This is a genomic window from Neobacillus sp. NRS-1170, assembly GCF_050468025.1.
Genome location: NZ_JBITPF010000011.1, coordinates 173015 through 222696, shown reverse-complemented (window position 1 = coordinate 222696; position 49682 = coordinate 173015). Strand labels below are relative to the sequence as shown.

The following is a 49682-nucleotide window of genomic DNA, read 5'->3' as shown; positions in this document are numbered from 1 at the left end:
TTTCATGCGCCTACTCTATTCTGTTTACCTGCTAGAAATGAGTGATTGTTTACGAATGAACTGGTGCAATAATTGATTAAATTTTTGGGTCTCTTCAAATTTTGCCCCGTGCCCCGATTTAGTAAAAATGCAAAGTTCTGCATTTGGAATCTTTTTGTACATCTGAATCTGAATCCATACAGGCAGCAATGTATCATATTGACCGCCAATAACGAGAGTAGGGATCTTTATGTCTGGTAATAATGAGCAATTATCGACTTCAAGTATAGCATCAATCGTTTTATTGACTCCTTCCTTGTTAGGTTTGTGACCTTTTTGAAAAGCGCTAAAATTCTCAATACTCCACGAATAAAAACATTTTTTTGCCGCATTCAAATTTTTCTGGTCATTTGAAAGAAAGAAAGATCCCAAGTTACGCACCTCTTTTACTATTTTTCCTAAGTGTTTAGGTGCATAAAAAAATGTACAGGCCAAAATTAATGATTTGCACTTCTCAGGGGCTTGACGGTAAATTTCTTGAGCAACAGCACCACCCATAGAATAACCACAAATGTGTGCGCTTTCAATCCCGAGATCATTAAGTAATTCAATAACGTCGCCAGCGAAATTTTCCATTGTTATTCCATCCAGAGTAGGATTGGTTCCATGCCCTCTCAAATCGGGAATAATTAAATCATACTGAGAAGCCAATTCAAATTGTTTGAACCAGCCCTCTTTCCACTCAGTAAATCCGTGAATAAGAACTAATGGCTCCCCACTTCCCATTCGAAGATACGGCATTGAAAGTTTACTAATCATTTTTTCTCCCATTCTGAATACCTCCTATTATAGATAGATTATCAATGAAAATTTGAACCCAACTTATCTATGGTGGCCTTGTGTGAAGAAATAATAATAGTTATTAATGCAATAAGTATGCCAATGTAAAAAAATGGGCTCATTCTAAGGCTGTGCCTAAATATTCCAGGTCGATGCATTCATATTGCATTTATTTGTGTTAGGAAAAAGTGTCTCAAAAAAACTACACTGTGTCTGTTGCGACACAAATTAAACATATGCTAAGTGAAAATTAACTGATTCATAGCGATATTTTATCTTGGCATAATACTTGCATTATTAGTAATCGAAAGGAGTTAACTCAAAAACACCCAAAACGTTTACCGCATAAAAGTTAAAAGGAAATATATGAACCTTGTGAATTACTTCAAGCAACTTGAAGAAAAGCTGAATGGAAAAATAAAATGTTTATTCAATCGCCATAAAAATTTTATATATGTAAAAAAGATGATTTGGCTCGATCTGAAAAGGGTCCGAATTCAAAGAATTATTGCGAAAAATTGGTTGAATTCCAAAGGTTATGTGACTAAAGAAGAGATTTCTAATATAGCTAAGAAGTATATTTCCATTGAAGAAAAAGTAGATGATTTAGATGACTTAGTTTTTTCCATGACAAAAAACTGGAACTCAAACAAGCAATCACTAACATCTATGCATGAAATACTTAACAAGCTTAAAAGTTTAATGGAGGAAGAATATAGAGAATAAAAAATTTAAATCCAATAAAAGAAGAATTATCAATTCATAAAAACATCCAGGAGGACTAACAATGCCAAAGCACAGTTCATTTGATCCATATGAAATGTTCACTAAATTAACTACAGAATCGGAAAAACAAGTAAATGAACTATTTCGATTCTTGACAAATAATAATGAATTTGTACGAACCGCTAGTGCTTTTTCAGATTCGAGCACTTTGTTTCAGGAGGGGTTTAAAAAATATCAACAAATGATGGAAACAAAATTAAATATACCCTCCAAAATGGATTTGGAAAATATAATCAAATTATCAATTCAAACGGAAGAAAAAGTTGATTCGTTAGAGGAAGAAATTTGGAAATTACAAAGTTTAGTCACCTCATCTAATAAGGAAATCAAAGAAGTGGTTGGTGTATCCCGTGATATTATAAACCTGACAAAAAAGCTAAAAACGGATGTATCTCAAGCAAAAGAGGTTCAAGCTGAAATAAAAGAAATGCATTCTGAACTTGAAGAAATAAAGAAAGGATTAGCTGACTTCAAGTTATTAAAAGAAGAAGTTTCAATGCTTGTAGAGGCAAAGAAGAAAAATACAAATAAGAAAAAAACTAAGGTTTAATTAAGAAATTGTTTTTGTAAAGGTGGTGATGTGGAGATCTGCTTTGATATTAGTAGTCAAAATCAATAAATCTATTACAAAATTTGGAGGAATTTATCATGTTAACCAATCAAATCGAAAAAAATTTATTAAGTGTAGAACAATTATGGAACCAAACATTACAAAAAGTTGAAGCTTGGGAAGAACAAGAAACAATGAAGGAGGAACGCTTTCTTCAATCTGCTATGCAATTTGCAGATAAACTGCAAGAAAATAATAGCAATATTAAGGAACTTACCAATCAATTTTCTAAAAAACTACGCGGATGGGAGAAGACTTCAAAAGAAGAATTAGAAAGATTTACTACACCATTATTATCAGTATTCCCTACTAATTCCTTTGAAGAAATGAACAATAAGCTCGATCAACTATGGAGTAACACCACAGAAACATCAGCAATACCTTACGAAAAGCTTATAAATGGTGAAATCGGGGAAAATTTTGTTGCCTCCTTGGAAAAATATATTGAGTTTAGACGAAATAATAGAAATATGTTTATGAAAACGATCAAAGAAACAGCAGCAATGTTCCAAACGAATCAACTAGCTTTTCTTAAAGCGGTGACTAGTCAAGTTGAAAATGTATTCTTTCCCTTTAATAAATTTATCGAAAGAACTATGGGGATTTCCAACTCTCAATTCTAATTAGCAGGTAACTAGATCAGTAACATAAATTTAACTCATACAAATTTGTATCTAAATTTAGTACATAGTAGATAATGAAAGTGTATTAAATTAGACAGCCTTAGCCCTAAGTTTATTAGGACTAAGTTCTGTCTTAAAAAGTTTGAATATTATGAATCTTATTTATTTTTACTAGGGTTTACTCGATCATGTAAGGACCACAGAAGGTGAAAGTTAAAAGGGCGGTGACAAATTTATGCAAATCATTGTAAGTGGTTTAATATTTGGCTGTATATACGCATTAGCGGCTTTAGGTCTTGTTTTAATTTATAAAACAACGGAGGTCGTCAACTTTGCACATGGTGAAATTGCAATGGTTACAACCTTTGTAAGCTATGTTTTTTTAACAAGGTATGGGTTGCCTTACACACTATCTCTTGTTTTATCGCTTCTATTTGCCACACTATTTGGGATGCTGGTCTATCTGCTATTTATGAAACGGATTCATTCAGCACCGCATATAAATCAAGTTGTTCTCACATTAGGGTTATTTATGGTTTTTAATGGTTTTGCCGGAATTACCTGGGGGTATGAAACCGTTAGCTATCCGGAAGCAATAAGCGGTAGTCCGTTTCAGTTCGGAAGTATTTTTATTTCTGGTAACGAATTCTTCATGGTTGGATTAACAATTGTTCTAATGCTATTGTTTTTCACTTTATTCCGTTTCACAAAAATTGGTTTAGCTATGCGGTCTGCCGCGCAGGATAAAATGGCTTCAGAGCTAATGGGTGTTAAGGTTTCAGGCGTTTTTATGACAGCATGGGCAATTGGTTCTGCACTTGGGGGAATTTCCGGTATTATGACTGCACCGATTACATTTTTGAGTCCAAACATGATGGGGGAAGTATTAATTTTTGCTTTTGCAGGGGCAGTGCTTGGGGGATTTAATAGTTTACCAGGTACCGTTGTCGGTGGATTAATGATTGGAGTTTTCCAGAATCTCATTAGTTTCTATCTTTCACCAGACTTGAAAATTGTGTTTGTATTTTTGTTAATCGTACTTGTTTTATATGTTAGACCACAAGGTATATTCGGTGGGGCTAAAATGGTCAAAAAGGTGTGATAAACATGTTGTTATCAAAAAAGAAACCATGGATATTCTTACTCGTTCTTGCATTGCTTGTTTTCCCAATTATCGGTGAGCAATCCGTATATCTCGTTTCCATATTCGTCATGATTTGCGTCTATGCAATAACTGCCATGTCTTTAGACTTATTAATCGGATTTGGAGGGCAGATCTCCATCGGACACGCTGGGTTTTTATCAGTGGGTAGTTACACTGCTGCCATTCTAGCATCAAAATTGGTTCTTCCATTTTTTTTGGTTCTTCCAATAACTGGTGTAATAACCGGATTGATTGGTTTATTAATTGGTCTTCCTTCCGTTCGGCTTAGCGGCCATTTTCTTGCTGTTGTCTCATTAGGTTTTGGACTAGCCATTCCTCAAATTGCATTGAATTGGTCTTCACTTACTGGGGGTTATTCAGGGCTTTCGGTTTTAAGGCCTGAATGGTTATCCGCAGATATTCAATTTATTTATGTGATTATTATTATCACCATGTTAATCACCTGGCTTCTTCACAATATTTTGAAAAGCAGATTGGGCAGAGCATTTGTTGCCATCCGTGAAAGTGAAACCGCTGCACAAGCCACGGGAATTAACCTTTCGTTTTACAAAACCTTGATGTTTGTCATAAGTGCATTTTTTACAGGTATTGCTGGCGGACTTTATGGATATTGGCTTGGATTTGTCAGCCCGAACGATTTTACCATAGTCACTTCATTTTTATTGCTGGGGATGATCGTAGTTGGAGGACTTGCCTCTATACCTGGTGCCATCATTGGTGCAATTGTATTCACGGTTCTGCCTGAGTTAACGAAATCATTTATTGGATTAACCAATATCATTATTGGAATTGCCATTGTTCTAGTTATCCTATTCCGCCCGCACGGGTTAATGTCCTTACAGGAATTATTGAAATTAAAAAAGACGAGGGAAAAGATAATCATTGAAAAGGAAGTTACTTATTCTGACTAAGAACGAGGAGGACCTGCAAGAGATGCTAAGCTTTAAAAATGTAACTGTGAATTTCGCAGGGGTCAAGGCTGTCAAAGAACTATCTTTTGATGTTCCTGAAGGCAGTATATATTCCATCATTGGTCCAAATGGTGCAGGAAAAACGACAGTATTTAACTGTATAAGCCGATTTTATTCACCATCATCTGGGACAATTGAATTTAAGGGAAAAAATATTTTAAAGCTGAAACCCCATCAAGTCATTCAACATGGAATTACAAGAAGCTTTCAAAATGTTGAGTTGTTTGCAAAAATGACCGTTCTTGATAATTTATTGACTGGCTTACATCCAATTTTAAAGAAGAATTTATTTTCCATTGCCTTTAATTTAGCTTCAGTGAAAAGAACGGAAAAAGAAGCGATTAAAAAAGCCTATGAAGTAATGGAATTGCTTTCGATCACTGATTTAGCACATGAAAAAGTGATGAATCTCTCTTTTGGGAATCAAAAGATGGTGGATATCGGCAGAGCGATTATCTCGTCACCGAATCTCGTTTTATTAGATGAACCTGTGGCGGGAATGAACCCGGTTGAAACCAAAAAAATCAGTGATTTAATTATCAGATTAAAGGAAGAAATGAACTATACAATTTTGTTGATTGAACATGATATGTCAATGGTTATGGAAATTTCGGATTATGTTACGGTCATGAGCTTTGGTCAAAAAATAGCGGAAGGGCTGCCCAAAGACATCCAGAAAAATCCTATTGTGATTGAGTCATACCTGGGGGAGGTGGAGGGAAGTGCTTACGTTATCTAATGTGCACGTTTATTATGGACATGTTCATGCATTAAAAGGAGTATCCATAACGGTTGAGGATGGGAAGATTGTTTCATTACTTGGTTCAAATGGTGCCGGCAAATCGACTACATTAAAGTTTATTTCTAGACTAATTCAACCGAAAAATGGCGGATATGAAGTGGATGGAAAATCAATGCTGAAAGCGAGCCCTCACAAAGTAGTAAAGAGCGGAATCATCCACTGCCCAGAAAACAGGAGACTATTTCCACTATTTACAGTTGAGGAAAATTTAAGGATGGGAGCCTTTAGCCGAAGGGACAAAAACATAAAAGAAGATCTAGAAAGAGTATTTTCATATTTTCCTAGAATAAAGGAGAGAATAAAACAAAAAGCAGGAACCCTTAGCGGGGGAGAGCAGCAAATGCTGGCGATTGGAAGATCCCTAATGGCCAAACCAAAGGTACTTTTATTAGACGAACCTTCTCTCGGAATTGCACCTATCCTTGTGAAAGAAATATTCGCAATAATCAAAAAAATAAATCAAGATGGAACTTCGATTTTATTAGTTGAACAAAATGCGAATATGGCACTGTCTGTTTCTGATTATGCCTATGTTTTAGAAAACGGGAACATCGCGTTGGAAGGGAGCTCACAGGTTTTAAGAAATAATGACGAGGTTCGCCGTTTATACCTTGGGGGCTAAGAAAAATTAACATAAAAATCAATTTAGAAAATAAGGGGGAAATGAAATGGAGTTCAAAAAAGGTTATGTATTGCTTGTCTCTGTAATTATGGCTGTGCTTTTATTAGCCGCTTGCAGCAGCAAAACTACAAACACTAGCAGCAAATCAAAAGGGAATATCACAGAGAAGCTTGCTCAAGGAGTTACAAAAAATGAAATATTAGTAGGATTATCTGCCCCACAAACAGGTCCACTTGCTGTCTATGATACACGCCGTAAAGGAATGGATGCCTATTTTCAATACATTAATGAGAAGGGCGGAGTAAATGGTCGTAAAATAAAGCTGATTGCCTATGATGATCAGTACCAGCCTACGAAAGCCGTACAGAATGCTAAGAAACTAGTCGAAGTTGATAAGGTATTTGCTGTCTTAGGGAATGTTGGCTCTACGAATAATCTTGCAACTAAGAACTATTATGTAGCAAAGGGCATTCCAGTCGTCATGCCTGGTAGTTCATTAAAAGAATTTGTTGACCCGCCAATTAAAAATTGGATGGGAGGATCCTCGATGAATTATGAAGTCGAGGCACAAATAATGTTTGATTATGCGGTTAATGAATTAGGAGCGAAAAAAATTGCTATTGCCTATCAAAACGATGATTTCGGCAAAGCTCCTTATAATAAAGTTAAAGAGATTATTAAAAATTATCCCGGAGTTGAAATTGTAGCTGAAGTTTCTTTCCTTCCTGCTGATACAGATTTTACTTCCCAGGCACAAAAACTCCAGCAGGCAAAGCCGGATACGATTTTCAATTTCGGTGTTATTAGTCCGGCGGTGAACTTAAAAAAAGCAATGTATAAAATTGGCTTTGACAAGCCTAATTACATCGTTTCAACTGCAGGCGGTGCCGACACACGTGCTTTTCAATTAGCTGGAAGGGATGTCTGGGAACGAACCTACAGTGGGAACATTTTTGTAAGTTTAGATGACGTGAATAATGAAAAAGTAAAACTATTAAATGAAACCTTTAAGAAATATTATCCTGACGAACCCGTTACTAATATTGTCGCATCTGGCTGGGCATTGTCTGAAGTTTTTGTGGAGGCTTTAAGAAAAACAGAAGACAACTTAACATGGGATCACTTCCTAAAATCATTTTATACCTTTGATAATTGGGACGGATCCATGTATGCCGGAATTTCCTTTTCAGAGAAAAACCATTTCGGAGTTACCAGAATGTACATGATTCAAGCAAAGGCTGGAAAATTACAACAAATCTCTAATTATATCTCATATGAACCAGAAACCGGAAAGATTATCATTTCGAAATAGTGATTATAAGTACTCCACTAAGGTGTTTCGGCAGAATAAGTTGCTGATAAATGGAGTATTAGCCGTACGGAATTAGATGAATATTCTTTAGAAAGTCATAGAAGAGCTATCCATTCAAAAAAAGAAAGACGATTTGAGCGAGAAATACTTGTTTAGAAAAATTAGCTGGACTTATACCAGTTTTCCGGGCAAATAAAATAATCATTCAGTCCAATTGGAGCATTAACAAGAATTCAAGGTAAAAATAAACACCTCTATGTGATCGTATTTAGAAATACGAATACTCGGAGGTGTTTTCCCTTTTCCATAAATTGCATGGATTCACACCGAAATTTAACCGATAATTAATAATAGGTAACTAAGGGCCAATTTACATGATTTATTAGTAAAAGTTATAATGAAATGAAAATTATTATATTAAAATAAAATAAGCATAAAATGAGGTGAAACTATGTTTGTCGCAGACTTAAAAAAAAGGCTTGAAGGGAGTAATAGTTTAGAAGCTTCAATGGGATTTGACGTATTTCAATTAGATGATGGGGGGATCATTTTGGAACTGCCTGTAACTCCATCACATTTAAACTTAAATGGAACGTTACATGGAGGAGTTTACGCTTCACTTCTTGATTGTGTATTAGGTGTGAATATTCGTAACCTTGCAGGTGATCCTTTGGTAACAGTTAATTTAAATATAAGTTATTTCGCCGCGGCAGTCGAAGGAGAAATCATTGTTGCGACTGCAAAAATACTTCATCAAGGATATAAGATTGCTTCGGGCGAAGGGGAAATCAGGAATAGTGAAGGTAAACTATTAGCTAAAGGCATTGGAACATTTAAAATCTTAAGAAGCAAATAAAAAGGAGAGTGCTGTTGAAATATGAACACTTTCCTATTTAAAAACCAAAATATAAAAACATACAAAAGCAGCCATGAATGACAAAAATCTTGGCTGCTTGAAAATTTAATCAACAAAGGTTTCGTTTAATCATTCCCAATAATCTTGAACATATTTCAAAAAAGTGCGGGCAAGGGGCGAAAGCGGTTTTTCATTTGCATAAATGTAACTAATTGGTTTAACGAGAAGTTAATAATTTTTCATTGGAACAATAATGATATCACCGTTTTGTACATCGGCATCATTTTTAAATATTTCTTCAAATGCAAAAGAAATTCCTACTCCGTCTTTAATTGCTTTTCTAATGATTTCTATGTTGTTAGATCGGATAACTACTCGATTCTTAGAAAAATAAGTTCTCAGTAAGGCATTTGTAAATTCTCCCTTATATGTAACAAAACATTCGTTTTGTAAATCCACTGGGGTTACAAACTCATGGAAGGCAAATGGAGAACTTTTTCCAACACAGATGCAAGGACTTCCTAATGCCAATTTTTCATATGTTATGTCTATTTCATCCTTAAAGTCATTCTTAGCTCCGGAAATAAACCAATATCACATTTTCCATTTTTTACACCCTTCAATATCTGATTGGTTTCCATTTCTTGGATTCCGACGATTACCTCAGGAAAATCAATTTGAAGTTTTAATAAAGATCATGTCTCTAAATGTATAATATCCTTTTCTAAACTTAACTTGTATTTAACGATTCATAACTATCTTATATTTTACTCTATTGTTTAGAAAAGTTAAAATAAAGTGAATATTAGGAATGTTATTAAATAAACAAAAAAGGAGTAATAAATATGGCCAAAACATTAACTGGAAAAACAAATCTTTCTACAAAAAGGTATTTGAAAGAAGAACATCAAATATTCAGAAAAGCATTTGCTAAATTTTTAGAAAAAGAAGCAGCCCCTTTTGTAGAGAAATGGGAAGAAGACAGGTTAGTTCCTCTATCGTTTTGGAGAAAAATGGGGGAGCAAGGGTATTTATGCCCGTGGGTAGGTGAAGAGTATGGCGGTTTAAATGCTGATTTTGGTTATTCCGTCATAATCAATGAAGAGTTTACTAAATTAGGGTTAGGACCCGGCGCTGGTGCTATACTTCACAGTGACATTGTCATGCCGTACATTGATAGTTACGGAACGGAAGATCAGAAGAAACGTTGGTTACCTGGTGCTGTTTCAGGTGAAATTATTTCAGGAGTTGCCATGACAGAACCGGGTACAGGGTCTGATCTAGCTGCACTTAAGACGACGGCAGTAAGGAAAGGTGACCATTTTGTCATCAACGGTGAAAAAACGTTTATTTCAAATGGTATTTTAGGAAATCTGTTCGTGGTCGCATGTAAAACGGATCCGCATGCAGTTCCTGGACATAAGGGAATTAGTTTAATAGTCGTAGAGGAAGGCACACCAGGATTTAAAAAAGGAAAGCAATTAAAAAAGATGGGGATCCATTCACAGGATACAGCGGAACTCATTTTTGAAGATGCCATTGTACCTGTTGAGAATCTCCTTGGGGACGAGAATAAAGGGTTTTATTATTTAATGTCTAAGCTACAACAAGAACGATTAATTGTGTCGATTTCAGCTATTGTCAGTGCTGAAAGAATGCTAGAAATTACTTTAAACTATGTGAAGGGACGGCACGCTTTTGGAAAACCAATCAGTTCCTTCCAAAACACACAATTTAAACTTGCAGAGCTTGCAACGGAGATTCAAATTGGCCGTACGTTTTTAGATACTATTATTGAGAAACACATCGCTAAAGAGAATATTATTACAGAAATGTCCATGGCAAAATGGTGGTCGACAGCATTAACAAAGAAAACAGCATCTGAATGCATGCAGCTGCACGGTGGGTATGGATTTATGGAAGAATACGAGATTGCCAGGTGGTACCGTGATGTCGCAGTCCAATCAATCTTTGCAGGTACAAATGAGATCATGAAAGGAATTATCGCATCTAACCTAAGATTATAATAAATTTGCAATTAAAATCACAGTTTTCCACTTTGTAATATGTCAGATGCACCATATCAATGGGGTACTTCGAAAGAAATATATAACAAATTGTGAGAATGGAGTGAATTAAATGACATTGCTTAAAGGGTTGAAAATACTGGATTTTTCTACATTGCTTCCTGGTCCTTATGCAACGATGCTGCTAGCAGATCTTGGTGCTGAGGTTTTACGTGTGGAATCAGCTACAAGGCCTGATCTCTTGAGAGACGGGTATCCACGTGATGGTAAAGATTCAGTGCATCATGGTTATATCAATCGCTCAAAAAAGGCGATTACCCTAGATTTAAAAAATGCAGATTCTATTGATATCGTGAAAAAATTAGTTGCTGAATACGACATAGTATTAGAACAATTTCGTCCAGGTGTAATGGAACGCTTGGGATTAGGCTACGACGCCTTAAAAGAAGTAAACCCCAAATTAATCTACTGTTCGATCACAGGTTTTGGACAAACTGGGCCATACCGTCATCGCCCAGGACATGATAACAACTATTTGTCCATTTCTGGTGTAGCAGGTTATTCAGGTCGTCGTAAAGGGGGACCTGCGCCTGCGGGAATTCAAATCGCAGATGTAGCTGGCGGCTCCTTACATGCGGTTATTGGAATATTGTCTGCTGTCTTCTATAGAGAACGTACAGGTGAAGGACAGTGGATTGATATTAGTATGACCGATTGCAGTTTTGCCCTGAATGCTACTGTTGCGGCCAGTTATTTGATGGGAGGAATTAACCCTGAGCTTGAGGGGACGATGTTGAATGGCGGTACCTTTTATGATTATTATGAAACAAAAGATGGCAGGTATTTTTCTGTAGGAAGTCTTGAACCTAAATTCCGTAAGCTTCTATGCGAAGGTATTGAACGGCCAGACTTAATTGAACTTAGCTTTAGTGAGAAGATGGAGGATATTGTTGAATTCAAGAAGGAAGTTCAGCTTGCCTTTCTAAAGAGAGCGTTTACAGAGTGGCGAACTATTTTTGCAGAAATTGAGGCTTGCGTTGAACCAGTTCTTTCGTTTGCCGAGGCATGTGGACATCCTCAAATTGTCAATCGAGGAATGATAGTTGAAGTTCAAAGGCCAAAAGGGGGCTACCAAAAACAAGTCGCCTGCCCAATAAAGACAACTGTCTTTAAACCCGAATATAAACATACCGGAGTGGAACTGGGCGAGCATAACAAAGAAATAGTAAAACCTCTTGAACAACTTCATAAATAGAATCCTAGTCAAATAGGAAAAACTAAAGAACAAATAAGAGATTTTTGAATCTATTATTTCTACATGCTTTGGACTAAATGGAGGGTTTCACCAGATCTTCAAAGAGTAGAGGCAGTGGTGGACTAGGAATTGGCAACGATTGCTGATCCATTATTCGATTTAGGAACAACTCTAGGATATTGGAATCAGGATGATGACCCTGATTTAGTCAAGCAGGGGATACCAAGTATAACTGCCCATCCAGACTTTATCAGTCGAAGGGAGTTTGCTGAACGTTATGCTAAGAAAACAAAGCGTGATATCTCTTACCTTCACTTCTATTTGACCTTTTCATATTTCAGAATTGCAATCGTTATGCAGCAGATGCATTATCGATGGAAAATAGGGGCTACAAACGATGAAAGATTGGCCACGTTCAATCATTCGGTTAAAGTTTTCATGGAGTATGCATACGAACATTCGCAGAATAAAGGCGATTTTCACTTGTAAAAACTAGAAACCTTAGTTTTTTGAAGGAGGTGTTTTGATAGAAAAATAAATTTGAAGAGTTAGTTTAATGGGAATAAATGAATGAAACACTAAAATCTTATTATTTTAGGTAAAAATCTCACGTTTGTTCCAGGATTAATAGAAAGGTAGATGAAAAATGGAGATTGGAAATTTACATGAACGGTTACCAATTTATGCGAAAAACAAACCAAATGAGGTAGCTGTAATTTACGGAGAAACAAAAAGGACATATCAGGAACTGTTTGAAAGAGTAAATGCACTAGCCAATTCACTCATTGAAGCAGGCGTAAAAAAAGGAACTCACGTAGTATTGTACATGAAAAACCGAATTGAAATGGTGGAAGTTTTGTATGCGCTGTCAACAGCTGGTGCTGTTGCGGTACCCGTCAATTACATGATTGAAGGAAATGATTTACGCACATTAGTCAATAGTTCGGATGCAACTCATGCCATCGTAGAGGAGGAAAAGCTAGAAGCATTCGAAACGGTCTTAGACGTTCTTCATACAATTACTCCTAATTCTACAATCATCATAGGTGGGACACAATCATCTTCCATTTACCTTGATTATGAGAACCTCATTGCCAACGGATCAACGGAGCCGCCAAACATTGAAGTGACTGGGAAAGACGTTGCGGCAATGATCTATTCATCGGGAACTACTTCTTTACCAAAAGGGATTATATTTACACAGGAAACAATGATATACCGGGCATTAATTGGGGCAAATGAATGGAAAATAAATTACGGTGATACGGTGTTGATTTCTGTTCCAATGTATCATAGTGTTGGCCATTTATTTTCATTTTTTTTAGGTTTGTGTGAAACAAAACTTGTTATTACTAGAGATTTTGAACCGAAAAATACGTTATCGTTAATTCAAAATGAAAAGGTAACGTTTGCGTTTTTTGTACCCACACAATATGTGATGATGTTACAGGTTCCAGATTTCGAAGATTTTGATCTATCTTCATTAAGGATGTTACTTTCTGCTGCAGCACCACTTGCTGAGACTGTTAAAAAGCGAATTATCGAGAAGTTTCAGACAAATTTATCAGAATTTTTTGGATGTTCTGAAACTAGTGCTTTTACTATTCTTCGTCCGGAGAATGTCATTCGTAAAACAAGCAGTGTTGGACAACAGTGTGCCTTTTTTCAAGTTCGGCTTGTTGATGATGAAGGGATAGATGTAGGTGTTGGGGAAGAAGGCGAGTTTGTCGTTCGGGGATCTGGATTATTTAGTGAGTATTATAAGCTGCCGGAAGAAATGGAAAAATCATTTTTACCAGGCGGTTGGTTTAAGACTGGGGATATGGGCAAAGTAGATGATGAAGGATTCTACTACTTGCTCGACCGCAAAAAAGATATGATTATAAGCGGTGGTGTCAACATATATCCGAAGGATATTGAAGATGTTCTATTTACAAATCCTGATATTCTGGACGCTGCAGTCATAGGCATTGCTGATGAGAAGTGGGGGGAAGCAGTAAAAGCTGTTGTTGTATTAAAGTCTGAATCAGATATTGACGAAAAGCAATTGTTAGATTTTTGCAATTCAAAACTAGCAAAATATCAGAAAATTAAAGTGCTTGAAATGGCCCCTTCCCTTCCGAGAAACCCCTCTGGAAAAATACTAAAAAGAGAACTACGGTTAAGAAGTTAGTTCTAAAAAACAAACTATCTATGAAAACTCTCTTCCTAATAACACTATCTTTTTCAAGGAGTTGTTGTTGTTGGTGTTCCATTATCTAGATATGGGTAAAGGCGAACCATTGGTGTTGATTCATGGCTTTGGCTGTAAAAAAGAAAGCTGGAAAAATCAATATGGGCTTTCAGAATCATATCGGTTAATTATTCCTGACTTATTAGGGCATGGTGAATCAAATGACGTAGAAAATATATCGATACCGAATTTTGCTAAAAATATTATGCGCCTGCTAGATCAATTAGGAATAGAAGCAGCACACTTCTGTGGTATTTCTCTAGGTGGAATAATAGTACAGGAAATTTACAAATTATTTCCAAAGAGAGTAAAGTCCATGATTTTATCAAATACCACTTCATATCTACCGAAAACTGGGGCAAAGTGGATTCTTAAAAAGAAAATTGACCAATTTTTATCGACACCTAGAGAAAATATAGTCTCAGCGGCTGCTTCAAATTGTTTATATGATCAAAATCCAGAACTAATCCAAGAAGTAAAAGATGCTTTATTATTAAAGGATGAAACATATATTAAAACAGCAAAAGCAACAATAGGTGTAAATTATTTATTTATGTTACCTTTTATTAAAGTACCAACTCTTATTATTGGAGGATTTTACGACAAACTTTTACCGGTAATATTAGCTAGACAGACACACCTAATGACCTTAGGTAAAGCAAAATTAGTCATTTTGGATGAATGTGGCCATGCACCTGTCATAGAATGCAAAGAAAGATATAATGAATTATTACTTGAATTTCTAAATAAGCAGAGTCCAATCTATGAACAGGTAATCTAATGAATGAAGCAAACAATCCTTACTGATTATAGTAAGGATTGTTTGCTTCATTAGTAGTTTAGAAATATAGAAAGCTTTTAGCTGTTAGAAAGGTCCTCTTTCCATCTATTTCAGGTGCAACTCATGATCTGATGGGGTATCGGCCACATTTCGAAAATAAACACTAAACAAATTCCGAATTGTCGATAGGAGTCGATCATTGACAAAAATTTACCTATAGGTGTAAAATACATATATAGTCAAACGAAGGGTATAACCTGGTAATCGGAAAGGGATATTGCGGGAACTGGTCCTGCAAAACGACGCTATACATAGGCAGTCACTACATATTTAAAGGGTATGCAAATCAGTTAGAAAGTTATCAATCTATGTTAGACCAATTCTTTACTATGTATACCATTATGATTGAGCTCTATTTCCCTTCATTTCAAAAGAAGGATTCCATAGAGAAATGAAATGTAGATAATTAGGAGGAACGAAAATGACTAAAACCATGACAAAGAAAAAGGAACAAGTTCCAGAAGTAAAAACACAATTTAAAGCTGAAGTTCAAGAAGAAGTTGTTGAATCTAATCCATACGTAGAAACAAATACACAAATGAAAGCCGAAGCTCAAGAAGAAGTAGTTGTATCAAACCCAAATGTAGAAACAAAAAAACAAATGAAAGATGAAGCTCAAGAAGAAGTAGTTGTATCCAATCCATATGTAGAAACACTTTGGAAACAATACGAGCAAACGTTGGATCAAGCAAGAAAACTCCGCGAAAGCAGTGAAGAAGCTTATCTTAAGTCTGTAAAAGATGTGATTAAGTTTAATAAAGAATTTAGAAAATCAATCTCCGATTTATATACAGAATCAAGAAAGACAAGCAGGGAAATCGTCAAAGGTTTATCCAGTAATTTTGCAAAAATTGACGAATTGAAACAAATATCGGATCAGCAGATAATGCAAGTGGAAGAAATTTCTGAAGGATTAGAGAAATTGGCTATAACTCCAATTAAATTCACTGTTGATCTTATCGAACGGTTAGAAAAGAACGTCGAGGAAAGTAGTGAAACGTATGTTCGTTATTCGCGAGAACGCCGCAAAGTCTGGGGAAAAGTGACAAATGAATATTTGAAGATAGCAAAAAACAATCATAAAATGTTGGTAAATCGCCTTGAAGAAAGTGTGAAATTACTCGTTAGTACAAATAGAAAATAAAGTATTCTAATGATCCACTTTAATAAGAAACTAACATGAAGCGTTGTCTTACACCCCAAGATGAAAATATTTCATCAGGGGTTTTTCTTTTAGCAATATTAATTAGTGCTGGATAAGGTAAAGTTAAAGTGTTTTTGTAGTGGTTTAACCATAGAAACTGTTTGGAATTTGTCTTGTGTACACATGTTAACTTACTTTTTGGAGGATTTAGATGGGTTTATGTAATGATATTGTTTCAGTAATTCAAGTGAAGGTATTTGAGGAAACAGAAGAATTAAACTGCTGGTTAAAAGAAGCTAAAGATTTGCAGATTCTAGATATTAAATTTAGATCTATGGTTATTATTGATGAGATTGTTATAAGAGATCGTTTCGTAGTCATTTATAAATGATCATAAGCAAGCTAATGAAGCAAACAATATTCACTAATTAAAGTGAGGATTGTTTGCTTCATTAGTAGCTTAAAAATATAGAAAAAAAGTGAAGATGTTAAAATAAATAGACTCAATTTAGGTTTTAGCTTTTAGAAAGGTCTTCTTTCAATCTTGCGAGAAAAAGCTTTGACGATTCGGATATTAATTTATCCTTTGAACACACCCATCCTATATAAAAAAGGTCTCCAGCAAGAAACATCTATTTCAATACAAGTAAACTCCTCCTTTAATGTAGAAGAATTGTGGGTAAAGGATACATCCATCGCGAAAGTAGAGGCAAATTCTTCAGATACTAACTTTAGTATTGTACTCGAGTGGTCCGTATAAATCATTTCGTCAAATCATTTTCTAACACCCCTAATAGTCAAAAAATAGATGCATTATTAAATTTTATTTATTTTATTGTTTAGATGCAATTGACTAAATGCGACCTATATGTGTAAAATACATATATAGTAATTTTGTTGAGGTGTAGTCATGATGAATTCTAAAAATGAAAATAATGTTACTCCATCTAAGAACTTTATCCTTCCATTTATATTATTGCTTCTTAGTAGGATGTCACTTCATGGCTATGAACTAAATCAAAAGCTTCAAGCTTTCGGTTTTCATACGCTTGACCAAGGAAACTTGTATCGATTATTGAGACAACTAGAGAATGACAAACTAGTGAAATCTGAGTGGCAAACAAATGGAAGCGGTCCTGCCAAAAGATGTTATTCGATAACTGATGTTGGTAAAGCCTACCTAAAGGGTCATTCTAGACAACTCGAGCGATACCGATCCATGCTCGATCAATTTTTTAAAATGTATTCTAGTTTTCTTGAACTCTACATACCTCCTTTTCATAAGGAGGATAAAATAGAGAAATTTACAAAGTAAATGAGGAGGAACGAAAATGGTACAAAAGGTGATTCAACAAAAAGAAGAAGTCCTAAAAAAGGAAGTTAAAAATGTGGAGGTTCCAAAAGTAGAGGTTCCAAAAGTAGAGCAGCAAAAAGAAAGAAGCTATGTTACAGAGTCATTTATTGAAACATTTTGGAATCAGTTTGAAGGTGCAGTTTCTCGGACAAGAGAATATAGAGCACAACGCCAAGAACTTTACTTAAAAGCTATCAAGGAAACAACAAAGTTTAATGGTGTATACCGCAAAACCATGATGGGTCTCTTTGAGCAAGCGACAAAATTTAATAGCGATTTGCGTAAAGGGTTATCCCAAAAATCTATTATTAAAACAAATGAAACTACTCAAGAAGTGACTGAATCTTTAATAGGACAATTAAGTGAAGCAGCTAGTAAATTAGAGGAGCTTTATTTAACTCCAATTAACAAGGGCTTTGAGTTAATGGAAAGATCAGAGAGGCTTGTTGAACAAAATAGCGAGGCATTCATTGAATATACAAATGAAGCACTGAATGCTTGGGAAGCAGTCACAGACAACTTTTTAAAAATAGGAAGAAAAACTCATCAAAATATTGCCCATCGATTGGAAGATAGCGTGCGTGTACTTGTTGCTCCAAGTAAATAATGTACATATATAAAGGAAAACACATTCTTATTCGGATGAGACCTTTATTTGTTAATAAATTTCCTATATCGCACAAAAAAAGCAGATCACCTTCACGGCACGCTGCTTTTTTAATTTCTTGATTGCTGATGACATTTTACAACGGAGTATTCTCTCTTCATATTCTTACTTGAAAGAAGGTATTTGACGTAAAGTGGAGTGAGACAAGTATGCAAAACCTTAGCACCGAACAATTGCTAGAAGCATTTAATTCTGCTATTAAGTTAAATCTTTGCAAAGACTTTATTATACTCTTGGCTAATGAGTTAGATACACGATTTATTAATGAATCACCCAATAATGATTATAGAAAAATTTTAAATCAGTATAATCTATCAGATTAGAATTTGAATTTAGTACAATATTTTTTCTGGTAGATAAGTTTAATGTTTTTCAGTGTACTTGCACCGTAAGAAGTATCTATAGTCTTTCTGAAAATGTATTAATTCTTTATTCCGTGATCTTCCAAGAATAAGTTGGGTTTTACCGTATAAAATTAAAATTCAGCATTCTATTAAAAATGGAGGAATTTTTATGTATGAACAAGAAAAAACTATATTTATGAGTGAACAAGAAAAAACTCTACTATACAAAACTTCTATCATTTTAAGAAAAGATACAAGCATGTTGAGTTTAAACGATATTATAGAAGAACTTGTTCATGTTATAGAATCAAAACAAAAGATGACTGATTGCCAAATCAAGAATAGAAATTGATTAAAATGCCATACCTTTGCTAAACGGCAGCGAATTCGCTGCCGTTTTATCATTCAAATACCTTGCTATGAATGTTCTTGACTGGTAAGCGCTCGGAAAGCATAATAACTTCCTTTGGTACTTTTAATGCAAAACTGAGTTCAGCGGTAGCAGCTCAGATTCTGGCCAATATTCATAACAGAAAAGACGGGATAGCTGAAGAAAAATTAGGATAATAAAATAGAAGAAAAGAAGAATTTCTATAGAGATTATAAAAAGAATAAGCAGTGGAGTTCTGATATATTTATATTTTACGCAATAATATTATACTTCAATTTTATTAATTTTCATAAATAAAGTATACGAGGCTATTACCTGATTAAGGTGATAGCCTTTTTGTACCCTGATAGAATACCAGTTTAAATATCTTTTATTATTTTTCTTATATAATCTTTCTGTATTCCCACTATAACTTTTTGAAAATCGCTTTGCTGATGGCCAATGGTGATGCGTGAAGTTTTTCTGCTGCCTTTGTGGTAGACCGTTGTTTACAGATTTACGCTATGTATTGTATTTTCTCAAAATGCACCGAATTCCATTGAAATTTAACTTGTATTTAACGATAGTTAATTATCGTGTATTTTACACTAAAATTAATGGGAGTTAAAATAAAATTAATATTATTCTAGGAATTATAAATTTTATATAGATGCTGTGAGAGGAGTGATGTAGTGAAATTTCTGAATATTATAAATTAAATTTATTGTAAAAAAACATTTGGGTGAGGAGAAGAGAAGCATTATGAATAAAAAACAAACTAGTAAAATACTTGCAGGAGCCCTAACAGTTGGTATGCTATTTTCTCAAGGACAAGCATTTAATGTATTTGCTGAAAGTCCACTTGATGTCATTGGACAAGAAGTTCCGCAATATAATGCGAACACAAATATAAACACCGAAAACATTTTGAACAGCCTAACTCCAGAACAACGTGATGCTCTTAAGAATTCACAGTCCGGAGCAAGGGGCCTTCAATTATCGCAAGATGTAAATCTTGATAGCGAGGAAGTTGTGTCAGTAATCGTAGAGTTTAAGAATAAACCACAAAAAGTTGCTGTTCTTGAAGCGGCTGTAAAAGGGAAAGTTCTATCTGCTGATATGGCAAAGAGCAACGCAGATGCTGATCATGCAACCTTTAAGAAAGATTTAGATTCTAAAGCAAAAGGAACTTATAAAGTAAACCGTGAATACAAAAGCGCCTTCAATGGAGTAGCATTACAGGTTCCTGCGAACAATCTAAAAGAATTAGTGAAATCAACAGCAGTTAAAGCCATTTATAGCAATGAAACTGTAAAACTAGAAGAACCTGTTGAAGCTAACTTTGAATCAACCGGGCAAGGTATGGCAGCAGAACGTTCTTATCTAAATGTAGATAAACTTCACAAAGAAGGGTTCACTGGTAAGGGCGTAAAAGTAGCTGTACTTGATACAGGTATTGATTACAATCACCCAGATTTAAAAGATGTATTTAAAGGCGGGTATGATTTCATTGATAACGACAATGATCCAATGGAAACAACTTATGATGATTGGATTAAAGCCGGAAAACCTAATCCAGCAAACAATGGTTCAGACTATGTGACAGAGCACGGAACACACGTATCCGGTACGATTGCAGGTCAAGGAACAGCTAACAGCGAGACCGCTACTACTGGTGTCGCCCCAGATGTTGACTTATATGTATATCGTGTTCTTGGTCCACAAGGCGGGACAGCTGAAAGTGTTATCGGCGGAATCGACAAAGCTGTAGAACAAGGAATGGATGTTATCAATCTATCATTAGGCTCTGCGATTAACCATCCACTTTATGCTACAAGTATTGCAATCGATAATGCGGTATTAAGCGGAGTAACAGCAGTTATTGCTGCAGGTAACAACGGAGATAAAATGTATACTTTAGGTTCTCCAGGATCTTCAGCTTTAGCATTAACAGTTGGTGCGAGCGATGTTCCAACGGTAATTCCGACAATCAAAGGTCATAACGATAACTTAAATCTTGATATGAGGTTGCTAGGAAAAGGTTACAGCGATGAGCTTTCAACGCTAATCGGTAAAACGTTTACGATTGTAAATGTTCCGGGTGTTGGTCAAGCATCTGACTATAACAACCTTAACGTAACGGGCAAAGTAGTTCTTGTACAACGTGGAACAAATGGCATTAACGAGAAAATTTCTATAGCTAAGCAAAAAGGAGCTGCAGCAGCGATTGTTTATAACAACGTTGACGGACTTCTACCGTTCTTCTTTGGAGATGGAGTAGATTTTATTCCAGGATTCGGCATGACAATGGCTGATGGAGTTGCATTAAAACAACAAATCGCAAGTGGTAAAACAACATTTACATTCAGTGATTTAAGTCAAATTACAACACAAGGCGACGGGTTAGCAAACTTTAGTTCTCGCGGACCTTCTTATATCAATTATGATATTAAACCGGAAGTTGTAGCACCAGGAGTCGGTGTACTATCAACTGTTCCAGGATTCATTCATAGCAAAACGAATCCAGTGGATTACACTCATGCTTATGATCGTATGTCAGGAACATCAATGGCAACTCCATTCACAGCTGGCCTTGCCGCATTAGTATTACAAGCAAAACCAGATGTACAGCCTGAAGATGTAAAAACAATCTTAATGAATACAGCTGACCCGTTAAAAGGTGATTACAGCGTATTTGAACAAGGTGCAGGTCGTGTAAATCCTTATGAAGCTGTTCATTCTACAATGGAAATCAAAGTAAAAGATGAAACACAAACTGGCATTAATGGACAATTGGTAGATGTGAAAGAAACAACAGGCGCACTTAGCTTCGGTAAAGAGCTTTTCACTGGCTCGGATGTTAAAAATTCTCGCACTCTAAAGTTTGAGAACAACGGAACAAAAGCTAAAACATTCGATGTAAGTGTTTCTTTCCAAACTAATTTAAGAGGTTCTAAGGATGCAGAGAAAAACGGTGTAACGGTTACTACAGATAAAATCGTTAGAGTACCTGCAAATAGCAATATTTCAAGAAAAGTAGACCTTTCCATTCCAGCCTCAGCTGAAAAAGGTATCTACGAAGGTTATGTGGTTTATACAAACCAAGAGAATCCGTCTGAAACATATCGCCTTCCATTCGGAGCAAAATATGTAGAAGAAGGATTCGCAAACGTAAGACATTTCCAACGTTCACATACTAGTGATCGAAATAATATGCTGAATCCATTATTTTACCCAAACTTCTTCACATATTTCACACTAAAGTCTCACATTGACTGGATTGATATCATTCTAACAGACGCAAACGGTAAGGGCTTAGGATTAGCAACCGCATTTGATGGTTTTGGTCGTGAAGAAGGCAAAGAATACCTAATTAGCTCATTCGGCGGATACTACAAACCATTCATAAATGAAGAAGAAACACTAATCAACAATAACGCAGTCCTTGCACCAGAAGGTCATTACAAACTTAAATTAATTGCTTATGGCACTGATGGAGCAACGTATATCGATTCACAAGATATCTTCGTTGATAACACAATGCCTGATAAATTCGACCTTAAAGTAGAAGGCGAAAAAGAAGGCAACCCGTTCGTTGAATACAAAGACGGTCAACAAACACTTGGACTTACTGCTTCAATTCATGACAAAAACATCGACGCTATGAGAGCGGCTGGCATTGATGCGAAAGAAGCTAACCAAGGTTTAAACGTAATTAAGTACTCTGATAATAGTCCTTTGAATGCAATAAACGGACAACTTACTTTAGATGAAAATGGAAATGTTAATAATGCAGTTGCCATGAAACCAAGTTTACCAGTATCAAAGATTTGGTTTATCGGCGGTGATCAAGCAGGTAACTCTTACGGAAAGAAACAATATTTCTTCGTAAAAGACACAACACCATACGTTTTCGGTTCAGTGAATACAAAAACTCGATTAAATCAAGTTACCGCTCATATTGGTGATGAAATGACAGTTACTCTTAATGCAAACAACGTAGACAAGGTAAAACAAGCTGCATACAGCTTCGTGACAAGTTCAATTGATACAAAAATTGTAGACATTAAACTAAACCCAGCGGCACAAGCGTTAGGCGGGAAATTAACAACAACAACAACTCTACTCGGTACTACTAATGTTAAATCAGATGTAAATGTTACATTTGCTGATGGTGTATCAGGAGATGTACCAATGGTTGATGTGACAGTTAAAATTGCAGACATCAAAGATGTTTCAGATGCTGGATTTAGAACGATTACTTCAACATTTACAAACGTTAACAACGTTGTGACAAAGCCGTTCTCTTATATTACACCAATTGCGATTTTATCAAACTTCACTTCTGTGAAAGGGTATGTTCAAACACAAGGATTATTTAAAGAAGATGGTTCATGGGATTATTCTAAAGACTACACAAAAGTAGGAGCCAAAGTAACAATCCAAGACAACCAAGGAAACACATACCCAGCAATCATTGATAAACTAGGTCAAATTTACGCAACTGGATTACCTGTTACACATGAACAAATGACTGTTGTTCGAGATATTCCAGGTCATTTCACAATGTACGATAAGTTTAACGGTGAAAATAATCACGCTTACAGAACAATGGATGGTATTGATTATGGAATGCTTAAAACATTAGGAACTGAAACCTTTGCAATTGCAGCAGCTGGTGATGTAAACAAAGACAATGTAATCGATATTAATGATGCATTAGCTATCCAATCCGCTTGGGGCACAAACAACCGTAATGCAGACATTAACTTTGATGGAACTGTTAATGCGAAAGATTTCGTTTTTGTAGAAAAGAACTTTGGCATTCAAAACCCAACAGTTACAAACGCTCCAAAAGCAGTGAGCAAATACAAATCCAAATCAGTAGAAGACATCAAGGAAGAATTAAAGATTCAATAATTAGTTCAATAGGATCCTGAATAATTAAAATAACCTTTGCCCTAAATTCTAAAGGGCAAAGGTTATTTTATTTTTGCAGTATTATTATTCTATATAACTTTCCTGACTAGAATTTACAAAAGAGTCAAAGTAAACGACATCACATCAGCCCCAATAATCCTGAACAAATTTCAAAAATAATTTGGCAGGGGGGGTAAGGGGTTTGTCATTTGCATGAATGGAATAAATAGATTTAATTAGTAGATCACTATCTCTCAATGGAATAATAAGGATATCTCCGTTTAGAACATCTGCATCATTTTTAAATATTTCTTCAAAGGCAATCCCGATACCCATTCCTTCAATAATCGCTTTCCGGATAATTTCGACATTGTTGCTGCTAATAACTACTCGGTTCTTGGAAAAATAGGATTTCAGCAAGAACTTCATTAAATCGCCTTTGTAGGTGGCCAAACATTCATTTTTTAGATCGTCTGGAGTTACATATTCATGGAATGCAAATGGAGAGTTCTTTCCAACCAAAATGCATGGACTTCCTAAAGCCAATTCTTTATAAACTAAGTCTAGTTCTTCCTCTAATTCAATATTATTAGAGGCGATTATTCCGATATCACATTTTCCAGTTTTAACATCTTTAAATATTTTTCTTAAATCATCTTCCTGGATTTCCACTATAACCTCAGGAAAATCGATTTGAAGTTTCAATAAAGAGTTAAAGGCAGAATAAGTCAAACCTGGTAGACAAGAAATCTTTAGCTCGGTTTTAGCCAATGTTTCTTGTAACTTCGCTTCTTCTCTTAACTCATGAATTTTTGAGATGACTTCATATGCTTTTTTGATAACGGCTTTCCCTTGTTGTGTCGGAACCATACCAGTTTTTGAGCGTCTAAAAATCTGAATGCCGAGTTCTTTTTCTAAGTTCGAGATCGATTTGCTGATAGCAGGTGGTGAAACATGAAGTTTTTCAGCAGCCGTTGTAATAGACCCTTGTTTACCGATTTCTGCTATATATTGTAGTTGCTCAAAATGCATAGAATTCCCTCCAAGATTTAACTGTTAATTAACAATAGATAACTATCTTGTATTTTACACTATTATTGGCAAAAGTTAAAATAAAGTAAATATTATGAATTTTGTGTGATAAACAAAATTAGAAAGGAGCAAGTAAAATGAAAAACAGTGTAAAAGTTATTGGCGTCGATATGATAAAGTTTACAAAACCTGGAACACAGGAACCGTATGAAATAATGGCTTCTAAAGCAATCTTAGGTGCAATTAAAGATGCTGGGATTGATTACAAAGAAATTAAACAGGCATATGCTAGTTATGTTTATGGTGACAGTACTTCTGGACAAGCTGCTCTTTACAAGGTAGGAATGACAGGGATTCCAGTGATCAATGTAAACAATAACTGCTCCTCTGGTTCGACAGCATTATTTTTAGCTCGTCAAGCAGTACAATCTGGAGTAGTTGACTGTGCACTTGCTTTTGGTTTTGAAGAAATGAAGCCAGGTCCATTGTCAGATGTGTGGGGAGACAGAACTAGTCCTTTAAAGTCATTTACAGATCGCTTAGATACATTAGACCCTGATGCTCCTTCCAATATTGGTGCAGCAAGAATCTTTGGTGCAGCGGGCAGTGCGTATATCAGTAAATACGGAGCATATCCGGACATTTTTGCTAAAGTAGCAGTTAAAACACGCAGCCACGCTGTCAATAACCCATATGCCATTTTTAATAAACCACTAACCGTGGAAGAAGTTTTAAATTCTCCAGTCATCTATCCGCCATACATGACAAGATTAATGGCATGTCCTCCATCCTGCGGGGCAGCTGCTGCAATTGTATGTTGTGAAGAATTTGCAAGAAAACATGGACTTCAGGATGCAGTTGAGATTGTATCACAAGCAATGGCTACCGATACAGCTGAATCATATTTAGATGAGATTCATATCGTCGGAGCTGAAATGACTAGAAGAGCTTCAAAAGAAGTATATGAAAAAGCAGGCATCGGACCTGATGATGTAGATGTTATTGAATTACATGACTGTTTTACACCGAACGAGGTCATCACTTATGAAGGTTTGGGCTTATGTGGAGAAGGTGAAGCAGAAACCTTCATTAATAATGGCGACAATACCTATGGCGGCAAATTTGTCATTAACCCATCTGGGGGTCTAATGTCGAAAGGCCATCCTCTCGGTGCAACAGGTTTGGCGCAATGTACCGAATTGGTATGGCAATTACGAGGACAAGCTGGCAATCGCCAAGTCAAAAATGCGAGAGTTGCCCTGCAGCATAACCTAGGCCTTGGCGGTGCTGTAGTAGTTACGATGTATAAGGTAAGTTTTTAGTGGATTTGCAAACGAAATAAAAAAGGGGCAGAGATGATGGCAGCTAACTATATTCAAAATGAACATAAAATCTTTAGAGAATCTGTTCGAAAATTCTTAGAAAAAGAAGCTGTTCCTTATTATGACCAATGGGAACGTGAGGGTATTATTCCTCGTGAGTTTTGGAGGAAATTTGGAAATCAGGGGTTTTTATGCCCGAATGTGGATGAAAAGTATGGTGGTTTGAACGCGGACTTTGCGTATTCAGTCATTTTTAATGAAGAATTAGAACGTGTAGGTACAAGTTTAATAGGTTTAGGATTACACAATGATATCGTTGTACCATACATAATTGAATATGGGTCGGAGGAACAAAAGCAGCGTTGGCTTCCTGGTTGCGTGAGCGGTGAAAAGGTGACGGCCATTGCCATGACCGAACCTGGGGCTGGATCGGATCTCGCCAATATTAAAACCACGGCCAAAAGAGAAGGGGATTACTATATCCTAAATGGAGAAAAAACGTTTATCACGAATGGAATACATTCCGATATAGTCGTAGTGGCATGTAAAACTGATCCAAATGCCGTTCCTGCCTACAAAGGGATTAGCTTGATTGTGGTTGAACGAGGTACACCTGGCTTTTTTAGAGGAAAAAAATTGGATAAAGTTGGTTTGCACGGTCAAGATACTGCAGAATTGATTTTTCAAGATGCATGTGTTCCAGTAACCAATCTTCTGGGCGAAGAGGGTAAAGGCTTTTATTATATGATGAACAAACTCCAGCAGGAAAGGCTGATTATAGCGATTTCAGCTCAGGTTAGCGCTGAAGAAATGCTTAGAATGACAGTTGACTATGTGAAAAATCGAAAAGCCTTTGGCAAGTCCATTAGTCAATTCCAAAATACACAATTTAAGATTGCCGAGATGGCAACTGAGATTAAATTGGGTCGTAATTTCGTTGACGATCTTATTATCAAGCATATGAATGGAGAAGATGTCGTTACCCAAGTATCCATGGCGAAATGGTGGATTACCGATATGGCCAAACGTACAGCAGCAGAATGTATGCAGCTTCATGGTGGTTATGGTTTTATGGAAGAATATCCTATTGCCCGCAGGTACCGGGACATTCCTGTTGCAGCTATTTATGCTGGAACCAATCAAATCATGAAGAACATTATTGCAAAAGATCTTTTCAAAGATTAATGAGTGAAGGGCCACTAAATAAATCTAAATCTGTGAGGTGAAAACAGAAATCCTACTATCCCACTTCAATCGTTAAATTGAATTCAAGTTTGATGAAGGGGATTTCACCCCTTCATCTTATTACTTAGTTTTTTTATTCGTTTTCATCCATTTTTCAGTAGATGAGTCCCCTGTTGATGATTTTCACCTTAGCACGAGATGTTATATTGATTAGGGGGTAATCATTTTCCCAATTCATTTTATTCCATGTTTCTGGATGATGGGCGATCATCATCCTTCCGAGTCCCAATGCATCACAATTCGCTTCCTGTAAGGTTTGGATGACCGTGTCCATCTCCTTTTCAATTCTTCGAGAAATGATTCGGTTCAATTCATCCAAATCTTTTTGACTTCGCAGACTTTTTCCGTTATATTCGTTTATTTCGATGGTCAGGTTAAAACTCAATGTGACACGCGGCTTTCCGCCTTTTGTTGTGATCATGATGTCTCTTTTCGATTTTCTTGAAGTATAGGAGATGTAATTTTTGAGTTCTTTTTCTTTTCCGGAACGTACCATTAATCTTGTATTTCTGTGTTGTTTATTTTGCATCAACAATAAAAGTTCGGGGTATTCTTCTTTTAATGTTCTGCCGGTATAACGGTCGCCGTGAAACAGGGCAACCCCCGTAAAAACGATATCTTTATCCTTTAATTCAAGATACGGAAGAACGAAGTCCTTTCCTTCATCGCTGATTTTATTTTTGATGGTCTGCTGATTTTCGTGGGCGATGATGGAAATGGTTTCCGCGCTTTCGAGTAATTTGGTCAACGCCTCCCCGATTAATTTATTCTGATATTTATTTAGTTTAATGATTTCTCCCGCTTTTCCTTTTGTGACAACGACGCTTGCGGATAAGGTCAATTTCGGATCCCTTAGGTATGCATCCAAATGGGGTGTAATAGGGTCCCTCGCCAATTCTTCTCCTATTAGGATAACGCGTATTTTATTGGGAGAATAATTACCGACCGTTTTTTTATCGATTTTGATTCGGGTATCCCTTAGGGTATGACCTGAAGCGCTTACGATGCTGTTTACAGTTTCGTTTTCACCCCCTGAAATTTGTCTGGTACTCCTGAGCGCTACGGTCGTTAATATATTGTCTTTATTTATTTTATCGAAGGCTCCCGCTACGACCACCACATTTTTTCTCAAGGGATTTTGGTCCCAACATCCAGCTAACAATATTACAGATAAGCACAGCGGAATGGTTTTTTTATTCATGACTTTCCCTCTCGTTCAGTCTTTTCTTTTTGAATAGGAATGAATGCACCAATAAGTACAAAGGGATGACGATGGCAAATAATATGGCGGAAAAATTGAAAATCTTCGTTAACGGATCAATAATCCCTTTCGTTTGCGGGAGGAATCCTCCAAGTAAAAAAACGATGATGAACATGATTCGGTTGATGTTTTTTTTATTTTTCTTTTCTTTATTTTCCTTTTCTTCAAACAAATAACCCATGGCCGAATTGGCTAAATGTAAATAGATGATTGAAGAGGCGATCGACATGATGACCCAAACGGATAGGAAGATAAGGTCCAGCCTTTCGATGATCCCGTATAACGTCAAGGACTTCAGCAGAAACAAGGTGGGTTCTACGATCGTTTTGATTTCATTTCCACTAAAATAGACCGTGCATAAAATGGTGATGTATAAAAAGGTAAACGTCACAAATAAAGTGGAGAAAATCGCTGCCTTTATCTTTTTTTTGTTTACCCCTTTCACGAAGGGCCAGATGATCAAGAGGCTTTCAAAGCCAAAAAAAGACAAGATGGATCCATAGACCCCCTTCATGATATCTATGATCTTGATTTCTTGGATTGGCAGCAGGTAATTCCAATCCGCATGCTTAAACCCTCCTAAGGAAAAAAAGAAGAGAAGAAATGTAAACCAAAAGGCGAATTGGCATAAGCTTGCTACATTCCTCAGACTTTCCTTTCCGAAATATAAGCCAAACATCATTAAGATTAAAAACACAAGCCATTGAGGTGTCGATAATAAAATCCATCTGCGCATCGATGCCATGTATCCGAAACTGATAATGAAGGAAGCCAATATAAAATAGATGGCATAGGCAGCGGCACACAATTTCATGGCCCATTTCCCGAAAAGATAACGGCAAATGTCTAGGATATTCATGTTTTCGAACCGATTGAACAATAACGAATAAAGGAGTATGCATAAGATGCAAAAGCACCCAGTAAGGAGAATCGATATCCATCCATCCTGTTTGGCAAAACCATAAACCGCCGCTGGCAGACTGAGGATGCCGACACCTAGTTCTGCTTTAACAACGAAGAAAAAAAGCTGGAACGGTGTAATGGACGAATGTTCTTTACTCATCCTCTTTCCACTCTTTCTTCCCGCTTGACAGTTTTTGTCCGCTTGAATCTGTAGATGTTGGAAGCGTTTTCATCATCCAAATAGGCTTACGAATTAAGGTGTCCTTCCAATCGGAAAAACGTATCGGTGCTACCGGAGCAAAATAAGGAACACCGAACGACCTCAGTTTGATTAAATGCATAAGTACGAATGTCCAACTGAGGGTAATTCCCACAATTCCTAGAGTTGATGCTGCAATCATCATCGGAAATCCTAATATCCTCATGGAAAAACTCATTTCGTGAATGGGATTGACGAAGGATGAGATTGCCGTCAATGCGATGATGACGACCATGATGTTGGAAACGATATTAGCCTGTACAATGGCGGTTCCGATAACGAGTCCACCTACCACGCCAATGGTTTGTGAAATGGAGCTCGGAAGTCGAATTGCCGCTTCCCTCAAGAGTTCCAAAATGAGCTGCATGATGAAGGCTTCGACGATGGGTGGGAAGGGGACATAGTCAACGCTACCCTTCACCGCTGTCACCAAGTCAATCGGGATGATTTCATAATTAAACGACACGATGGCGATGTATAGAGCAGGCAGAGTGACACTCATGAAAAAACCGACAAGCCTGATGATGCGCAAAAAAGATGAGATAATCGTCCTTACATCGAAATCATCAGGTGACTGGTAATAAGAAAAAAAGGTGACAGGCATGATCAAGGTGGTTGCATCTCCTTCCACCATAACGGCGACCCTTCCTTCCATAAGATTGGCGGTAATTCGGTCGGGGCGTTCAGTCTTCAAGATTTGCGGGAAGATGGAAATGGAACTGTCCTCGATGAATTCTTCCAACTTTCCGGAGGTCAGTCCGTTTCCGATTTTAATAGACCTGATCCGTTTTTTTACGGTCCGGACAAGTTCCGCACTTGCTAAATTCTCCATATAAATGACCACAATATTCGTGCTAATGGTTTCACCAATCGGAAAAATTTCGGTCTTCAAGTCGGAAGAACGGATCCGTTTTCGGATGGTATTGATATTGGTTAAAATGCTTTCCACACATCCGTCATGGGATCCATAGACTATTTTTTCCGACATGGGCTCTGTCAAACTTCTGGTTTGAAAACTATCGGTCTCGACGATATAGGATTCCCGCATATTTTCGACGAACAGAACAGTGTTCCCATTGCTAAGCCCTTCCTCTACTTTTTTGAAGTCGTTTGTGAGTTCAATGTTGGAGATGGGAAGGTCTATTAACAGATCTCCTTCTTTTAACTCGCAAATCGGCTTGATGATTCGTTCATTGATAATCCCTTTGTCGGCGATGGTGTCGAGATAGACGATACATATTCGTCTATGATTAAAAATAAGGGTTCTTGTGCGTAAGTCGAATGTGTGAGAGAATCGTTCTTTTATCTTTTGTATATTTTGATCGACGGTTCTCTCAATGGTTCTTTCGATGTTTGTCTTTTCTGATTTTAGATTATTCGACATGACTACTCCCATAGAAAACATTTTAAGATTGATATTCTAATTATTTGTAAATGAATGGATACTATACTAGGTTTTATGAGTTCTTTTATCTTCGGATTTAAAATAAGTTATGGAGCATTTCATTACACTTGTTTTAAATTTATATTTTTTTCTTGTTTTCTTTTCACCATTATTAAATCCATTTTCATATATAGTTAACCGTTAGTTAATGAATATTGATTTTAGTGTAATTTACATTAATAGATTGAAAAGTTAAAATAATAAAAATAAACAAATTAATAATGGTTTTAGTACGAATATGTAGAGGTGCAACCTATGGTAAAAATGCTTGAAATAAGAGAATTGGTAAGATTGGTAGATCAATCGTCTCTCGAAACACTAGAAGTGAAAAATGGAGGTCTCAGAGTTTTTCTTAAAAAAGTGGACGATGTTCCCGTTTATCCCTTTAGCGATTCATCAACTCAATCTTTAAATTTAGTCGATAAGCAAACCAATGATCATTCTGATGTATGCGTAAGTGAACCAGATGATAACCCAAAGTCTCAAGTGCTCCACTCAATGAATGTTGGGACTTTTCAATCGATAGTTAAACCTGGGGACAAGGTTGAAATCGATTCCTTACTTGGTCATTGCTCGGTAAAAGGACTCCTTTTAAAGTTTGAAATTACTTCAGACTATTACGGTATTATATCTGAAGTGCTCGCCGAAGAGGGTCAGCTCATCGATTATGGACAACCCCTTTATAAAATAACTGTTGGAAAGGAACTTGGACATGTTTAAAAAGGTTCTTATTGCTAATCGAGGAGAAATAGCTGTCCGTGTGATTAGGGCGTGTAAGGAAATGGGAATATCAACTGTTGCCGTCTATTCTGAAGCCGATCGAGAAGCTCTTCATGTACAAATGGCGGATGAAGCCTATTGTATTGGACCTACGTCTTCTGCAGAGAGTTATTTGAATATGACTAATGTCATTAGCATTGCTTTACTAACAAATGCTGATGCCATCCACCCAGGTTATGGTTTTTTAGCGGAAAACGCAACTTTTGCTGAAATCTGCGCGGATTGTGACATTACCTTTATTGGGCCTGAGGCAGAAGCAATCAGAAAAATGGGTGATAAGGCGGTCGCTAGAGAGACCATGAAGAATGTAGAAGTGCCTACCGTTCCTGGAACAGATGGCTTAATTGAAAATCTTGAAGAAGCAGTTGCCATCGCTAAGGAAATTGGCTTTCCCGTTATCGTGAAGGCAACAGCTGGCGGCGGTGGAAAAGGAATGAGAGTAGCAGAAAATGAAGAGGATTTGAAGAAAGCGATCCGTCAAGCACAGAAAGAAGCTGAAACAGCCTTTGGAAACGGTAGCGTATATCTCGAGAAATATGTTGAAGAACCCAGACATGTTGAAATTCAAATCATCGGGGACATACATGGAAACGTCGTGTATTTAGGTGAACGGGACTGTTCCATCCAACGTCGCCATCAAAAACTGGTAGAAGAGGCCCCTTCGCCAGCACTTGAACAGGTAACTCGTGAAAAGATGGGCTCTGCAGCAGTAGCTGCTGCTAGAGCAGTTCATTACCATGGTGCTGGTACGGTTGAATTCTTGTTAGATAAAAATGGTCAATTTTATTTCATGGAAATGAATACCCGTATTCAGGTAGAACATCCAGTTACAGAAATGATTACGGGAATTGATCTAATTAAAGAACAAATTTCGGTTGCCGCAGGCTATCCGCTGTCCTTCAACCAAAGTGATATTAAAATGAACGGCTGGGCCATCGAATGCCGGATCAATGCGGAAAATCCGGCAAAGAATTTTATGCCCTCTCCAGGAAAAGTTGAAATGTACCTGCCTCCGGGGGGCTATGGGGTAAGAGTGGATAGTGCTATCTATCCAGGCTGTGAAATCTCTCCTTTCTATGATTCGATGGCAGCCAAACTGATCGTTTGGGGAAAAGATCGGGAAGAGGCCATCGGTCGTATGAAAAGGGCTCTTGATGAATTTGTCATCAGCGGAATCAAAACAACCATTCCGTTCCATCAAAAATTACTAGAACATGAATCCTTTGTTAAGGGACAGTTTACCACAAAATTTCTTGAGACCAATCCATTACAGATAGAGAAGTAATTTTTCTATGTATTTATTAAAAAGGGGAGAAAAGAATGTTTAAAATCCAAGAAATCAGAGAAATGATTAAGCTGGTTGATAATTCTGCCATTGAGGTTTTAGAGATCGAAGAAGGCGATTCGAGAATTTCGATTTTTAGAAATGTAGGAACCTCACAAACAGTTCCTCAGCAGATTAACTCTTCCAAGAATCAGACCAGTAACACGGTTACTGACACAACTACTGAAATACCATCTAAACAGGAGATTTCAAAAGTACAAGTTCAAGTTGCGGCAACAAGCGAAACCCTTACTGAGGTACATAATCTGGCAAAAAATGAGGAATTAAAAAACCTCTCAAAAATTGTCTCTCCCATGGTCGGTACGTTTTACAGAGCTCCAGCAGAGGATGCGCCTCCATTTGTAAAGGCAGGGGATAAAGTTGATAAACCTACTGTAGTTTGCATCCTTGAAGCGATGAAATTATTCAATGAAATTGAAGCGGAAATGGAGGGAGAGATCGTAGAAGTGTTGGTTGAAAATGGTCAACTGGTGGAACATGGTCAGCCTCTTTTTCTAGTAAAACAGACGTAATAGCTGAAAGAAAGGAGTTGATTAATAAGATGAAAGACAAATCTTTGTTTCAAGAATTTCCAACACCAACCTTTCAACAGTGGAGAGAAGCGGTAGAGAAGACCTTAAAAGGAGCCTCAATCGAGGAAAAGCTTGTGACCAACACCTACGAAGGTATTCCTCTTCAGCCGATTTATAGGCATAACGATACCGAAAATATACCGTATTTATCCACAATGCCGGGTCAATTTCCCTTTGTAAGAGGAACGACGGCAGAGGGTGATTTGGAGAAGCCCTGGGATGTCTGTCAGCAATTAGCCTTTTCAACACCTCAGGAGTTTAACAAAGCGGCAAGACATGATTTGGAAAAAGGGCAAACGATGCTGCATATGGTCTCAGACGACAAAAGATGGTTTGAACTGGAGTCTGATCAGAATACAAGCTTTGACAAGGGTGTTTCCCTTTCGACGCTGCAAGACTTTCAAAAAGCATTTCAAGACATCAATTTGGAAGAGGTTCCGGTCTTTATCGAAGCAGGATTGATTGGTCTTCCATTTTACGCCTCATTTATGGCTTATTTACAAAAGCAGCACCAAGATCCCAAAAAACTTAGAGGCTGCATCGGAATGGATCCATTGGGACAGCTCGTTACGCGAGGATCCTTGCCTTATTCTATTAATCAAGCATATGAAATGATGTCTGAAATAACCAAATGGTCCAAGCAATTTGTGCCTCATGTTCAAACGATTATCGTTGATGCCCGGCCTTATCATGAGGCGGGTGGAAATGCCGTTCAGGAATTGGCATTTGCTATTGCTGGAGGACTGGAATATCTGCGAAATCTGGAAAACTACCAAATATCTGTGGATGATGCAGCACAACGGATGCGTTTTTCTTTTTCCATTGGTTCTAATTTCTTTATGGAAATTGCTAAATTTCGGGCTGCCCGAATGGTATGGGCACGAATTGTAAAGGAGTTGGGCGGAAATGAAACTTCTCAAAAGATGTCTATTCATGCCCGGACATCGGCATGGACAAAAACCATCCAGGCTCCTTATATAAATATTTTAAGAGGTACGATCGAAGCTTTTGGGGGAATTATTGGCGGAGTTAATAGTCTAAGTGTTTCTCCTTTTGATGAACCGAATGGAGCGTCTGATGAGTTCTCTCGCCGTATCGCACGGAATACGCAACTTATATTAGAAAAGGAAGCCCATTTGGGAAAAGTGGTCGACCCAGCGGGAGGTTCTTGGTACATTGAATCATTAACATTTTCTCTGGCAGAAAAAGCGTGGGCACTCTTTCAAAAAGTGGAAGAGATGGGTGGATTGTATAATGCTCTCCAAGCGGGCTTTCCACAAGAAATGGTTGCTAAAACAGCAGATGAAAAAATGGAGAATATTAAACAAACGAAACATAAGTTCGTAGGAGTCAATATCTATCCTGAATTGAGCGAGCGTTCAATCGGAAGTCGTTTATTAAATCAGCAACATAACCCCGATCATCATAGCTCAACATTGGAAAGTGCAAAACCTGATACAGATCAACTAAATTCACTTGTTGATTCACTTTTTACTAAAGAGGCATTACAAGATTTCATCGCCAATAATTCACTCGAAAATGCCATACTGGCGGCAGAAACAGGTGCATCAATAGAAGATTTAATGGAAGTAATACAGCTGCCCGTTTCTATAACTCCTTTTGTTCGTAAATTAAGGATCCATCGCGGAGCTGAACTGTTTGAGGAATTTAGTATGAAAGGAGGAGAAGTTGAATGAACAAAATAATTGATTTTACGAAAATGCCCTTTAACGAGACATTTTCCGCATCCCTGCTACCTAAACGAACTGAGTTTGATAGTGAATGGAATAAGTTAGAGAACATTAAAGTGAAACCGCTTTATACTGCTGATGATATGAAGGGTATGGAACATTTGGGATTTGTCTCTGGGATTGCCCCGTTTTTAAGAGGGCCATATCCCGCGATGTATGTAAACCAGCCCTGGACCATCCGGCAATATGCAGGATTTTCTACAGCAGAGGAAAGCAATGCCTTCTACCGACGGAATTTAGCTGCCGGACAAAAGGGACTATCGATTGCCTTTGATTTGGCTACTCATCGGGGCTACGATTCCGATCATCCTCGTGTTGAGGGAGATGTCGGAAAAGCAGGGGTAGCGGTCGATTCGATTTTGGATATGAAAATACTATTTGATGGCATTCCATTGGATAAAATGTCAGTATCGATGACGATGAATGGTGCTGTACTGCCGATTTTGGCTTTTTATATCGTGGCAGCAGAGGAACAGGGTGTTCACCAATCACAGTTATCAGGGACCATTCAAAATGATATTTTAAAAGAATACATGGTTCGCAATACGTATATTTATCCCCCGGAAGCATCGATGAGAATTATTGCAGACATCTTTTCCTACACCTCTCAGCATATGCCGAAATTTAACAGTATCAGTATCTCTGGGTACCATATGCAGGAAGCAGGAGCGACTGCAGATATTGAATTAGGGTATACCTTGGCAAATGGTGTGGAGTATGTTCGGACGGGATTAAAAGCAGGAATGGATATTGATTCTTTTGCACCTAGGTTATCCTTTTTTTGGGCAATTGGAATGAATTATTTTATGGAAGTAGCCAAAATGCGGGCAGCCCGTTTATTGTGGGCGAAGCTGATTAAACAGTTTAATCCCAAAAAAGAAAAATCGATGGCCCTCCGTACCCATTCTCAAACATCTGGCTGGAGCCTCACAGAACAGGATCCATTTAATAATGTGACGAGAACTTGCATCGAAGCAATGGCAGCTGCCTTGGGACATACGCAATCCCTGCATACAAACGCATTGGATGAAGCGATTGCATTACCAACAGATTTTTCTGCAGGGATTGCACGTAATACGCAGCTTTATCTTCAAGAGGAAACGGGAATTTGCAATGTGGTTGACCCTTGGGGCGGATCATATTATGTAGAATCATTAACACATGAATTAGCACACAAAGCCTGGGAACATATTCAAGAGGTGGAGTCACTGGGGGGAATGGCAAAAGCAATTGAAACCGGGCTGCCAAAGATGCGGATTGAAGAGGCAGCAGCAAGACGTCAAGCCCAGATTGACTCTGGGAAAGAAACGATTATCGGGGTGAATAAATATCGATTAGAGAAAGAAGATCCCATCGATGTGCTTGAAGTGGATAATACTACCGTCCGAGCAGCGCAAATCAAGCGCCTGGAGGAGTTGCGTGTTAACCGGGATGAAGCAAAAGTACAGGCAGCACTAGAGGCGATTACCAAATCAGCAGAAACAGGTGAAGGAAATTTATTAGCTTTGGCCATTGAGGCCGCTAGGGCAAGAGCAAGCCTAGGGGAGATATCCGATGCATATGAAAAGGTGGTAGGACGTCATAAAGCGGTGATTCGCTCGATCAATGGAGTATATAGCGCCGAATATGGCGAAAAGCATGAAATGGAAATCGTAAGGAAGCAGGCTGATGACTTTGAAGCCCGGGAAGGACGCCGGCCAAGAATCATGATTGCCAAGCTCGGTCAGGATGGACATGATCGCGGGGCGAAGGTGATTGCTACTGCTTTTGCTGATCTGGGTTTTGATGTGGACATTGGTCCCCTTTTCCAAACACCAGAGGAAACGGCCCTTCAGGCAGTGGAAAATGATGTTCATGTCATCGGGATGAGTTCCTTGGCAGGCGGACATAAAACCCTGCTGCCTAAACTCGTGGCTGAATTGAGAAATTTGGGCCGGGAAGACATCGTCATTGTCGCAGGCGGCGTTATTCCTGCACAGGATTATGAATTTTTACAGGAAAATGGTGCAGCAGCTATCTTTGGTCCTGGTACCGTTATTCCAGTTGCAGCTCAAAAAGTGTTGGAAGAAATCAATCGTCGACTTGAGGATACGAACTAATGGTGCTACCGGTAAAACGACGAAAAGGTTTAACAGTGGATGACTACGAAAGAGGGATTATGCAAGGGGACCGGGCAATTCTTGCCCAGGCGATTACCTTAATAGAAAGTAATTTGCCTGCCCATAAGGAAACCGCCCAGAACCTTTTGACAAGGTTGCTTCCAAAGACTGGACGCTCCATCAGGATTGGAATTACAGGTGTCCCTGGAGCAGGGAAAAGTACTTTAATAGAGTCACTTGGGAATATGTTGTGTCAACTCGGTTATCGAGTGGCGGTGTTAGCTATAGATCCTAGCAGCACCAGGACAAAAGGCAGTATTTTGGGCGATAAGACCAGGATGGACTCCTTATCAAAGAATCCCAATGCCTTTATCCGGCCTTCTGCTTCCGGGGGTAACCTAGGAGGAATTGCCCGTAAAACAAGGGAAGCGATGCTGTTGTGTGAGGCAGCCTGTTACGATGTGATTTTAGTAGAAACGGTTGGGGTAGGTCAAAGTGAAGTAACGGTCCGATCAATGGTAGATTTTTTCTTACTCGTATTAATTACTGGTGCCGGCGATGAATTGCAGGGGATGAAAAAGGGGGTTGTGGAATTAGCGGATGCCATCGTGGTTAATAAGGCAGACGGTGACAACAAAATGAAAGCAGCCAATGTCAAGACGGAATTTAACCGTATTTTGCACTTTTTAGAGCCGGCGACGCCGGGCTGGATTAGTCAAGCCAATACTTGTTCTGCCCTGAATGGGGAAGGGTTAGAAGACATTTGGTCCATGATCAGGTCGTTTCGTCAAAATACCATTTCGTCCGGATATTTTCATGAACGTAGAAAAAAACAAAAGTTGGATTGGATATATAGCATGGTCGAGGAACATCTGAGAGCTAGTTTTTATAAGAATGCTGAAGTGTTACTGTGTACTCCAGAGATCGAAAAATCTGTCGAAAAGGGGTCATTAACGGCGACAAATGCAGCGGTAAAATTATTAGAAATTTTCGAAAACAGTACATCACCTACAAAGTCATCGAGAGAGGAAGTGGAGAGAACCAATGAGCACAGTTTATGAGAAACTTCATGATTTATGGGATCGGAAGAGTAAGATTGAGCTTGGCGGCGGCGGCGACCGAATTGAGATTCAGCATAATCGCGGAAAACTAACAGCAAGGGAACGGATTGATTTATTGCTCGATGATCATTCTTTTGTGGAATTAAATCCATTCATACAGCACCGTGCCACTAACTTTGGAATGGATCGATCAGATGCTCCGGGAGAAGGGGTTGTAACGGGGTACGGAAAAATCCATGGCCGCCTTGTCTATGTATTTGCCCAGGACTTTACTGTTTTTGGCGGAGCATTGGGAGAGATGCACGCCACTAAGATTTGCAAAATTATGGATTTGGCTGCCAAAAATGGGGCACCGATCATTGGTTTAAATGATTCTGGCGGCGCAAGGATTCAAGAAGGAGTAGTCTCTTTAGACGGATACGGCCAAATCTTTTATCGAAATGCAATCTATTCAGGGGTTATCCCGCAAATCTCTGTGATTATGGGTCCTTGTGCAGGCGGGGCCGTTTATTCTCCAGCGATTACAGATTTTGTGTTTATGGTGGAAAAAACCAGTCAAATGTTTATTACAGGACCAAAGGTCATTGAAACGGTAACAGGGGAAAATATTTCTGCTGAGAATCTTGGCGGGGCGAAGGTACATTCCTCCATTAGCGGATGCGCCCATTTTACCGCAGATTCTGAACCAGAGGTTTTGGAAGATGTACGAAGATTAATTTCATTGCTGCCTCAAAATAATCTGGAGAAGTCTCCGTCTCAGGAATGCAGGGAAGACGATGATTGGCGGGAGGATTTGCTTGACCTGGTACCTCTCAATGGAACGAAAGTATATGACATTCGAAAGGTTATAGAACAAGTATTGGATCGTGGAGAGTTCATGGAAGTGCAGAAAGATTATGCCAAAAACATTGTCGTTGGTTTTGGACGAATGGCTGGAAACAGTGTTGGGATTGTTGCCAATCAGCCTAAAGTTATGGCGGGCGGACTGGATATTAACTCTTCAGATAAGACGGCTAGATTTATTCGATTCTGTGACTCTTTCAATATTCCGATTATCACGTTTGAAGACGTTACTGGCTTTTTCCCGGGGGTCAATCAGGAGCATGGAGGAATCATTCGTCATGGAGCCAAAATTCTATACGCCTATTCCGAAGCAACCGTTCCAAAAATAACGGTTATTCTTCGAAAGGCATTTGGCGGTGCCTATGTGGCGATGAATTCAAAATCAATCGGAGCGGATATTGTCTATGCCTGGCCAAATTCAGAAATCGCCGTTATGGGTCCGGAAGGAGCAGCAAATATCATTTTTGCTAAGGAAATTAACCAAAGCAACAATCCAGTAGAAACACGAGCAGAAAAAATAGAAGAATATCGTAACAAGTTTGCCAACCCTTATGTGGCGGCATCTCACGGGATGGTCGATGACGTGATCGATCCACGGGATACACGAAAAGTGCTTTTACAAACTTTAGAAATGCTAAAAACAAAAAAAGAAACTAGACCGCAAAAAAAACACGGGAATATTCCGTTGTAAGGAATCTATTATGGGAGGATTACCATGTCTCCATTGGTAAGTTGGGTGAAGCAGGGGAAGATTGCCATCCTAAGGTTTAGCAATTCTCCTGCCAATGTCGTAAATGTTGAATTTTTATTTGATTTGAATCTCTGTTTAAAAGAGATTGAATTGGAAAAATCGGTTGAAGCAATAGTTGTAATGAGTACGAGTGAGATTACCTTTGCAACAAGTGAATTAGAACGGGGGGATCATGCGGATGGATCTTTAAAAAGTCAACTCCTCGAAAAAGCAGTTCAAACAATGAAAGAACAGTCTTTTCCGTCTATCGCGATTATTTCTGGATATGCGACAGGTGAGGGGTTCGAAATGGCTCTTGCCTGTGATTATCGTGTCGCAACGAAATCAGCAAGGTTTGGTTTTTCAAATGGGGCCATTCGAACAAAGGATAGTGAGGCTACCTTGAAATCGTTGATTGGATATGAAAAAGCAAAAGAAGTAAGGGTATTTAGGCAAATTTATGGGGGAATTGAAGCAAAAAAGATCGGGATTGTTGACCAATTAATCAGTGCTCCACCTCTATTCAATGAAGAAATAGTTGTGGAAAAATTTGTTAATAACCAGTTAGGAAAAATGATTAAAGCGGGGAAGCGGTTCAAGCAGAGCAGTTCAAAAAAAAATGAACTTATTAAGGAGATATAGGATAAATGAACATATTAGTTATGTTGAAACAAACGTTTGATACGGAAGAAAAAATTGTGATTCAAAATGGCAGTATCTGTGAAGATGGGGTAAATTTTATCATCAATCCTTATGATGAATATGCTATTGAGGAAGCGATTAAACTGCGAGATGAGCACGGCGGTGAGGTCACCGTTATAACAGCTGGACCGGAACGCGCTGAAAATGCGCTGCGGACAGCACTGGCCATGGGGACGGATAAAGCAGTCCTGATTGAAAGCGATGATCTTGATGAATACGGTACTGCCAAAATCCTTGCGGCAGCTATTAAAAAACGTGAATTTGACATCATACTATGCGGAAATGTAGCCGTGGATTATGGTTCAGGACAAATTGGTCCACGTCTCGCTGAAGAACTTGACATAGCCCAGGCAACGACGATTACGAAACTGGACATAGAGGGAAATAATGCCATTATTGAACGGGACGTAGAAGGAGATAAAGAGGTGATACAAGTTCCTCTTCCAGTTCTGATAACAGCACAACAAGGGTTAAATGAACCTCGTTATCCTTCCTTGCCTGGGATTATGAAAGCGAAGAAAAAGCCAATCGAGCATTTAGAGCCAGAGGATTTAGATGTTGATGAAGATATAGAAGTAAAAACGGTTGTCACCGAGACGTTTTTTCCACAAAAAAAGAAAGCAGGTCGTATCCTAAACGGGGATATCAAAGATCAAGTTTCTGAACTAGCCGCACTACTACGAAGTGAAGCGAAGGTAATTTAATAACTTAGGAGGATGAGAGCATATGAGAAAAGTTCTAGTATTAACAGAAGCAAAAGCCGGAAATTTAAGAGGGGTTTCACTTGAGGTGTTAACAGCTGCGCAGCGGATTGCTGAAGGCGGAGAAATTATTGCGATTGCAATAGGTAGTGATGCGACTCATTATGCCAAAGTTTTAGGGAAACATGGTGCAAATAAAGTATATATTATTGGCAACACAGAACTGGACGTTTATACAACAGATGGATATTCTCAAGCATTACGCCAAGTAATAGATGATGTTGAGCCAGATGCAATTTTATTTCCACATACTGCAATCGGGAAAGATCTAGCACCGCGCCTTGCGGCTCGTTTTGGACTTGGTCTTGTCTCGGATATTATTGATGTTCAGATAGAAAATGGTGATGTACTCTTTACACATCCTATTTACTCAGGCAAAGCGTTTCAGAAAAAGAAAGTTGTTTCTGGTATCCCATTTGCAACCGTGCGACCAAATAATATTCCCTTGAATGAAGTTGACGGTACGATTGAAATTGTCCGTTTTAATGTTGAACTTAAAGACCTGCGTACAATAGTGAAGGAAGTAGTCCGAAAAACCACAGGTGGTGTCGATTTATCAGAGGCGAAGATTGTTATCTCAGGAGGCCGCGGGGTTAAATCAGCCGATGGTTTTAAACCGCTTCAGGAACTTGCGGAGGTTCTTGGCGGTGCAGTAGGAGCATCCCGTGGTGCATGTGATGCAGAATACTGCGATTACTCTTTGCAAATTGGACAGACGGGAAAAGTGGTAACCCCTGATTTATACATTGCCTGCGGGATATCAGGTGCCATTCAGCATTTGGCTGGGATGTCCAATTCTAAGGTTGTAGTAGCAATAAACAAAGATCCTGAGGCACCAATCTTTCAAATAGCGGACTTTGGTATTGTTGGTGATTTATTTGAAGTAATTCCACTTCTTACCGAAGAATTCAAAAAAGTATTGGTAAACTCTTAAAAATATTGAAATCTATACTCAAAATAAATGAATAATTGAAAACGCATTCAAAAGTGGGGTTTGAAAATTTTTAATAGAGTTGCGATATAACAAGGCTGGACGGTGACTAGGTTTCAAAAATAAGGGGGTTACCATTTTGTTATTAAGAAAAATGGTAGAAGAATTTGAAACGATAAAAAAAAATATGACTGCAGCCAGAAAGCAATATGGAAATCATCATCACAGTGTAAGTGAATATCGGAATCAATTATATGATTTATATAATCGATATTTCGGAGAAAATATAACGGACAATTTAAAAAAGAAAAATGATCATTACTAGTGTTTAAGTAAGGAAATGCCCTAAACTGAAAAAAGCTGAACCTTCTAGCACTATGCCCTTAATTTCAACAAGGGGAGAGGTTTTAAATGCAAACTTTACGTGAAAAAGCATTAAAAATGAATAAAGATAACCGAGGAAAACTTGGTGTTTACTCTAAAGTAGATATAAAGGATGCTAGTGATTTAAGTCTCGCCTATTCTCCTGGTGTGGCAGAGCCCTGCATGGACATATATGAAGATGAAAACAAAGTATATGATTACACTATGAAGGGAAATCTTGTGGCTGTTGTTTCAGACGGGTCGGCTGTACTAGGTCTTGAGAATATTGGCCCAAAAGCGGCCATGCCTGTTATGGAAGGGAAAGCATTATTATTCAAATCATTTGCCGATGTTGATGCATTCCCGATCTGCTTAGACACCACTAACCCAGATAAAATTGTTGAGATTGTGAAACTGCTAGAGCCAACTTTTGGGGGAGTAAATTTAGAAGACATTGCTGCGCCTCAATGTTTCGAAATTGAAGAGAGGTTACGAGCATCTTGTGAAATCCCAATTTTTCACGATGATCAACATGGTACTGCCATTGTGACTGCAGCCGGGTTAATCAACGCTCTTAATCTCGCAAATAAAAAAATTGAAGATATTCGTGTAGTGGTGAATGGTGCGGGTGCCGCAGGTGTAGCAATCGTCAAACTTTTCCTTCATATGGGTGTAAAAGATGTCATCCTGTGTGATACAAAGGGAATCATTTTTAAAGGCCGCTTAACTGGAATGAATAAATTTAAAGAAGAGCTGGCGTGCATCACGAATACGGAGCAAAAGCAGGGTACCCTAGCGGATGCACTAGTTGGGGCAGATGTGTTTGTTGGTGTATCTGCTGCAGGTGCCGTTACCAAAGAAATGGTTCGTTCTATGAAGGAAAACTCCATCATATTTGCGATGGCAAATCCGGTGCCTGAAATACTGCCGGAGGATGCAAAAGAAGCTGGTGCACTAGTAGTCGGCACTGGACGATCGGATTTCGCTAATCAGATCAATAACGTATTGGCCTTTCCAGGCATCTTTCGAGGAGCTTTAGACATTCAGGCAAAGGAAATCAATGAAGAAATGAAACTAGCAGTCGTTAATGCAATCGCTGAATTGATTTCCAAGGAAGAACTTCAAGCAGATTATGTCATTCCAAATCCATTTGACCGCCGGGTAGTATCGCAAGTTTCAGCAGATGTTGCTAAAGCTGCGATGGAAACAGGCGTTTCCCGAAAAATGTTAAAAGTGTAGAAATCCATTTCATTTATTAGCGGAGGGAGCTTGGTTGATCTTTTCAAAAGATGTTCTTTACCTGATATTTTTTAGGCAATTTGAGTATTACATTTTTAGTTTACTTGGAATGATGCTCGCTGTCTTACTATTGATGGCAAATATCAATTTATATAGATTAAACAACAAATTGTTACAAATGAATAGGATGGTGGAAGGCAGTGAAGCAAACTACCGACTTATAGCTGAGAATACTTCAGACCTGATCATGGTGATGGATAAAGATTTTTCGATTCGATATCTATCACCTTCTCATAAATATGTATTGGGATACGAGGTTTCCGAACTGGAGAGTACAGAATTATCTAAGGTAATTCATCCGGATGATATAGATATAATAAGGAAAACAATGAATAAGATGCTTGAAAAAAAAGATCCTTATACGATTGAATGCAGATTACAGCACCAAAATGGGGAATTTATAGATTTAGAGTCTCGTTGTATTCCTGTTAAAGGGGGAGACGAATCTATTGAACATTTCGTACTTATAAGTCGGGATATCACTGAACGTAAAAAATCAGAAGAAATGATTATTCAATCTGAAAAACTATCTATAGTTGGTGAATTAGCTGCTGGAGTAGCACATGAAATAAGGAATCCGCTAACTACCATAAAAGGGTTTATACAACTTTATCATAAGGAAAAAAATCGTAGTGAAATTTCGGAGCTGCTGCTTAGTGAACTGGAACGTATTGAAACCATTACAAGCGAACTTCTTTCATTGGGAAAACCACAAGCAATCCAACTAATTCGATTGAATGTATGTGAATTAATAAAAAACAGCCTTAATTTAATTTCTCCTCAATCCAAGATGAATAATATTCATTTTAAATTAAGTATAGAAGACTCGGCCATTTTTGTAATTGGTGAGAAGAATCAATTAAAGCAGGTTTTCCTCAATTTAATACGGAACAGTTCGGAAGCAATGATTGAAGGCGGAGAGATTCATATTAATGTCAGGAAGAATACTGATGGTGAGTGTATGATTTCCTTTAAGGACCACGGATGCGGCATACCTGAAGAACTTATTCCACGGTTAGGAGAGCCGTTTTACACCTTGAAAGAAAAGGGAACTGGACTTGGATTAATGATCTGTCATAAAATTATTAAACAGCATAATGGGAGAATTTCCTATCAAAGTAAACTGAACGAAGGAACTCTAATTGAGATTACCTTACCGTTAGCGAGTTGAATATGTATTATAAATGTATTTTACATATATTGTAGAAATAGGGTTAAATATGTGTAAATTACACATATGAGTAAATAGGTGCTTTCCGTGGTAAAACATCATCATCTATTTAAGAATAGGGGCATTTTTATGAGTGAGCAAGAAGAAATTTTGCTTTTAAAAACTACTAAAATTCTAAGGAAAGATACAAGCATGATGAATTTAAACGATATTATTGAGGAACTTGTACTGATTATAGAATCTTATATTATGGATAAATGATTGTTTGGTTATCACAGGTATCCTAAGTCATTTTAAGGAAAAAGGGATATGATATGTGTGCGGGTATAAAGAAACAAAGAATTAACTGCTGAGGAACAATTTGAATTGATTCCAAAGTCTTTCAAATATTGACGATTAGACCTATTCCCATTCAAGAATCGGTCTTTTGATCCCTTTTTAGAAGATTCTGAATGCGCCTCAGGTAATCAATCTGAACGTTTACAGAGACAGACTTTCCAGTGCGTTTATATTTTTTCTTTGCAATTCCAAATAGTTTTATAAAGATTAAAAGAGTGAATTGGTGCGGCTGGTATGGTTGTTATTTTTGTTGAAAAAGAATACATGCCGATTTGTTTTTCTTTTCCGCTTGATACGGAGGTCACTTTCCAGTAGTAGTGTGTATCCGGCTTTAGTTTATCTAATATGATTGTCGACGAAGTAACTGTTTGATCAGAGACTATATGATTAAAGCTAGAGTCGGTTGCTATTATCACATGATAGTTATTCGTCCTGTCCTGAGACTCCCAGTTTAATAAAACATTAGAAGGATTAATTTTGTTTAACAGTGGGAAAACAAATGGTTCCCACTGTTAAAAATGTAAGTAAACATGGTCAAATCTTATTATTTCTGACGAACAGCTTGTAATGGGACAGCAAATTCTATAGGACCGTAAGTGGAACTAATGTGGTTCCAACTGTCGTATATCCAACAGGAGCGACTCGCTGACCCTTACCAGCCCCACAACCAATTTACAGAACGCCACTATTGACCAACTGGCCAATTTTCAAAAAGCGGATATCAAATGATGCTGAAGATGGTTATCCATTTCAATCACCTCTTATTAATATTTGATCAAGAGTTAGGTTCAGTTCTGATAATAATAATTACAAAATGATAAATAAATTTTAAGGGATTCTAAAAAATACGGAAAATACTATATTAAACCTAAGCACTGAACATTTGCTAGAAGCATTTAATTCTGCTATTAAGTTAAATCTTAGCAAACTTTATACTGCTATTGGCTAATGAGTTAAACACACGAATTATTATTGAATCACCCAAAAATGACTATTTATATGCTAGTAAGGTGATTAAAGGAACGTTGATCGAGATTAAGCTGCAGTTGGCGGATTAATTATAATAATTAATAGAATGGAACTGCTCAAAATGATGGTCAGTTTTTTATTCCATTACACATAACACTAGATTCAGAGGGAGTATTTTTGGTTAATAGATTGACTTATCTGAACAAACTATGATATAAACACCATAAGTTATTTTAGTACTTAAAAGCATGAAAGTTAAAAATGATATTCTTAATTGATGGAAACAGGGGGAAAAACGATCATGGAACAACGCACCAAAATATTAGACTGTACTATTCGAGACGGAGGCTTGGTTAACAATTGGGACTTCAGTGTCGAATTTGTTCAAGATTTGTATAATGGACTTAGTGAAGCCGGTGTTGAATACATGGAGATCGGCTACAAAAATTCTCCAAAGCTTCTTAAAGCGACTGAGCCAAATCCATGGAGATTTCTAGACGATAATTTCCTAAAAGAAATTATTCCTGAGAAAAAGTTTACCAAGCTTTCTGCTTTAGTAGACATCGGGCGTGTTGATCCAAATGACATTCTGCCGCGGGAGCAAAGCGTTTTAGATATGATTCGGGTAGCCTGCTATATCCGCGAAGTAGATAAAGGCTTAGAGCTTGTTCAAATGTTTCATGATTTGGGCTATGAGACTTCCTTAAACATCATGGCGCTATCCAGTGTACCGGAACAACAGCTGATTAAAGCGTTTCAATTGGTGAAAGAGAGTCCTGTCGATGTTGTTTACATTGTTGATTCTTTCGGAAGCTTAGATCCCGTTGATATCGACCACCAGGTGAAAAAGTTCAAAGAGTTGATTCCTAACAAGCAGCTGGGTATCCATACCCATAACAACATGCAGCTGGCATTCGCTAATACTTTGACTGCAATTCGAAATGGCGTTACATTTTTGGATTCTTCCGTATATGGCATGGGGCGTGCTGCCGGTAACTGTAACACAGAGCTTCTTGTCAGCTACATTCAAAAACCAAGCTATGAGCTTAAGCCAGTTCTTGGCATAATTGAGAAGCATATGTTGGAAATGCGCCAACAGTGGGAGTGGGGCTACATCATTCCTTATATGATTTCTGGTGTACTAAATGAGCATCCACGTGTCGCAATGGCGTATCGGGATAGCGAAGACCGTGATAAATTTGTTGATTTTTATGATAAGGTAACATCACCCGAGGTTGCTCTGGCTCCAAATTTAAAATAGGTCGAAAATGAAAAACTCGCCAATCTTGAACTGCCTCAACTTGTTGGTCTCATTCTAACAATGATGGGAGCAGTTCAAGTGAGCGAGTTTTGTTTATGTCTTGAATTGAATCCGCTTCCATGGTATTATAAAAACCATCAATTGTGAACAAGTTGTGAATTTTAAGAAGACTTATTATTTTCAAATTTAACTGGAAGCATAGGAGTTTAGTGAATAAATTTAATTAAGACTTTTACCGAATGACAGTTTGTTGGTAGTTGGCAGCGACCTGTTAGAGGCTAACCACCTTGGAGCATTCATCCTCTTATGCGATGAATTCTTTCCCTGGTGGTTTTTTCTTGGAATTTAGAATATTAGAGGGGGAGCGGATCATGGGGAAAACATTGCATCCGGGGCCACAGAAAAAATCAATGGTGCCGGCACCAAAACACTGGGTAAGTCCCATTCCGTTTGGGCTGGGTAAATTAAAACCAAAACATATTCGCGATACTATGAAAGTCGTTTGGGAGAATAAAGATAATTTCGGTTATGCAGCCAATATTATCACCAAAGGGGTTTGTGATGGCTGTGCGCTTGGCGTTTCCGGCTTATATGACCAGACATTAACAGGGCCGCATGTTTGTACAACCCGCTTAAATGTGTTAAGGCTCAATACGATGCCAGCGATTAAGCCGGAAATTCTTCATGCAGACATTGACGAATTAAAAAAATTTGACAGTACTGAGCTTCGAAAGCTCGGACGTATCCCATATCCGTTAATTCGGAGAAAAGGGGAACGAACATTTTCGCGTCTCTCATGGGATCAAGCGATGGAAATGATTGCGCTGAAAATGCGAAAGTTAAATCCAAAACAATATGCTTTTTATCTGACGGCACGCGGGATTACAAATGAAAGCTATTATGTGGCAGGGAAGGTGGCCCGTTTTCTCGGAACCAATCATATCGATAATGCATCCCGGATATGTCATGCACCAAGTAAAACTGCTTTAAAGCGTTCCATAGGAGTAGGAGCTTCCACCTGCAATTATTTAGATTGGATTGGCACTGATGTCTTGTTATTTTGGGGAAGTGTTGCATCGAATTCCTCCCCTGTATCCTCCAAATATATGCTTGAGGCCAAGAAAAAAGGAACCAAAATCATTGTCGTAAACCCGTATCGGGAGCCAGCGATGGATCAATATTGGATTCCTTCAAACCCGGAATCGGCATTGTTTGGAACAAAAATCGCGGATGATTTCTATCAAGTCAACATTGGCGGTGATATCGCCTTCATGCATGGGATTATGAAACATTGGTTTTCAATGGAAGAGGACAAATATGGCTCAGCGATTAATCGTAAGTTTATTGAGGCTCATGTACATGGCTATGAAGAGCTAAAGGTAAAGGTTCAAGAACAAAGCTGGGAATCCATCGTTGAATCCTCAGGTGTTCCAAAGGAACGAATTATAGGACTGGCAGAGCTTTTAGCCAAAAGCAAGAATGCTGTGTATGCATGGGCACTTGGGCTTACAATGCATT

Annotated in this window: 46 protein-coding genes and 1 pseudogene (1 of these 47 cut by a window edge); 40 read left to right on the top strand and 7 right to left on the bottom strand. The window is 37.9% G+C overall.

Going from position 1 to position 49682, the window contains the following annotated elements:
- Window positions 1–24: 24 nt before the first annotated feature.
- Complete coding sequence (locus ACIFOT_RS04680) at window positions 25–810, bottom strand: alpha/beta fold hydrolase (protein WP_430062264.1); 786 nt, start codon at window positions 808–810, stop codon at window positions 25–27.
- A gap of 375 nt (window positions 811–1185) precedes the next feature.
- Here ACIFOT_RS04680 and ACIFOT_RS04675 point away from each other — a divergent pair, with 375 nt between their 5' ends.
- The 10 genes and pseudogenes from ACIFOT_RS04675 (at window position 1186) to ACIFOT_RS04630 (ending at window position 8566) form a co-directional block, all read left to right on the top strand.
- Window positions 1186–1545, top strand: a complete 360-nt coding sequence (locus ACIFOT_RS04675) for a hypothetical protein (protein ID WP_430062261.1) — start codon at window positions 1186–1188, stop codon at window positions 1543–1545.
- Window positions 1546–1606: 61 nt separating this feature from the next.
- Complete coding sequence (locus ACIFOT_RS04670) at window positions 1607–2155, top strand: polyhydroxyalkanoate biosynthesis repressor PhaR (RefSeq protein ID WP_430062258.1); 549 nt, start codon at window positions 1607–1609, stop codon at window positions 2153–2155.
- A gap of 98 nt (window positions 2156–2253) precedes the next feature.
- Window positions 2254–2838 (top strand): hypothetical protein, encoded by a 585-nt coding sequence (locus ACIFOT_RS04665; RefSeq protein ID WP_430062255.1) that lies wholly within the window; start codon window positions 2254–2256, stop codon window positions 2836–2838.
- 235 nt (window positions 2839–3073) lie between these two features.
- On the top strand, window positions 3074–3940 hold the full coding sequence (locus tag ACIFOT_RS04660) for a branched-chain amino acid ABC transporter permease (RefSeq protein WP_430062252.1): 867 nt from the start codon (window positions 3074–3076) through the stop codon (window positions 3938–3940).
- Window positions 3941–3945: 5 nt separating this feature from the next.
- The gene (locus ACIFOT_RS04655) at window positions 3946–4914 is read left to right on the top strand and encodes a branched-chain amino acid ABC transporter permease (RefSeq protein ID WP_430062249.1); all 969 of its coding nucleotides are present in this window, start codon (window positions 3946–3948) and stop codon (window positions 4912–4914) included.
- A gap of 22 nt (window positions 4915–4936) precedes the next feature.
- On the top strand, window positions 4937–5713 hold the full coding sequence (locus ACIFOT_RS04650; RefSeq protein ID WP_430062246.1) for an ABC transporter ATP-binding protein: 777 nt from the start codon (window positions 4937–4939) through the stop codon (window positions 5711–5713).
- Window positions 5697–6398, top strand: coding sequence for an ABC transporter ATP-binding protein (locus ACIFOT_RS04645; protein WP_430062243.1), 702 nt, complete (start codon window positions 5697–5699; stop codon window positions 6396–6398). Before ACIFOT_RS04650 ends, ACIFOT_RS04645 begins: the two co-directional genes overlap by 17 nt.
- 46 nt (window positions 6399–6444) lie before the next feature.
- Window positions 6445–7710, top strand: a complete 1266-nt coding sequence (locus tag ACIFOT_RS04640) for an ABC transporter substrate-binding protein (RefSeq protein ID WP_430062239.1) — start codon at window positions 6445–6447, stop codon at window positions 7708–7710.
- 51 nt (window positions 7711–7761) lie between these two features.
- Window positions 7762–7866, top strand: a pseudogene (locus tag ACIFOT_RS04635) (hypothetical protein); the annotation flags it as partial.
- Between the two features lie 295 nt (window positions 7867–8161).
- A complete protein-coding gene (locus ACIFOT_RS04630) occupies window positions 8162–8566 on the top strand; it encodes a PaaI family thioesterase (RefSeq protein WP_430062236.1) in 405 nt (134 codons plus the stop codon).
- A 228-nt stretch (window positions 8567–8794) separates the two neighbouring features.
- Here the strand turns inward: ACIFOT_RS04630 and ACIFOT_RS04625 are convergent, their stop codons facing one another.
- Complete coding sequence (locus ACIFOT_RS04625; RefSeq protein ID WP_430062299.1) at window positions 8795–9112, bottom strand: LysR family transcriptional regulator substrate-binding protein; 318 nt, start codon at window positions 9110–9112, stop codon at window positions 8795–8797.
- Between the two features lie 299 nt (window positions 9113–9411).
- Here ACIFOT_RS04625 and ACIFOT_RS04620 point away from each other — a divergent pair, with 299 nt between their 5' ends.
- The 12 genes from ACIFOT_RS04620 to ACIFOT_RS04565 all read left to right on the top strand — a co-directional run bounded on the left by ACIFOT_RS04620 (window position 9412) and on the right by ACIFOT_RS04565 (window position 23721).
- The gene (locus ACIFOT_RS04620) at window positions 9412–10593 is read left to right on the top strand and encodes an acyl-CoA dehydrogenase family protein (protein ID WP_430062233.1); all 1182 of its coding nucleotides are present in this window, start codon (window positions 9412–9414) and stop codon (window positions 10591–10593) included.
- A gap of 112 nt (window positions 10594–10705) precedes the next feature.
- The gene (locus ACIFOT_RS04615; RefSeq protein ID WP_430062230.1) at window positions 10706–11848 is read left to right on the top strand and encodes a CaiB/BaiF CoA transferase family protein; all 1143 of its coding nucleotides are present in this window, start codon (window positions 10706–10708) and stop codon (window positions 11846–11848) included.
- A gap of 129 nt (window positions 11849–11977) precedes the next feature.
- A complete protein-coding gene (locus ACIFOT_RS04610) occupies window positions 11978–12337 on the top strand; it encodes a hypothetical protein (RefSeq protein WP_430062227.1) in 360 nt (119 codons plus the stop codon).
- Window positions 12338–12494: 157 nt separating this feature from the next.
- On the top strand, window positions 12495–14021 hold the full coding sequence (locus ACIFOT_RS04605; RefSeq protein ID WP_430062224.1) for a class I adenylate-forming enzyme family protein: 1527 nt from the start codon (window positions 12495–12497) through the stop codon (window positions 14019–14021).
- Between the two features lie 73 nt (window positions 14022–14094).
- Window positions 14095–14862: an alpha/beta fold hydrolase gene (locus ACIFOT_RS04600; protein ID WP_430062221.1), complete on the top strand. Its 768-nt coding sequence runs from the start codon at window positions 14095–14097 to the stop codon at window positions 14860–14862.
- Between the two features lie 481 nt (window positions 14863–15343).
- Entirely contained in the window at window positions 15344–16066 is a 723-nt protein-coding gene (locus ACIFOT_RS04595) for a hypothetical protein (RefSeq protein ID WP_430062218.1), read from the top strand.
- 211 nt (window positions 16067–16277) lie between these two features.
- Window positions 16278–16457 (top strand): hypothetical protein, encoded by a 180-nt coding sequence (locus ACIFOT_RS04590; RefSeq protein WP_430062215.1) that lies wholly within the window; start codon window positions 16278–16280, stop codon window positions 16455–16457.
- 519 nt (window positions 16458–16976) lie between these two features.
- A complete protein-coding gene (locus ACIFOT_RS04585) occupies window positions 16977–17381 on the top strand; it encodes a helix-turn-helix transcriptional regulator (RefSeq protein ID WP_430062211.1) in 405 nt (134 codons plus the stop codon).
- A gap of 16 nt (window positions 17382–17397) precedes the next feature.
- A complete protein-coding gene (locus tag ACIFOT_RS04580; protein WP_430062208.1) occupies window positions 17398–18027 on the top strand; it encodes a hypothetical protein in 630 nt (209 codons plus the stop codon).
- Between the two features lie 209 nt (window positions 18028–18236).
- On the top strand, window positions 18237–18410 hold the full coding sequence (gene sda, locus ACIFOT_RS04575) for a sporulation histidine kinase inhibitor Sda (RefSeq protein WP_430062205.1): 174 nt from the start codon (window positions 18237–18239) through the stop codon (window positions 18408–18410).
- Between the two features lie 190 nt (window positions 18411–18600).
- Window positions 18601–18783 (top strand): hypothetical protein, encoded by a 183-nt coding sequence (locus ACIFOT_RS04570; RefSeq protein WP_430062202.1) that lies wholly within the window; start codon window positions 18601–18603, stop codon window positions 18781–18783.
- A gap of 780 nt (window positions 18784–19563) precedes the next feature.
- Entirely contained in the window at window positions 19564–23721 is a 4158-nt protein-coding gene (locus ACIFOT_RS04565) for a S8 family serine peptidase (RefSeq protein WP_430062199.1), read from the top strand.
- 144 nt (window positions 23722–23865) lie between these two features.
- Here ACIFOT_RS04565 and ACIFOT_RS04560 read toward each other — a convergent pair whose 3' ends face one another.
- Window positions 23866–24753 carry a LysR family transcriptional regulator gene (locus ACIFOT_RS04560; protein WP_430062196.1) on the bottom strand — a complete coding sequence of 296 codons (888 nt, stop codon included), beginning with the start codon at window positions 24751–24753 and terminating at the stop codon, window positions 23866–23868.
- A 137-nt stretch (window positions 24754–24890) separates the two neighbouring features.
- On the opposite strand from ACIFOT_RS04560, the gene ACIFOT_RS04555 reads away from it, so the two are divergent.
- Together ACIFOT_RS04555 and ACIFOT_RS04550 are read left to right on the top strand one after the other, a co-directional pair.
- On the top strand, window positions 24891–26075 hold the full coding sequence (locus ACIFOT_RS04555) for a lipid-transfer protein (protein ID WP_430062194.1): 1185 nt from the start codon (window positions 24891–24893) through the stop codon (window positions 26073–26075).
- Window positions 26076–26111: 36 nt separating this feature from the next.
- Window positions 26112–27260 carry an acyl-CoA dehydrogenase family protein gene (locus ACIFOT_RS04550; RefSeq protein ID WP_430062296.1) on the top strand — a complete coding sequence of 383 codons (1149 nt, stop codon included), beginning with the start codon at window positions 26112–26114 and terminating at the stop codon, window positions 27258–27260.
- 154 nt (window positions 27261–27414) lie between these two features.
- Here the strand turns inward: ACIFOT_RS04550 and ACIFOT_RS04545 are convergent, their stop codons facing one another.
- From ACIFOT_RS04545 to ACIFOT_RS04535, 3 genes are read right to left on the bottom strand one after another with little or no spacing between them, the layout of a single operon-like run.
- On the bottom strand, window positions 27415–28521 hold the full coding sequence (locus ACIFOT_RS04545; RefSeq protein WP_430062191.1) for a Ger(x)C family spore germination protein: 1107 nt from the start codon (window positions 28519–28521) through the stop codon (window positions 27415–27417).
- Window positions 28514–29644, bottom strand: coding sequence for a GerAB/ArcD/ProY family transporter (locus ACIFOT_RS04540; RefSeq protein ID WP_430062188.1), 1131 nt, complete (start codon window positions 29642–29644; stop codon window positions 28514–28516). The genes ACIFOT_RS04545 and ACIFOT_RS04540 overlap by 8 nt, the downstream gene beginning before the upstream one ends.
- Complete coding sequence (locus ACIFOT_RS04535; RefSeq protein ID WP_430062185.1) at window positions 29637–31127, bottom strand: spore germination protein; 1491 nt, start codon at window positions 31125–31127, stop codon at window positions 29637–29639. Before ACIFOT_RS04535 ends, ACIFOT_RS04540 begins: the two co-directional genes overlap by 8 nt.
- A gap of 315 nt (window positions 31128–31442) precedes the next feature.
- On the opposite strand from ACIFOT_RS04535, the gene ACIFOT_RS04530 reads away from it, so the two are divergent.
- The 14 genes from ACIFOT_RS04530 to ACIFOT_RS04465 all read left to right on the top strand — a co-directional run bounded on the left by ACIFOT_RS04530 (window position 31443) and on the right by ACIFOT_RS04465 (window position 45856).
- Complete coding sequence (locus ACIFOT_RS04530) at window positions 31443–31907, top strand: acetyl-CoA carboxylase biotin carboxyl carrier protein (RefSeq protein WP_430062182.1); 465 nt, start codon at window positions 31443–31445, stop codon at window positions 31905–31907.
- The gene (accC, locus tag ACIFOT_RS04525; protein WP_430062179.1) at window positions 31900–33252 is read left to right on the top strand and encodes an acetyl-CoA carboxylase biotin carboxylase subunit; all 1353 of its coding nucleotides are present in this window, start codon (window positions 31900–31902) and stop codon (window positions 33250–33252) included. Before ACIFOT_RS04530 ends, accC begins: the two co-directional genes overlap by 8 nt.
- Before the next feature lie 35 nt (window positions 33253–33287).
- Window positions 33288–33824 carry an acetyl-CoA carboxylase biotin carboxyl carrier protein gene (accB, locus tag ACIFOT_RS04520; RefSeq protein WP_430062176.1) on the top strand — a complete coding sequence of 179 codons (537 nt, stop codon included), beginning with the start codon at window positions 33288–33290 and terminating at the stop codon, window positions 33822–33824.
- 29 nt (window positions 33825–33853) lie between these two features.
- Entirely contained in the window at window positions 33854–35581 is a 1728-nt protein-coding gene (locus tag ACIFOT_RS04515; protein WP_430062173.1) for an acyl-CoA mutase large subunit family protein, read from the top strand.
- The gene (gene scpA, locus ACIFOT_RS04510; RefSeq protein WP_430062170.1) at window positions 35578–37734 is read left to right on the top strand and encodes a methylmalonyl-CoA mutase; all 2157 of its coding nucleotides are present in this window, start codon (window positions 35578–35580) and stop codon (window positions 37732–37734) included. The genes ACIFOT_RS04515 and scpA overlap by 4 nt, the downstream gene beginning before the upstream one ends.
- A complete protein-coding gene (meaB, locus tag ACIFOT_RS04505) occupies window positions 37734–38795 on the top strand; it encodes a methylmalonyl Co-A mutase-associated GTPase MeaB (RefSeq protein ID WP_430062167.1) in 1062 nt (353 codons plus the stop codon). Before scpA ends, meaB begins: the two co-directional genes overlap by 1 nt.
- The gene (locus ACIFOT_RS04500) at window positions 38779–40329 is read left to right on the top strand and encodes an acyl-CoA carboxylase subunit beta (RefSeq protein WP_430062164.1); all 1551 of its coding nucleotides are present in this window, start codon (window positions 38779–38781) and stop codon (window positions 40327–40329) included. Before meaB ends, ACIFOT_RS04500 begins: the two co-directional genes overlap by 17 nt.
- Window positions 40330–40353: 24 nt before the next feature.
- Entirely contained in the window at window positions 40354–41010 is a 657-nt protein-coding gene (locus ACIFOT_RS04495; protein WP_430062161.1) for an enoyl-CoA hydratase/isomerase family protein, read from the top strand.
- 5 nt (window positions 41011–41015) lie between these two features.
- The gene (locus tag ACIFOT_RS04490) at window positions 41016–41774 is read left to right on the top strand and encodes an electron transfer flavoprotein subunit beta/FixA family protein (protein ID WP_430062158.1); all 759 of its coding nucleotides are present in this window, start codon (window positions 41016–41018) and stop codon (window positions 41772–41774) included.
- Window positions 41775–41796: 22 nt separating this feature from the next.
- Entirely contained in the window at window positions 41797–42765 is a 969-nt protein-coding gene (locus ACIFOT_RS04485; RefSeq protein WP_430062155.1) for an electron transfer flavoprotein subunit alpha/FixB family protein, read from the top strand.
- 136 nt (window positions 42766–42901) lie between these two features.
- A complete protein-coding gene (locus ACIFOT_RS04480; protein ID WP_430062152.1) occupies window positions 42902–43087 on the top strand; it encodes a hypothetical protein in 186 nt (61 codons plus the stop codon).
- Between the two features lie 86 nt (window positions 43088–43173).
- Window positions 43174–44364 carry an NAD(P)-dependent malic enzyme gene (locus ACIFOT_RS04475; RefSeq protein WP_430062146.1) on the top strand — a complete coding sequence of 397 codons (1191 nt, stop codon included), beginning with the start codon at window positions 43174–43176 and terminating at the stop codon, window positions 44362–44364.
- A gap of 34 nt (window positions 44365–44398) precedes the next feature.
- Window positions 44399–45595 carry an ATP-binding protein gene (locus tag ACIFOT_RS04470; protein WP_430062142.1) on the top strand — a complete coding sequence of 399 codons (1197 nt, stop codon included), beginning with the start codon at window positions 44399–44401 and terminating at the stop codon, window positions 45593–45595.
- Window positions 45596–45724: 129 nt separating this feature from the next.
- Entirely contained in the window at window positions 45725–45856 is a 132-nt protein-coding gene (locus ACIFOT_RS04465) for a hypothetical protein (protein ID WP_430062139.1), read from the top strand.
- Between the two features lie 245 nt (window positions 45857–46101).
- On the opposite strand, the gene ACIFOT_RS04460 is transcribed toward ACIFOT_RS04465, so the two are convergent.
- A complete protein-coding gene (locus ACIFOT_RS04460) occupies window positions 46102–46410 on the bottom strand; it encodes a fibronectin type III domain-containing protein (protein WP_430062294.1) in 309 nt (102 codons plus the stop codon).
- 794 nt (window positions 46411–47204) lie between these two features.
- On the opposite strand from ACIFOT_RS04460, the gene ACIFOT_RS04455 reads away from it, so the two are divergent.
- Both ACIFOT_RS04455 and ACIFOT_RS04450 read left to right on the top strand, forming a co-directional pair.
- Window positions 47205–48164, top strand: a complete 960-nt coding sequence (locus ACIFOT_RS04455) for an aldolase catalytic domain-containing protein (RefSeq protein WP_335716408.1) — start codon at window positions 47205–47207, stop codon at window positions 48162–48164.
- Window positions 48165–48535: 371 nt separating this feature from the next.
- A protein-coding gene (locus tag ACIFOT_RS04450; RefSeq protein ID WP_430062136.1) for an FdhF/YdeP family oxidoreductase crosses the window boundary here: on the top strand, window positions 48536–49682 show its beginning. 1211 nt of this gene lie beyond the right edge of the window; the window shows 1147 of its 2358 coding nt (coding positions 1–1147); the start codon lies at window positions 48536–48538; its stop codon lies beyond the right edge, outside the window.

Coding starts and splice junctions, on each gene's coding strand:
- sda (WP_430062205.1), top strand. CDS start 18,237: ATGCAAAACCTTAGCACCGAACAATTGCTAGAAGCATTTAATTCTGCT.
- ACIFOT_RS04565 (WP_430062199.1), top strand. CDS start 19,564: ATGAATAAAAAACAAACTAGTAAAATACTTGCAGGAGCCCTAACAGTT.
- ACIFOT_RS04545 (WP_430062191.1), bottom strand. CDS start 28,521: ATGAATAAAAAAACCATTCCGCTGTGCTTATCTGTAATATTGTTAGCT.
- meaB (WP_430062167.1), top strand. CDS start 37,734: ATGGTGCTACCGGTAAAACGACGAAAAGGTTTAACAGTGGATGACTAC.
- ACIFOT_RS04660 (WP_430062252.1), top strand. CDS start 3,074: ATGCAAATCATTGTAAGTGGTTTAATATTTGGCTGTATATACGCATTA.
- ACIFOT_RS04595 (WP_430062218.1), top strand. CDS start 15,344: ATGACTAAAACCATGACAAAGAAAAAGGAACAAGTTCCAGAAGTAAAA.
- ACIFOT_RS04515 (WP_430062173.1), top strand. CDS start 33,854: ATGAAAGACAAATCTTTGTTTCAAGAATTTCCAACACCAACCTTTCAA.
- ACIFOT_RS04605 (WP_430062224.1), top strand. CDS start 12,495: ATGGAGATTGGAAATTTACATGAACGGTTACCAATTTATGCGAAAAAC.
- ACIFOT_RS04490 (WP_430062158.1), top strand. CDS start 41,016: ATGAACATATTAGTTATGTTGAAACAAACGTTTGATACGGAAGAAAAA.
- ACIFOT_RS04620 (WP_430062233.1), top strand. CDS start 9,412: ATGGCCAAAACATTAACTGGAAAAACAAATCTTTCTACAAAAAGGTAT.
- ACIFOT_RS04615 (WP_430062230.1), top strand. CDS start 10,706: ATGACATTGCTTAAAGGGTTGAAAATACTGGATTTTTCTACATTGCTT.
- ACIFOT_RS04680 (WP_430062264.1), bottom strand. CDS start 810: ATGGGAGAAAAAATGATTAGTAAACTTTCAATGCCGTATCTTCGAATG.
- ACIFOT_RS04535 (WP_430062185.1), bottom strand. CDS start 31,127: ATGTCGAATAATCTAAAATCAGAAAAGACAAACATCGAAAGAACCATT.
- ACIFOT_RS04585 (WP_430062211.1), top strand. CDS start 16,977: ATGATGAATTCTAAAAATGAAAATAATGTTACTCCATCTAAGAACTTT.
- ACIFOT_RS04475 (WP_430062146.1), top strand. CDS start 43,174: ATGCAAACTTTACGTGAAAAAGCATTAAAAATGAATAAAGATAACCGA.
- scpA (WP_430062170.1), top strand. CDS start 35,578: ATGAACAAAATAATTGATTTTACGAAAATGCCCTTTAACGAGACATTT.
- ACIFOT_RS04655 (WP_430062249.1), top strand. CDS start 3,946: ATGTTGTTATCAAAAAAGAAACCATGGATATTCTTACTCGTTCTTGCA.
- ACIFOT_RS04560 (WP_430062196.1), bottom strand. CDS start 24,753: ATGCATTTTGAGCAACTACAATATATAGCAGAAATCGGTAAACAAGGG.
- ACIFOT_RS04670 (WP_430062258.1), top strand. CDS start 1,607: ATGCCAAAGCACAGTTCATTTGATCCATATGAAATGTTCACTAAATTA.
- ACIFOT_RS04580 (WP_430062208.1), top strand. CDS start 17,398: ATGGTACAAAAGGTGATTCAACAAAAAGAAGAAGTCCTAAAAAAGGAA.
- ACIFOT_RS04675 (WP_430062261.1), top strand. CDS start 1,186: ATGAACCTTGTGAATTACTTCAAGCAACTTGAAGAAAAGCTGAATGGA.
- ACIFOT_RS04455 (WP_335716408.1), top strand. CDS start 47,205: ATGGAACAACGCACCAAAATATTAGACTGTACTATTCGAGACGGAGGC.
- ACIFOT_RS04555 (WP_430062194.1), top strand. CDS start 24,891: ATGAAAAACAGTGTAAAAGTTATTGGCGTCGATATGATAAAGTTTACA.
- accB (WP_430062176.1), top strand. CDS start 33,288: ATGTTTAAAATCCAAGAAATCAGAGAAATGATTAAGCTGGTTGATAAT.
- ACIFOT_RS04465 (WP_430062139.1), top strand. CDS start 45,725: ATGAGTGAGCAAGAAGAAATTTTGCTTTTAAAAACTACTAAAATTCTA.
- ACIFOT_RS04500 (WP_430062164.1), top strand. CDS start 38,779: ATGAGCACAGTTTATGAGAAACTTCATGATTTATGGGATCGGAAGAGT.
- ACIFOT_RS04590 (WP_430062215.1), top strand. CDS start 16,278: ATGGGTTTATGTAATGATATTGTTTCAGTAATTCAAGTGAAGGTATTT.
- ACIFOT_RS04650 (WP_430062246.1), top strand. CDS start 4,937: ATGCTAAGCTTTAAAAATGTAACTGTGAATTTCGCAGGGGTCAAGGCT.
- accC (WP_430062179.1), top strand. CDS start 31,900: ATGTTTAAAAAGGTTCTTATTGCTAATCGAGGAGAAATAGCTGTCCGT.
- ACIFOT_RS04570 (WP_430062202.1), top strand. CDS start 18,601: ATGTATGAACAAGAAAAAACTATATTTATGAGTGAACAAGAAAAAACT.
- ACIFOT_RS04550 (WP_430062296.1), top strand. CDS start 26,112: ATGGCAGCTAACTATATTCAAAATGAACATAAAATCTTTAGAGAATCT.
- ACIFOT_RS04665 (WP_430062255.1), top strand. CDS start 2,254: ATGTTAACCAATCAAATCGAAAAAAATTTATTAAGTGTAGAACAATTA.
- ACIFOT_RS04540 (WP_430062188.1), bottom strand. CDS start 29,644: ATGAGTAAAGAACATTCGTCCATTACACCGTTCCAGCTTTTTTTCTTC.
- ACIFOT_RS04630 (WP_430062236.1), top strand. CDS start 8,162: ATGTTTGTCGCAGACTTAAAAAAAAGGCTTGAAGGGAGTAATAGTTTA.
- ACIFOT_RS04495 (WP_430062161.1), top strand. CDS start 40,354: ATGTCTCCATTGGTAAGTTGGGTGAAGCAGGGGAAGATTGCCATCCTA.
- ACIFOT_RS04485 (WP_430062155.1), top strand. CDS start 41,797: ATGAGAAAAGTTCTAGTATTAACAGAAGCAAAAGCCGGAAATTTAAGA.
- ACIFOT_RS04640 (WP_430062239.1), top strand. CDS start 6,445: ATGGAGTTCAAAAAAGGTTATGTATTGCTTGTCTCTGTAATTATGGCT.
- ACIFOT_RS04530 (WP_430062182.1), top strand. CDS start 31,443: ATGGTAAAAATGCTTGAAATAAGAGAATTGGTAAGATTGGTAGATCAA.